This is a genomic window from Corynebacterium sp. HMSC08A12, from assembly GCF_001807485.1.
Taxonomy (GTDB): domain Bacteria; phylum Actinomycetota; class Actinomycetes; order Mycobacteriales; family Mycobacteriaceae; genus Corynebacterium; species Corynebacterium evansiae.
On record NZ_KV789189.1, the window covers coordinates 56956 to 113181 of the forward strand.

The 56226-nt window shown below is 61.6% G+C and carries 57 protein-coding genes and 1 pseudogene (2 of these 58 cut by a window edge); 11 read left to right on the forward strand and 47 right to left on the reverse strand.

Translation table 11 applies throughout. From position 1 onward, the window contains the following. Together HMPREF3166_RS08440 and HMPREF3166_RS10360 are read left to right on the forward strand one after the other, a co-directional pair. Positions 1 to 725, forward strand: partial view of an EsaB/YukD family protein gene (locus tag HMPREF3166_RS08440; RefSeq protein ID WP_070488709.1) — the 3' portion only. Its footprint begins 427 nt before the window's first position; the window shows 725 of its 1152 coding nt (coding positions 428–1152); its start codon lies beyond the left edge, outside the window; it ends in the stop codon at positions 723 to 725. Then, positions 725 to 1582 (forward strand): annotated as a pseudogene (locus HMPREF3166_RS10360) (S8 family serine peptidase); the annotation flags it as partial. The gene HMPREF3166_RS08440 and the pseudogene HMPREF3166_RS10360, both read left to right, overlap by 1 nt. Before the next feature lie 224 nt (positions 1583 to 1806). On the opposite strand, the gene eccB reads toward HMPREF3166_RS10360, so the two are convergent. Both eccB and truA read right to left on the reverse strand, forming a co-directional pair. After that, positions 1807 to 3102, reverse strand: coding sequence for a type VII secretion protein EccB (gene eccB / locus HMPREF3166_RS08445; RefSeq protein ID WP_070488712.1), 1296 nt, complete (start codon positions 3100 to 3102; stop codon positions 1807 to 1809). Positions 3103 to 4416: 1314 nt separating this feature from the next. Beyond that, complete coding sequence (truA, locus tag HMPREF3166_RS08450; protein WP_070488715.1) at positions 4417 to 5421, reverse strand: tRNA pseudouridine(38-40) synthase TruA; 1005 nt, start codon at positions 5419 to 5421, stop codon at positions 4417 to 4419. A gap of 93 nt (positions 5422 to 5514) precedes the next feature. Between truA and HMPREF3166_RS08455 the strand changes: the two genes are divergently transcribed. After that, positions 5515 to 6129, forward strand: a complete 615-nt coding sequence (locus HMPREF3166_RS08455; protein WP_070488718.1) for a cation efflux transmembrane domain-containing protein — start codon at positions 5515 to 5517, stop codon at positions 6127 to 6129. A 434-nt stretch (positions 6130 to 6563) separates the two neighbouring features. Here the strand turns inward: HMPREF3166_RS08455 and rplQ are convergent, their stop codons facing one another. The 16 genes from rplQ to rpsH form a co-directional block, all read right to left on the reverse strand. Next, positions 6564 to 7100, reverse strand: a complete 537-nt coding sequence (gene rplQ, locus HMPREF3166_RS08460; protein ID WP_049049757.1) for a 50S ribosomal protein L17 — start codon at positions 7098 to 7100, stop codon at positions 6564 to 6566. 55 nt (positions 7101 to 7155) lie between these two features. Next, positions 7156 to 8169 carry a DNA-directed RNA polymerase subunit alpha gene (locus HMPREF3166_RS08465; protein WP_035003040.1) on the reverse strand — a complete coding sequence of 338 codons (1014 nt, stop codon included), beginning with the start codon at positions 8167 to 8169 and terminating at the stop codon, positions 7156 to 7158. A gap of 144 nt (positions 8170 to 8313) precedes the next feature. Beyond that, positions 8314 to 8919, reverse strand: coding sequence for a 30S ribosomal protein S4 (gene rpsD / locus HMPREF3166_RS08470; RefSeq protein WP_005291869.1), 606 nt, complete (start codon positions 8917 to 8919; stop codon positions 8314 to 8316). A gap of 26 nt (positions 8920 to 8945) precedes the next feature. Beyond that, positions 8946 to 9350 (reverse strand): 30S ribosomal protein S11, encoded by a 405-nt coding sequence (rpsK, locus tag HMPREF3166_RS08475; RefSeq protein WP_005291870.1) that lies wholly within the window; start codon positions 9348 to 9350, stop codon positions 8946 to 8948. Between the two features lie 3 nt (positions 9351 to 9353). Continuing rightward, on the reverse strand, positions 9354 to 9722 hold the full coding sequence (rpsM, locus tag HMPREF3166_RS08480) for a 30S ribosomal protein S13 (protein WP_005291872.1): 369 nt from the start codon (positions 9720 to 9722) through the stop codon (positions 9354 to 9356). Positions 9723 to 9969: 247 nt separating this feature from the next. Then, the gene (infA, locus tag HMPREF3166_RS08485) at positions 9970 to 10188 is read right to left on the reverse strand and encodes a translation initiation factor IF-1 (protein ID WP_003854422.1); all 219 of its coding nucleotides are present in this window, start codon (positions 10186 to 10188) and stop codon (positions 9970 to 9972) included. Between the two features lie 249 nt (positions 10189 to 10437). Then, the gene (locus HMPREF3166_RS08490; protein ID WP_070488721.1) at positions 10438 to 11631 is read right to left on the reverse strand and encodes a dicarboxylate/amino acid:cation symporter; all 1194 of its coding nucleotides are present in this window, start codon (positions 11629 to 11631) and stop codon (positions 10438 to 10440) included. Positions 11632 to 11880: 249 nt separating this feature from the next. Beyond that, positions 11881 to 12675, reverse strand: a complete 795-nt coding sequence (gene map / locus HMPREF3166_RS08495) for a type I methionyl aminopeptidase (protein ID WP_035003037.1) — start codon at positions 12673 to 12675, stop codon at positions 11881 to 11883. Between the two features lie 136 nt (positions 12676 to 12811). Next, positions 12812 to 13357 (reverse strand): adenylate kinase, encoded by a 546-nt coding sequence (locus HMPREF3166_RS08500; RefSeq protein WP_035003036.1) that lies wholly within the window; start codon positions 13355 to 13357, stop codon positions 12812 to 12814. Continuing rightward, the gene (secY, locus tag HMPREF3166_RS08505; RefSeq protein ID WP_070488724.1) at positions 13354 to 14688 is read right to left on the reverse strand and encodes a preprotein translocase subunit SecY; all 1335 of its coding nucleotides are present in this window, start codon (positions 14686 to 14688) and stop codon (positions 13354 to 13356) included. The genes HMPREF3166_RS08500 and secY overlap by 4 nt, the downstream gene beginning before the upstream one ends. Positions 14689 to 15052: 364 nt before the next feature. Further along, positions 15053 to 15502: a 50S ribosomal protein L15 gene (gene rplO, locus HMPREF3166_RS08510; protein WP_034984966.1), complete on the reverse strand. Its 450-nt coding sequence runs from the start codon at positions 15500 to 15502 to the stop codon at positions 15053 to 15055. Positions 15503 to 15504: 2 nt separating this feature from the next. Beyond that, the gene (gene rpmD / locus HMPREF3166_RS08515) at positions 15505 to 15690 is read right to left on the reverse strand and encodes a 50S ribosomal protein L30 (RefSeq protein WP_011274133.1); all 186 of its coding nucleotides are present in this window, start codon (positions 15688 to 15690) and stop codon (positions 15505 to 15507) included. Positions 15691 to 15693: 3 nt separating this feature from the next. Continuing rightward, positions 15694 to 16335 (reverse strand): 30S ribosomal protein S5, encoded by a 642-nt coding sequence (rpsE, locus tag HMPREF3166_RS08520; protein WP_011274134.1) that lies wholly within the window; start codon positions 16333 to 16335, stop codon positions 15694 to 15696. A 40-nt stretch (positions 16336 to 16375) separates the two neighbouring features. Then, a complete protein-coding gene (gene rplR / locus HMPREF3166_RS08525; RefSeq protein WP_011274135.1) occupies positions 16376 to 16780 on the reverse strand; it encodes a 50S ribosomal protein L18 in 405 nt (134 codons plus the stop codon). Further along, entirely contained in the window at positions 16780 to 17316 is a 537-nt protein-coding gene (gene rplF / locus HMPREF3166_RS08530) for a 50S ribosomal protein L6 (RefSeq protein WP_011274136.1), read from the reverse strand. Before rplF ends, rplR begins: the two co-directional genes overlap by 1 nt. An 18-nt stretch (positions 17317 to 17334) precedes the next feature. Then, complete coding sequence (gene rpsH, locus HMPREF3166_RS08535; protein ID WP_011274137.1) at positions 17335 to 17733, reverse strand: 30S ribosomal protein S8; 399 nt, start codon at positions 17731 to 17733, stop codon at positions 17335 to 17337. An 845-nt stretch (positions 17734 to 18578) separates the two neighbouring features. Here rpsH and HMPREF3166_RS08540 point away from each other — a divergent pair. Further along, on the forward strand, positions 18579 to 19001 hold the full coding sequence (locus HMPREF3166_RS08540) for a hypothetical protein (RefSeq protein WP_070488727.1): 423 nt from the start codon (positions 18579 to 18581) through the stop codon (positions 18999 to 19001). 89 nt (positions 19002 to 19090) lie between these two features. On the opposite strand, the gene rplE is transcribed toward HMPREF3166_RS08540, so the two are convergent. Genes rplE through rplN form a run of 3 tightly spaced genes read right to left on the reverse strand, consistent with a single transcriptional unit; the run spans position 19091 to position 20349 of the window. Continuing rightward, positions 19091 to 19660, reverse strand: coding sequence for a 50S ribosomal protein L5 (gene rplE, locus HMPREF3166_RS08545; RefSeq protein WP_005291938.1), 570 nt, complete (start codon positions 19658 to 19660; stop codon positions 19091 to 19093). 2 nt (positions 19661 to 19662) lie between these two features. Next, positions 19663 to 19977, reverse strand: coding sequence for a 50S ribosomal protein L24 (rplX, locus tag HMPREF3166_RS08550; protein WP_005291939.1), 315 nt, complete (start codon positions 19975 to 19977; stop codon positions 19663 to 19665). Continuing rightward, positions 19978 to 20349, reverse strand: coding sequence for a 50S ribosomal protein L14 (gene rplN / locus HMPREF3166_RS08555; RefSeq protein ID WP_034984969.1), 372 nt, complete (start codon positions 20347 to 20349; stop codon positions 19978 to 19980). Positions 20350 to 20949: 600 nt separating this feature from the next. Between rplN and HMPREF3166_RS08560 the strand changes: the two genes are divergently transcribed. Together HMPREF3166_RS08560 and HMPREF3166_RS08565 are read left to right on the forward strand one after the other, a co-directional pair. After that, positions 20950 to 21300 carry a hypothetical protein gene (locus tag HMPREF3166_RS08560; protein ID WP_070488730.1) on the forward strand — a complete coding sequence of 117 codons (351 nt, stop codon included), beginning with the start codon at positions 20950 to 20952 and terminating at the stop codon, positions 21298 to 21300. A gap of 163 nt (positions 21301 to 21463) precedes the next feature. Next, on the forward strand, positions 21464 to 22387 hold the full coding sequence (locus HMPREF3166_RS08565) for a siderophore-interacting protein (RefSeq protein WP_070488732.1): 924 nt from the start codon (positions 21464 to 21466) through the stop codon (positions 22385 to 22387). Between the two features lie 9 nt (positions 22388 to 22396). On the opposite strand, the gene HMPREF3166_RS08570 is transcribed toward HMPREF3166_RS08565, so the two are convergent. The 15 genes from HMPREF3166_RS08570 to rpsJ all read right to left on the reverse strand — a co-directional run bounded on the left by HMPREF3166_RS08570 (position 22397) and on the right by rpsJ (position 32342). Then, complete coding sequence (locus tag HMPREF3166_RS08570; protein ID WP_070488735.1) at positions 22397 to 23206, reverse strand: ABC transporter ATP-binding protein; 810 nt, start codon at positions 23204 to 23206, stop codon at positions 22397 to 22399. Beyond that, the gene (locus tag HMPREF3166_RS08575; protein ID WP_371327272.1) at positions 23203 to 24255 is read right to left on the reverse strand and encodes a FecCD family ABC transporter permease; all 1053 of its coding nucleotides are present in this window, start codon (positions 24253 to 24255) and stop codon (positions 23203 to 23205) included. The genes HMPREF3166_RS08570 and HMPREF3166_RS08575 overlap by 4 nt, the downstream gene beginning before the upstream one ends. Then, entirely contained in the window at positions 24252 to 25283 is a 1032-nt protein-coding gene (locus HMPREF3166_RS08580; RefSeq protein WP_141741153.1) for a FecCD family ABC transporter permease, read from the reverse strand. The genes HMPREF3166_RS08575 and HMPREF3166_RS08580 overlap by 4 nt, the downstream gene beginning before the upstream one ends. A 36-nt stretch (positions 25284 to 25319) precedes the next feature. Continuing rightward, positions 25320 to 26276, reverse strand: coding sequence for an iron-siderophore ABC transporter substrate-binding protein (locus HMPREF3166_RS08585; RefSeq protein WP_070488738.1), 957 nt, complete (start codon positions 26274 to 26276; stop codon positions 25320 to 25322). 876 nt (positions 26277 to 27152) lie between these two features. Continuing rightward, a complete protein-coding gene (gene rpsQ, locus HMPREF3166_RS08590; RefSeq protein WP_034971073.1) occupies positions 27153 to 27446 on the reverse strand; it encodes a 30S ribosomal protein S17 in 294 nt (97 codons plus the stop codon). Then, a complete protein-coding gene (rpmC, locus tag HMPREF3166_RS08595; RefSeq protein WP_005291954.1) occupies positions 27443 to 27676 on the reverse strand; it encodes a 50S ribosomal protein L29 in 234 nt (77 codons plus the stop codon). The genes rpsQ and rpmC overlap by 4 nt, the downstream gene beginning before the upstream one ends. Beyond that, on the reverse strand, positions 27676 to 28092 hold the full coding sequence (rplP, locus tag HMPREF3166_RS08600; protein WP_005291957.1) for a 50S ribosomal protein L16: 417 nt from the start codon (positions 28090 to 28092) through the stop codon (positions 27676 to 27678). Before rplP ends, rpmC begins: the two co-directional genes overlap by 1 nt. Before the next feature lie 5 nt (positions 28093 to 28097). Then, a complete protein-coding gene (gene rpsC / locus HMPREF3166_RS08605; protein ID WP_005291959.1) occupies positions 28098 to 28841 on the reverse strand; it encodes a 30S ribosomal protein S3 in 744 nt (247 codons plus the stop codon). Beyond that, positions 28841 to 29203: a 50S ribosomal protein L22 gene (gene rplV, locus HMPREF3166_RS08610; protein WP_005291960.1), complete on the reverse strand. Its 363-nt coding sequence runs from the start codon at positions 29201 to 29203 to the stop codon at positions 28841 to 28843. The genes rpsC and rplV overlap by 1 nt, the downstream gene beginning before the upstream one ends. Before the next feature lie 2 nt (positions 29204 to 29205). Next, complete coding sequence (gene rpsS / locus HMPREF3166_RS08615; RefSeq protein ID WP_049048978.1) at positions 29206 to 29484, reverse strand: 30S ribosomal protein S19; 279 nt, start codon at positions 29482 to 29484, stop codon at positions 29206 to 29208. 16 nt (positions 29485 to 29500) lie between these two features. After that, positions 29501 to 30343 (reverse strand): 50S ribosomal protein L2, encoded by an 843-nt coding sequence (gene rplB / locus HMPREF3166_RS08620; protein ID WP_034986205.1) that lies wholly within the window; start codon positions 30341 to 30343, stop codon positions 29501 to 29503. A gap of 38 nt (positions 30344 to 30381) precedes the next feature. Next, entirely contained in the window at positions 30382 to 30687 is a 306-nt protein-coding gene (gene rplW, locus HMPREF3166_RS08625; RefSeq protein ID WP_011274165.1) for a 50S ribosomal protein L23, read from the reverse strand. Then, on the reverse strand, positions 30684 to 31337 hold the full coding sequence (rplD, locus tag HMPREF3166_RS08630; protein WP_070488742.1) for a 50S ribosomal protein L4: 654 nt from the start codon (positions 31335 to 31337) through the stop codon (positions 30684 to 30686). The genes rplW and rplD overlap by 4 nt, the downstream gene beginning before the upstream one ends. Then, positions 31334 to 31990, reverse strand: a complete 657-nt coding sequence (gene rplC, locus HMPREF3166_RS08635; protein WP_011274167.1) for a 50S ribosomal protein L3 — start codon at positions 31988 to 31990, stop codon at positions 31334 to 31336. Before rplC ends, rplD begins: the two co-directional genes overlap by 4 nt. A 46-nt stretch (positions 31991 to 32036) precedes the next feature. Further along, positions 32037 to 32342 (reverse strand): 30S ribosomal protein S10, encoded by a 306-nt coding sequence (gene rpsJ, locus HMPREF3166_RS08640; protein ID WP_010120790.1) that lies wholly within the window; start codon positions 32340 to 32342, stop codon positions 32037 to 32039. A gap of 757 nt (positions 32343 to 33099) precedes the next feature. Between rpsJ and HMPREF3166_RS08645 the strand changes: the two genes are divergently transcribed. Continuing rightward, on the forward strand, positions 33100 to 33447 hold the full coding sequence (locus HMPREF3166_RS08645) for a hypothetical protein (RefSeq protein WP_070488745.1): 348 nt from the start codon (positions 33100 to 33102) through the stop codon (positions 33445 to 33447). Continuing rightward, the gene (locus tag HMPREF3166_RS08650) at positions 33448 to 34206 is read left to right on the forward strand and encodes a GntR family transcriptional regulator (protein ID WP_070488748.1); all 759 of its coding nucleotides are present in this window, start codon (positions 33448 to 33450) and stop codon (positions 34204 to 34206) included. 127 nt (positions 34207 to 34333) lie between these two features. On the opposite strand, the gene tuf is transcribed toward HMPREF3166_RS08650, so the two are convergent. The 4 genes from tuf to rpsL form a co-directional block, all read right to left on the reverse strand. Continuing rightward, the gene (gene tuf / locus HMPREF3166_RS08655; protein ID WP_035003019.1) at positions 34334 to 35524 is read right to left on the reverse strand and encodes an elongation factor Tu; all 1191 of its coding nucleotides are present in this window, start codon (positions 35522 to 35524) and stop codon (positions 34334 to 34336) included. Between the two features lie 463 nt (positions 35525 to 35987). Next, positions 35988 to 38102, reverse strand: coding sequence for an elongation factor G (gene fusA / locus HMPREF3166_RS08660; protein WP_035003018.1), 2115 nt, complete (start codon positions 38100 to 38102; stop codon positions 35988 to 35990). Between the two features lie 244 nt (positions 38103 to 38346). Next, positions 38347 to 38817, reverse strand: coding sequence for a 30S ribosomal protein S7 (gene rpsG, locus HMPREF3166_RS08665; RefSeq protein WP_005291999.1), 471 nt, complete (start codon positions 38815 to 38817; stop codon positions 38347 to 38349). Between the two features lie 3 nt (positions 38818 to 38820). Further along, the gene (rpsL, locus tag HMPREF3166_RS08670; RefSeq protein ID WP_034986217.1) at positions 38821 to 39192 is read right to left on the reverse strand and encodes a 30S ribosomal protein S12; all 372 of its coding nucleotides are present in this window, start codon (positions 39190 to 39192) and stop codon (positions 38821 to 38823) included. Between the two features lie 422 nt (positions 39193 to 39614). Here rpsL and HMPREF3166_RS08675 point away from each other — a divergent pair, with 422 nt between their 5' ends. Both HMPREF3166_RS08675 and HMPREF3166_RS08680 read left to right on the forward strand, forming a co-directional pair. After that, entirely contained in the window at positions 39615 to 40643 is a 1029-nt protein-coding gene (locus HMPREF3166_RS08675) for a hypothetical protein (protein ID WP_053088964.1), read from the forward strand. A 40-nt stretch (positions 40644 to 40683) separates the two neighbouring features. After that, positions 40684 to 43101: an ATP-dependent RNA helicase gene (locus tag HMPREF3166_RS08680; protein WP_070488751.1), complete on the forward strand. Its 2418-nt coding sequence runs from the start codon at positions 40684 to 40686 to the stop codon at positions 43099 to 43101. On the opposite strand, the gene HMPREF3166_RS08685 is transcribed toward HMPREF3166_RS08680, so the two are convergent. The 6 genes from HMPREF3166_RS08685 to rplJ form a co-directional block, all read right to left on the reverse strand. After that, complete coding sequence (locus tag HMPREF3166_RS08685) at positions 43098 to 43292, reverse strand: DUF4236 domain-containing protein (protein WP_034986220.1); 195 nt, start codon at positions 43290 to 43292, stop codon at positions 43098 to 43100. The genes HMPREF3166_RS08680 and HMPREF3166_RS08685 overlap by 4 nt on opposite strands. Before the next feature lie 158 nt (positions 43293 to 43450). Beyond that, complete coding sequence (locus HMPREF3166_RS08690; protein WP_035003013.1) at positions 43451 to 47422, reverse strand: DNA-directed RNA polymerase subunit beta'; 3972 nt, start codon at positions 47420 to 47422, stop codon at positions 43451 to 43453. 134 nt (positions 47423 to 47556) lie between these two features. Next, entirely contained in the window at positions 47557 to 51069 is a 3513-nt protein-coding gene (locus HMPREF3166_RS08695) for a DNA-directed RNA polymerase subunit beta (protein ID WP_070488754.1), read from the reverse strand. Between the two features lie 289 nt (positions 51070 to 51358). After that, positions 51359 to 52411 (reverse strand): cell envelope lipid trafficking protein PgfA, encoded by a 1053-nt coding sequence (locus HMPREF3166_RS08700; protein WP_070488756.1) that lies wholly within the window; start codon positions 52409 to 52411, stop codon positions 51359 to 51361. Between the two features lie 195 nt (positions 52412 to 52606). Continuing rightward, positions 52607 to 52993 (reverse strand): 50S ribosomal protein L7/L12, encoded by a 387-nt coding sequence (gene rplL / locus HMPREF3166_RS08705; protein WP_005292020.1) that lies wholly within the window; start codon positions 52991 to 52993, stop codon positions 52607 to 52609. 94 nt (positions 52994 to 53087) lie between these two features. Further along, on the reverse strand, positions 53088 to 53603 hold the full coding sequence (gene rplJ, locus HMPREF3166_RS08710; protein WP_005292022.1) for a 50S ribosomal protein L10: 516 nt from the start codon (positions 53601 to 53603) through the stop codon (positions 53088 to 53090). 468 nt (positions 53604 to 54071) lie between these two features. Here rplJ and HMPREF3166_RS08715 point away from each other — a divergent pair, with 468 nt between their 5' ends. Then, positions 54072 to 54992, forward strand: coding sequence for an esterase/lipase family protein (locus HMPREF3166_RS08715; protein ID WP_070488759.1), 921 nt, complete (start codon positions 54072 to 54074; stop codon positions 54990 to 54992). Here HMPREF3166_RS08715 and HMPREF3166_RS08720 read toward each other — a convergent pair. Continuing rightward, positions 54989 to 56226 carry the final stretch of a choice-of-anchor M domain-containing protein gene (locus tag HMPREF3166_RS08720; RefSeq protein WP_070488762.1) on the reverse strand. Its footprint extends 1444 nt past the window's final position, so only the last 1238 of its 2682 coding nucleotides appear in the window; its start codon lies beyond the right edge, outside the window — the gene reads right to left on this strand; it ends in the stop codon at positions 54989 to 54991. The two genes, HMPREF3166_RS08715 and HMPREF3166_RS08720, sit on opposite strands and share 4 nt — an antisense overlap.

The following is a 56226-nucleotide window of genomic DNA, read 5'->3' on the forward strand; positions in this document are numbered from 1 at the left end:
TGGCGGCACTGGCTACGGCGGCGGCTTCGCTGCACCACCGCAACTTCACCTACCTGGCCGCGATCCTCGGCTTCGGGCTGGGCCTGCACGTGAATGTGCTGTGCGCGTGCTTTGTGGCGGCCCTCATGGTGTGGCGCAGCGGCCCGGCGCGGATCGTGACGGCCACATGGGTGGTGTTCGCGGCGATGAACTTCTGGCCGGGGGTTACGCTGCTGCTGGCGATGTTCGCGCTGGCTTATTCGGGGCAGATTGCGATCGGACTGGCGGGTATCAAGTTGCCGAAGGTGCCCGCGACTGGCGTGTTTACTCAGCCGACGACCACCCGTGCGGGCCAGGTGGTGGAGGTGCATTCCGCCCTGGTGGTGGCAATCGTGGCGGTGCTGGGTGCGTGCGTGTACCAGCTGGCGCCGTGGGGTGAGCCGCTGAGCCTGTGGCGTGCGGCGCTGCTGGTGCTGGTGGCCGTGCTGGGAGTGAGCGCGCGCAGCACCCGGCCGGTGCATTCGGTGGCGCTGGCGGTGCTTTCCGCGGCGACGATTCTGTGGTTGGCGCTGCACGAACCCTGGGGTGCGGTGTGCCTGGTGCTGGTTGGTCTGCCGGCGGTGCGCGTGCAGTCGCCGATGCTGGGGCGGGTGATCGACATGGTGGAGGCCGTTGCGTTCTGTCTGGCCATCCCCCTGGCGCTGCAGACCACAGGGATCTTCGAGGCGATTCGGGGCATCGGCTGATGATCATCCAGGATTCCTCGCCGCACGGGAACTGCCAGGAAGGCACCGTTGCGGCGCCGGGTACCTTGCCTTTGCCGGATATTGACGCCCCCTCGTACCCAGCGCTGCACGCCCTGTCCCGGGGCCGGGACGTGGACGTGGCTGTGGTTGATACGGGTTCCGCCGGGCCGGGCGTGGTGGGAGACCGTGATTTTTGCGTGCTGCACGGGTCCGTGGTGACCAGCGTGTTGCGGGCAATAGCGCCGGAGGCAAAGGTGCATTCGTTTAGGCATAACGCGGTTGCCTCCCGTGCTGAGGGCACGGTGGAGGATCTGGTTCGCGCGATCGACCGGGCGCTGAAGGCGCGGGTGAAGATCATCAATATTTCGATGGTGGCCTGCGAGGATACGGCGGAACTGCGGGAGGCCATAGGGCGGGCAGAGAAGGCCGGGGTGCTGGTGGTGGCTTCCACGGGCAACACGGGCCAGTGCCCGGAGGGGGCGCCGACATTTCCTTCCAGCCTGGATTCCGTGCTGGCCGTGGGCGCGGTGGCGCCGCGGGCACAGGAGCTGGCGGCAGGCGCAGGGGCCGGTGCAGGGTCAGTTGCAGGGCCAGCTGCCGGGAAGGAGAACTCCGCCGACCAGGGTCGCGTGCCCGCGCAGTACAGCGCGCCGACGCACTGGGTGGATCTGTTCGCCCCCGGCGGGCCGGTCGAAGGGCAGGTGGATGTGCGCGGGAAGGTGCACACCATCGTCGGCAACCCCGATCCTTTCGAGGGCACCAGTTTCGCCGCGCCGGTGGTGTCCGGGACAGCGGCGCTAGTCTGGCAGATCGTCCCGCACCTCAGCGCACGGGAGGTCCGCGAACTGCTGACCTCCACAGCCTCTCCCGGCGCGAGCGGACCGGGATTGGGGAAGCAGATGTTGGTTGTGAATCCCGCCGCGGCCGTGGATAAGGCGCTCGACCTGCGGGATGCGCGGATCCGCGTTGGCGACAACGGCAGCGACGGCAACAATGGCAGCATTGGCAGCGATGGCTCGACCGGCGCACACTACGAGCTGCAGACCGTCAGCACCCAGCCTCACCAGCCGGGGGCCGCCGACTATTCCGTGCCGGTCGTGCTCTCCCTCGTGCTGGCGCTAGGCATCATCGCCACGGTCGTCTGCCGGGCTTTCTCCGCAGACAGCAGGCCGCCGTCTGGCAGCGAGGCCACGCGGGCGAACTGAACCTCCTGTTCCGCGGTGAACCCCAGGGCGCGCAGCTCGGTCTGGCTGCCCACGGAGTAGCGCACTCCGTTATCACTGACCAGCACGTATCCGCGCTCCGTCTTCAGCGCCGACGTGCCCCGCGGGCCGCAGTAGGCGGTTGGTTCGTCGGCAGCCAGCACGGCGCTGATTCCGGCTGAGTCCGCGCCTGTGCCATCCTTCCCTGCGCCGCTGCCAGCTGCGGCGCCATCCTCCGGCTCCGCCAACCCTTGCGGCCCCGCGCACACCATCTGCGGCTGCGCCCACGTCACGGGCTGCTCGCCATCGAACTCCGGGATTCCCGCCAACACGTCCACGCTCGGCTGACGCATCACATCCGCCAGCGGGGCCTCCACCGGCGGCACGGGGCTGCTGGCCAAAGCAAAGTCACGCCGCGAACCTTTGACCTCCCCCACGCCCGCTCGGTCCACCAGAAACGCCCGGTCGCCAGAAGTGATTACCCTGCCCGCCACGTCGAAAGGCGTGGGCATCTTCGTCTTCCCCGTCGGCATGGCGATGTCGGGGCTGCGGCGGAACTGTTGGACCAACCCATCGCTGGCGGGCACCGCCTCCGTGCCGAAAGCCCGGGCTGCATCTGGGGTTATGCGGGTGCGAGTGGTGGCGTCAATAAGCCAATAACCCGAAGGCGCAGCCAGCAGAGCGTGGCGATGCGCCTTGATGTGCTCGACGGCCACGACCGTGCCCACGCCACCGTCCGCACGGTCGCAGTACAACCACTCGCGGTCCGGCGCGGCAGAAAGCGCCGGCACCTGCGGAATACCGATCGGCTGGCCCAACGGAACTTGGGATAGCTGCTCAGCAGTGGTTTTCTGCACCTCGACGGGCTGCTGCAGAATCAGCCGCGCGGAGGCGACGTTCGTAATCGGATGGTAGGAATCCTCCAGGCGCAGGTGCAGCGTGCCGGTTTCATCGGCCACCAGATCGGCCCCGTCCAGGCTCGGCTGTGGGCGCAGTAGCCCCAGCATCACCGCTCCCCCGGCGATCAGCAGACTCAGCAGCACGCCGACGACCAGCGCCCGCCGCTGGCTGCGCAGTGGATCGTGGGCCATCCGCGGGTCCCCAATGACCAGCGCCAGCTCGAGCCTGCGCAGCAGAAAGTTAAATCCAGATACTTGTATCCCCGTTGTGCGCATGGTTACTGCGCTCCCCCCTTTGTTGTTTTTGTTGTTTCTAGCCCCCGCTAGCGCGCTCAAGTATTTCATGGTTGAATTGCTTGCGCGAGGCGAACCTCGCATTCGGGGGAATTTCATACTTTGGGGGATGGGAATAATGGGTTCAGTGGCACTTTTGGCTGCCAATTCCGCCGACACTGAGCATACTTCCTGGTGGGCGTGGGTTTTGTGCGGGTTGCTGGCGATCGGGTGCATCGCGGCGGGCTGGTTCGCCTTCGCCCGCAGCCGCGCCACCACGGGTCAGGGCACGCGCTGGTTCCGGCTGCTCTGCGTGCACGACAGATTGTGGGGCGAGCCGTCGTCACGGCGGATTTCTGGCGACCGGTTGGCCGGTGGTTTAGGTCTTTCTCTTATGGACGCCACCCTCTCCACCGCAACCGTCCCCACCAAGCCTTTCGGTCGCGGCTGGTTGGGGGATGCCTCTGCCACGCTGGTGGGCGTGCCGGAGCACGCGGCGGCGCGGATGCCTTTTGCCGCCAGCGGGTGCGGGGTGTGGGCTCTGCCCGCGGAGGCTCCGCCGGTGGGCGCGGAGGTAGCCGGGCTGGCGGAGCAGCTAAGCGTTCCGGCTGCGCCGGGCTGGTTTATCGGGCTGACCGATGCCGGCGAACCCATGCTGGTGCACCCCATCCCCGGCGCGACTTTTGCGATGTTTGGAACGAGTGCGCAACTGCGCGCGTTGGAGGGGTCAATGAACTGGCCGGAGGAGCTCTTCGAGCTGCGCAGGTTCAGCGGTGGTGCTGGCGGGGCAGCCGACCCAAGGGAGGCAGCGCACTTGCCGAATGCGTCGGGTACGACGAATCAGACGGATCCGACAGATCCAGCTTCAAGCAAAGAGGACACGAAAACTCGGGTGTTGCTCGTGGAGATTCCTGCAGCCATGCGCGGTTCACGTCATGGGAGTGTTGGCTTCGCCGCTGCGGAGGACGTGCTCGCCCAGGGGCGCGAGCGCCTGCAACTGTTGGGGCACCCTACAGTGGATGTGTATATCGCGGTTCCGCCGGTTGGCACGGGCACGATCCTGGCTCACGGTGAGCACCGGGAGTACTTCAACTTCTTCGCCGTCACGGCTCCCGCGCCGAAGCCAGCACCGAAACCTGCGACACAGACCGTGCCACAGCTCGCGCCGAAACCTGCGCCGCAGCCGGTTCCACAGAATGCGCCGGTTGCCACCCCGGCCACGGCTCCGAAGGCGGGCGTAGCCACTCCCGCGCCCGCTCGTTCAAGGCGTGCAAAGCATCGCCGCGCGAGGGCGAATGCTCACAAGCACCGCTTCCCTCACGGTGCGGTATCTGGCTCCGTGGCTGGCTCTGCATCCGGCGCGGTATCTGCCCCGGCGGCTGGCTCCGCATCTACTGCGTCTGCGTCCGCCGAGCCACTCCCACTCCCGACTGGGGAGCGCTTGGCGCGCGTCGTCAGCGCGCGTTCCGCCAGCTCCTCGTCGGCCGGGTAATCCACCCGCACCAGGTTCAACCCCGCCGCGGGTGCCACCGGCACGGCGGAGCTGCGCTTCGTCTCCTGCAAAAGCCCCGAAGTGAAATCCCTCGGCCGCTTGCCCGACCCGACCGTCAGAGCCGCCCCCACCAGGGATCGCACCATCGACCAGCAGAAAGCATCCGCCGTCACGTGCGCCTCGTAAGTCTGCGGTTCCGCCTCCGTGGAGACGTCCACCCAGCGGAACTCCTGCAGCTCGCGAACTGTCGTGGCCCCCTCGCGGGCCTTGCAGAACGCCGCGAAGTCGTTCAAACCGATCAGCGCATCGGAGGCCGCCTGAGTCTTCTCCAAATCAATCGGGTGGCGCCACGCTGCCGTATCCCGCGCCCGCACCGGCACGGGGCCGGCCGGATGAGTCGTCACGCGATAAATGTAGTGCCGGCGCAGCGCGGAGAAGCGGGCGTCAAAACCCTGCGGAGCAACACTTGCCCCGTGCAACCGCACGTCCGCCGGCAACATGCGCGACAGGCGCCGCACCAGATCCTCCGGGCGAGTCAGCGAGCGCTGCTCGAAGGCGTCCGCAGGGATGTCCGCGTGGCAGACCTGGCCGCTGGCATGCACGCCCGCGTCGGTGCGCCCGGCAACGACCAGCTCAATGGGATGGCGCGTGACCAGTGACAACTTCTCCTGCAGCACTCCCGCGACCGTGCGCAAGCCCCCGGACTGGGTCGCCCAGCCGTGAAAATCCGTGCCGTCGTAGGCCACGTCCAGGCGCACACGCACCAGCTCGTCGGCTGTGTCGGGCTGATCGGCCGGCTTAGCCTCGTCGGCCGGGTATTTGTCGGACATGGTCGGGGCGGCTCCTTAGGATGTACGTTCGTCTAGCTGCTGCTGGGCTGCTGCATTCGCCATGGGCACTGTGCGCGCCTTAGTCTAGCCTGCGTGCAAGACAACGAATTCTCCGCCTCCACCCTCGACTCGCGCGCCCGCCGCCTAGTCGCGTGGGTCGCTGCTCTTAACGGACTTGGCTTCGTCGTTGAGGTGACGATCGCGCTGGTCATCGGCTCCGCCGCCCTTTTTGCTGACGCCGCAGACTTCCTCGAAGACACCCTCATCAACGTTCTGGTTCTCACCGCCCTGGGGTGGTCAGTCGCCAGCCGCCGGAAGGCCAGCTATGCCCTGGCAGGGTTGATTCTGATTCCGGCTTTCGCGGCCTTCGGCACGGCCGCGTGGAAGGTGGTGACGGGCACTCCCCCGGAGCCCGTGACTCTGAGCGTGACGGCCATCGGAGCGCTGGTGATTAACCTCGTCTGCGCAGTGCTTTTGCTGCGGCTGCGCGGGGCGGATAGTGCGTTGGTTCAGGGTGCTTGGCTGGCGGCGCGCAATGATGCTGCGGCTAATGTTCTGATCCTCGGCGCCGGTGTGGTGATGATCTTCTGGGCCAGCGCGTGGCCGGACATTGTGGTCGGCGTGGTCATCGGTCTGATTAACCTCTCGGCGGCGAAGGAGGTCTTTGAGCAAGCTCGAGCGGAAGAGCCGGAGCTCGAGATGGACTAGGCGAACCAGCCAATGTCGCTAGAACGGGAATACGCGCGGTCCAACTCCGGCCAATGTCGTTAGAACGGGAATACGTGCGACGAAAGTAAAGTGCCGGCAAAACGAAAACTCTCTGAACTGCACTTTTGCAGAACTGCAAATCGTTCGCATTAACGCATTCCCGATCTAACGACATTCGGCACCCAAACCCACCACAAACCCCGCCCAAACCCACCACAAACCCACAAACCCCGCCCCGCACAGGCCAGCAGGCGCACCCTTGCCTGTTCGGTGACATCGGGGCCGGCGGAGGCGGGTGGCGTCAATAAATAAGCAACCAATAGGCAACAAAAAAGGCGGGCCACGAGCTACCCGATTGGGTAACCGTGACCCGCCTCGAAGCTAGGCGAAAGCGAAAGCTAAGCCAGAGCGAAAGCTAGGCGAGAGCGCCGGACTTACTTGTCCTCGGCAGCCTCGGCAGCCTCAGCCTCAGCGGCCTTGTCGGTTGCGGTGTCAGCCTCAACCTCCGGAGCCTCCTCAGCCTCTTCAGCCTTAGCCTCAGCAGCCTCGGCCTCAGCCTTCTTGGCCTTGGAAGCAGCAACGCGGTTAGCGCGCTCTGCCTCGGTGGAGGCCAGCGGCTCCGTCACCAGGGAGATCTGGGAGATCGGAGCGTTGTCGCCCTTGCGGTTCTCCAGCTTGATGATGCGGGTGTAGCCACCCGGACGGCCTTCGAACTTCGGAGCCAGCTCGTTGAACAGGTAAGCAACAACTTCCTTGTTCGGGATGAGCTTCAGCACGTTGCGGCGATCCGCCAGGGTGCCGCGCTTGGCCTTGGTGATGATCTTCTCGACGTAGGGGCGCAGCAGCTTAGCCTTTGCGTCCGTGGTCTTGATGGCGCCGTGCTCAAACAGCTGAGCAGCGAGGTTGGACAGGATCTTCTTCTGGTGGGAAGCAGAACCGCCCAGGCGGGCGCCCTTCTTTGGGGTAGGCATTAGTTCTCCTCGTGTGGATCTTTAAATCAGTGAGCGCGTGCGGTTAACCACCGGGTTATTCCGCGATGTCCTCGCCCTCGGTGTCGATGAACTCGCCGGTCTCTGCGTCGTAGCCCTCGATATCGGTGATATCGAAGCCCTCCGGAGCGTCCTTCAGGCCCAGACCCAAGCCAGCCAGCTTGACCTTGACCTCGTTGATGGACTTCTGGCCGAAGTTACGGATGTCCAGCAGGTCGGACTCCGTGCGTGCAGCCAGCTCGCCGACGGTGTGAATCTCTTCACGCTTCAGGCAGTTGTAGGAGCGGACGGAGAAGTTGAGGTCCTCGATCGGCATGCTGTAGGCAGCGATGTGCTCGCTTTCCTGCGGCGACGGGCCGATCTCGATGCCCTCTGCTTCGTGGTTCAGCTCCTGGGCCAGACCGAACAGCTCCACCAGGGTCTTGCCTGCGGATGCCATGGCATCGCGGGCAGTGATGGAGTTCTTCGTCTCCACGTCCAGAATCAGCTTGTCGAAGTCCGTGCGCTGTTCCACACGGGTTGCCTCGACCTTGTAGCTGACCTTCAGAACCGGGGAGTAGATCTGGTCGACCGGGATGCGTCCGATCTCAGAAGAAGCTGCAGCAGCCGGAACGTAGCCGCGGCCACGCTCGACAGTCATCTCGATTTCCAGCTTGCCCTGCTCGTTCAGGGTGGCGATGTGCAGGTCCTGGTTGTGAACCTCCACGCCAGCCGGAACCTCAACGTCGGCGCCGGTAACCTCGCCCGGGCCTTCCTTGCGGATGAACATCGAGACGGGCTCGTCGGAGTCGCTGGACAGAACCAGGGACTTGATGTTCAGGATGATGTCGGAAACATCTTCCTTCACGCCCGGGATGGTGGTGAACTCGTGGAGCACACCCTCGATGCGCAGGGAGGTCACTGCCGCGCCCGGGATGGACGACAGCAGGGTCCGGCGCAGGGAGTTACCCAGCGTGTAGCCGAAGCCCGGCTCCAGCGGCTCGATGACGAACCGGGAGCGGGAATCGTCGATGAACTCTTCCGTGAGCGCGGGGCGCTGTGAAATGAGCATTGTTTAAGCTTCTCCTTTTTCGGCGACCGCTATATGACGCCGTTAGGGGGACTACCGCCACCAGGTTTGGTAGACGGTGCGGACGGTAGAAAACCGCGTTTGGTGTTCTATCCGAAGTAATTCTAACGAATAGGTTCGTCAGGTTTACTTCGAGTAGAGCTCGACGATCAGCTGTTCCTGCAGCGGAATGTCGATCTGAGCGCGCTCGGGCAGCTGGTGCACGAGGATGCGCAGAGTGGACGGTACGACCTGCAGCCAAGCAGGAACGATCGTATCGACCAGGGCTTCCTGAGCCTCTTCGAACCACAGCATCGAGCGGGACTTCTCACGCACGTCGATGATGTCGTACTGGGAGACCTTGAAGGAAGGAACGTTGACCTTCTTGCCGTTCACGGTGAAGTGACCGTGGGAAACCAGCTGGCGAGCCTGGCGGCGGGTGCGTGCCAGACCTGCGCGGTAGACAACGTTATCCAGGCGAGACTCCAGCAGGATGACCAGGTTGTCACCGGTCTTGCCCGGGCGACGGTTGGCCTCTGCGTAGTAACGGCGGAACTGCTTCTCCAGAACGCCGTAGGTGTACTTCGCCTTCTGCTTCTCCTGCAGCTGCAGGAGGTACTCGGACTCCTTGATGCGAGCACGGCCAGCCTGCCCCGGAGGGTAGGGGCGACGCTCGAAGGAGTTGTCGCCGCCGACGAGGTCGACGCGGAGGCGACGGGACTTACGGGTTACGGGGCCGGTATAACGAGCCATTTTTGATCCCTAATCCTTTCTTCTCTTTAGACGCGACGACGCTTCGGCGGGCGGCAGCCGTTGTGCGGCTGCGGGGTGACGTCGGCGATGGTGCCAACCTCGAGGCCCGCGGTGGACAGGGAACGGATAGCGGTCTCGCGGCCGGAGCCCGGACCCTTCACGAAAACGTCAACCTTCTTCATGCCGTGGTCCATTGCCTTGCGGGCAGCGGACTCGGCAGCCATCTGAGCGGCGAAGGGGGTGGACTTACGGGAGCCCTTGAAGCCGACGTGGCCCGAGGAAGCCCAGGAAATCACAGCGCCCTTCGGGTCCGTGATGGACACGATGGTGTTGTTGAAGGTGGACTTGATGTATGCGTGGCCATTGGCCACATTCTTCTTTACGACGCGACGGCCAGTACGGCGCGCGCCGGAACGAGTCTTCGGAGGCATAGGTTACTTCTTCTTTCCTGCGATCGTCTTCTTGGGGCCCTTACGGGTACGAGCATTGGTCTTGGTGCGCTGACCGCGGACCGGCAGGCCACGACGGTGGCGCAGGCCCTGGTAGGAACCAATCTCGATCTTGCGGCGAATATCGGCCTGGATCTCGCGGCGGAGGTCACCCTCCACCTTCCAGGTGTTCTCGATAACGTCACGCAGAGCGGACAGCTGCTCGTCGGTCAGATCCTTGGAGCGAAGATCAGGGGAGATGCCGGTCTTTTCCAGCAGCTCCTTGGAACGGGCGGGGCCGATTCCGAAGATGTAGGTCAGTGCGACCTCCATGCGCTTCTCGCGTGGCAGGTCAACACCAGCAAGGCGTGCCATAGGGCATTTTCCTTCCGGTTTAGCGACGGTTTTCTCCACACTCGTCCCTTTTGATCCTTCGAGTATTTCGCCAACAGTCACGGAAGAGACTGTTCGGGCACTAGGTGCCTTGAACGTGCGAAACCAACACCCCAACTATTGGGGTGTTGGAAGGAGGGCTCCGGCCGCCGCGGCCAGAGGTAGTGACCAGGTAGCTGCCGCCTCGGCGACGCTGCTACCTAGATTGGATGTATGGAGGCTTAACGATTTACTTGTAGCGGTAAACGATACGCCCACGGGTCAGGTCGTAGGGAGACAGCTCCACGACAACCCGATCCTCGGGGAGAATACGGATGTAGTGTTGGCGCATCTTGCCGGAAATGTGGGCCAACACCTTGTGGCCGTTGTCCAGTTCGACACGGAACATCGCATTTGGCAGGGGCTCGACGATGCGACCCTCAACCTCGATGGCGCCTTCTTTTGCCATATCCTCCAACGTTTCCCCAGCTCAGATGGCTGGTATGGGTGATGTTTTGCTACATACGGTGCAGTCTCAAGACCTCCCACATGGCAGCCACCTAGGGCACTTACCGATGCGAAAGCCTCATGCACCAACTGCTTACAATACACGCGACCTGCACGGATGCCAAAACGCTCGCGCCAGCCCCTTCGGGAGCTAACACGAGCGCTTTTCTTTTCTAGCGGCCGCACCTTGACGGCGGCCCGGGCTGTACCTCTAAGCGGGCTGCTCCTCGCGACGCAGTTCGCCCTTCGCCAGGCGGTTCACGGTCAGCGCAATCGCGCCGTCACCGGTGACGTTACATGCGGTACCGAAGGAGTCGATGGCGATGTAAGCGGCAATCATCAGTGCCACCTGGCCATCGTCGAAGCCCAGCTGGGACTGCAGCAGACCCACGGCCGCCATAATCGCACCACCCGGCACACCTGGAGCTGCGATCATCATCACGCCCAGCAAGAAGATGAAGCCCAGGGCCATGCCTGCGGTCATGTCCACGCCCGTCATGTAGACAATGGAGAACGCAAACAGAGCGATCTTCTGCATGGAACCGGATAGGTGCACCGTTGCACACAGCGGCACCACGAAGTCGGCGACAGACTGGGATACCCCGTTCTTGCGAGTGCACTCCAGGGTCACCGGAATGGTTGCGGCAGAAGAGGAAGTACCCAGGGCGGTGAAGTAGGCGGGCAGCATGTTCTTCAGCGCCGTGAACGGGTTGCGCTGCGCGAAGAGTCCGGCCAGCAGGTATTGCAGCGCCAAGATGGCCCATGTCATCAGTACGGCGAGGATCAGTACCTTAGAGAACTGCGTCAGCGTGAGCTTCAGGTTGCCGTTCATCCCCATGGTCAGGAACACGCCGAAGATGTAGAACGGCAGCAGCGGGATGATGAAGCTCTGGATGACCTTCATGGTCACCTCGCGCAGCTCCTCAGCACCCTTGTACAAAACTTCGGTGCGCATCGAGGCCATAGCGATACCTACGGTAAATGCCAGCAGCAGCGCGGACATCACGCCCAGCGGTGGGTCCATCTCTACGGAGAAGAACGGCGCCAGCGCGCCTTCGTCAATATCCTTGGCCTCGATCATCGACTCATTGCCCAGCAGCGAGGGGTAAAGCCCTTCCGCCACGCCGTAGGCGATCAGGCCGGAAATGATGGTGGAGACGTAGGCGATGCCGGCGGTCACGCCCAGCCACTTACCTGCCCCGCGCCCCAGGCTGGCGATAGCCGGGGCGATCAGAGCGAAGATCAGAACCGGGACGAAGAATCCCAGGAAGTTACTGAACAGCCCATTGAAGGTCGCAAATACGCGGCCGGCCCATTCCGGGAAGAAGAGGCTGCAGACGATACCCAGGACGATCGCGACGATGATCTTGAATATCAGAGAATTAAGGAATCGGGATCCATTCATGCTGGCGCTTTCCCTTTGCACATACTTGTAGGTACTCAAGAAACGATTATGTTTAGCCTACTCGCAATACTTGGTCCCCCAATAATCGCCGTTCGCCCATCAACCCCGCCCCTGCTGCCCCTCACCACTGCCGTCTTCCCTACTACGGCTCTCCCCAACTACGCTCCCCTGCCATCCCCAACACTGCTGCGCCCCCGGCACCGCGCCAGCCGGGGCAGTCGGCAGGGGGCGTCACCAAGAAAGAAGGAGCTACTTGCGCGGCGTAAGGATCCGCGGGCCGTCGGCGGTCGCGGCGACGGTGTGCTCCCAGTGCGAGGAGAAACTGCCGTCATCGGTCAGCACCGACCACTCGTCGTCCAGCACGTAGGAATCCGCCGTGCCCAGCGCCAGCATCGGCTCGATGGCCAGCACAGAGCCCTCCTGGATCTCCGGGCCTCGCCCACCGCGGCCCTCGTTGGCCAGGTACGGATCCTCATGCATGGTGCGGCCGATGCCGTGGCCGCCGTACCCATCGACGATCCACAGCTCCACGTCGAACTTCCGCGCAGCGGCTTCGGTCGCCTTCTCCAGTGCCCAGGACACGTCCGTCAGGCGGTTGCCGGGCACCATCGCCTTCAGCCCCTCGTACAGCACCCATTCGGTCGCGCGGTTTAGGCGGTCGTGCTCGTCTGCGATCTCGCCGATGCCGAAGGTCCAGGCGGAGTCCCCCACCCATCCGTCGAGCGTTGCGCCGCAGTCGATGGAGATCAGATCGCCTTCCTTCAGCACCACATCTGCGGACGGGATGCCGTGGACGATCATGTCGTTCGGGCTCGCGCAAATGGAACCCGGGAAGCCGCCGTAGCCCTTGAAAGTCGGGGTGGCGCCATGGTCGCGGATGACCTGCTCGGCCACGCGGTCCAAGTCGAGCGTGGTCTTTCCCGGCGCCGCAGCCTTCTTAACCTCCTGCAGCGCCAGCCCGACGATCTCCCCGGCGGCCTGCATCGCATCCAGCTGCTCGGCGGTTTTCGCCGCGATCTTTTTATTCCTTCGCCTAAAGCCCATGTGGTTTCGCTTCTGTTCTCTTTGCTTACTCGTTTTTTCTTAGTGACGCCCCCTCGCGGGGCGAATAACCACAAATCCCGCCAGGTCGGACCGTGTGGGGCCGGCTGGCGGGATCAGCGATTCTTGCGCGCGGGGTTTACTTGTCCAGCGCGTTCAGCGTGGTGCAGGAGATGTCCTCCACGGTGCCCTCTGCGTCGATGTTCAGCAGAACGTCCTTGTAGTGGTCGATCAGCGGGGCGGTCTCCTCACGGTAGACCTCCAGGCGGGTGCGGATGGTGTCCTCGTTGTCATCGTTGCGGCCGCGGGCCAGCATGCGATCAACAACAACGTCCTCGGAGACTACGTAGTTGATGACTGCGTCCAGGGAGTGGCCGTCCTCCTGCAGCATCTTCTCCAGCAGCTCTGCCTGCTCGATGGTGCGGGGGAAGCCGTCCAGCAGGAATCCGTCGGCGGCATCGTCCTGGTTCAGGCGGTCGCGAACCATGTCGGCGGTGACGGAGGTCGGGACCAACTTGCCAGCGTCCATGTACTCCTGCGCCTGCTTGCCCAGTTCGGTGCCCTGGGAGATATTGGCGCGGAACAGATCGCCGGTGGAGATGTGCGGGATCTTCAGTGCATCGGACAGCAGGGATGCTTGGGTGCCCTTGCCAGCGCCGGGAGGGCCGAGCAGAACTAGTCTCATTTGAGGAATCCTTCGTAGTTAGACTGCATAACTTGCGATTCGAGTTGCTTGATCGTGGTCAGGGCAACGGACACCAGAATCAGGATGGCGGTACCACCGAACGGCATCTGACCCTGGCCTGCGGCCTGCGTCGTCTGCACACCCATGTTGATGAGGATGTTAGGCAGAACAGCAATGAGAGCCAAGTAGATGGAACCGACGATCAGCAGACGGTTCATCACATATCCAAGATACTCCGCGGTCGGGCGACCCGGGCGGATGCCCGGAATGAAGCCACCGTACTTCTTCATGTTATCCGCCTGATCGTAAGGATCGTACTGGACGGAGACGTAGAAGAAGGAGAAGAAGATGATCAGTGCCACGTACAGCAGGATGTACTGCCAGGCAGCCGGGTCCGTCAGCACGGACATGACGTTCTGGTTCCACCAGTTCTCCTGTCCAGCACCTTCCGGGTTTCCGGACTGGATGATCTGAGTAATCAGAATCGGAACCGTAAGCAGCGAGGAGGCGAAGATCACTGGGATAACGCCGGCCTGGTTAACCTTCAGCGGCAGGTACGTGGAGGTCTCGCCGTACTGGCGGCGGCCAATCATACGCTTTGCGTACTGAACCGGGATGCGGCGCTGGCCCTGCTCGATGAAGACCACGCCGACGACCAGGATCAGCACTCCAACCAGCACTGCGCCGAAGACGAAGCCACCGGAGCTGGAGAAGATGGAAGCGCCCTGCGCCGGCAGAGAGGTGGCAATACCCGCGAAGATCAACAGCGACATGCCGTTGCCGATACCGCGGTCGGTGATCAGCTCACCCATCCACATCAGCAGCACCGCACCGGAGGTCATGACCAGCACCATAACTACCAGCCCGAACACACCCGTGCCGTCCTTCAGTACCTGCACGCCCTGCCCCAGCAGCTGCCGGCGATCCGCCAGCGCCACGATGCCCGCGGACTGCAGCAGCGCCAAAGCCACGGTCAGGTAACGGGTGTACTCCGTCATCTTCGCCTGGCCGGACTGGCCTTCCTTCTTCAGCTGCTCGAACTTGGGGATCACCACTGTCAGCAGCTGCACGATAATGGAGGCCGTAATGTACGGCATGATGCCGACGGCAAACACCGAAAGCTGCAGCAGCGCGCCACCTGAGAACAGGTTGATCAGCGAGTACATGGCCGAGCTGTCGGTTAGGTCGGAGATCTGCGACTGGATCGAGCCGTAATCCACGCCAGGGGTGGGGATCTGGGCGCCGATGCGATAGAGGATGATCATCGCAAGCGTGAACAAGATCTTCTTGCGAAGATCAGCGTTCTTGAACGCCGAGGTGAGGGCGGACAAACTTTGCCTCCTGTGTAGTTTCTTACCTTCGTGCGGGATCTACTGGCCAGCGCACCTGCACTTCAAGATACGCCCGCATAGAGGCGACACTAATTGCAACCTGTACAGGTTAGCAGACAGGACAAATGCTTACGATACTGTACCACCCATAGCGGACTACAAATTAAACGCCACTGCCCTGCCACTTCCCTACCACTGCCCTGCCACTGCCCCGGCTCTATCTACCTGGACTCAGAACTCGCCGACGTGTGGGCGTCAATAGGAAAAACAAAAACGCCCCGCCAGCGCAACAATGCACTGACGGGGCGATTCTTGAGAAGCTAAGCGCGGCTAGAGCTAGAACAATCTAGCCGTCTAGCCGTCTTTACTTAGCCTCAGTGGCGGTGCCACCGGCAGCCTCGATCTTCTGCTTTGCAGAGCCCGAGAACTTGTTAGCGGTGACGTTCAGCTTCACGCTGATCTCGCCGTTACCCAGAACCTTCACCGGCTGGTTCTTGCGAGCCAGACCAGCTGCAACGATGTCTGCAACGGTGACGTCGCCACCGTTGGAGAATGCCTTCTCCAGGTCAGACACGTTTACCACCTGGTAGGTGACCTTGGCGGGGTTCTTGAAGCCCTTCAGCTTAGGCAGGCGCATGTGCAGTGGCATCTGGCCACCCTCGAATGCTGCCGAAACCTGCTTACGAGCCTTGGTGCCCTTGGTACCACGACCTGCGGTCTTACCCTTAGACGCCTCACCACGACCCACGCGGGTCTTGGCCTTCTTGGCGCCCGGAGCGGGGCGGAGGTCGTGGAGCTTAATTGGATCGCTCATGTTTACTCTCCTGCCACTTCTTCGACCTCGACCATGTGGCGCACAGTGTTGATCTGGCCGCGGACGATCGGGTTGTCCTCGCGGACGACCGTCTGACCAATGCGCTTCAGGCCGAGAGAGCGCATGGAATCGCGCTGCTTCGGCTTGGTTCCGACCAAGCCCTTAACCTGGGTGATCTTCAAAGCCATTGCTTATGCCCCCTGTCCTGCCGCACGGGCGCGCAGCATAGCGGCCGGAGCAACCTCGTCCAGGGACTTGCCACGGCGTGCGGCAACCTCTTCCGGACGGACCAGCTGCTTCAGGCCAGCCACGGTTGCGTGGACAATGTTGATAGCGTTGTCGGAGCCCAGGGACTTCGACAGGATGTCCTGCACGCCGGCGCACTCCAGCACCGGGCGGACAGCGCCACCAGCGATCACACCGGTACCGGGCGCTGCGGGCTTCATCATGACGATGCCTGCAGCGTCCTCGCCCTGAACCGGGTGGGTGATGGTGCCGTTGATCATCGGTACGCGGAAGAAGTTCTTGCGAGCCTCTTCTGCGCCCTTCTGGATGGCGGCAGGGACTTCCTTGGCCTTGCCGTAGCCGACGCCGACCATGCCCTGGCCGTCGCCGACGATGACCAGCGCGGTGAAGCTGAAGCGGCGACCGCCCTTCACAACCTTCGAGACGCGGTTGATGGTAACCACGCGCTCGATGAACTGGCTGCGCTCATCCTGCTGGTTGCGACGATCGTTACGTCCACCGCGGTCGTTGCGGCCGTTACGCTCGTTGCGCTCCTTCTTGTCGTTGTTCTCGGCGGAGCGTCCGCCGTTACGTTCACGTCCCGACATCACGCGTTCCTTCCGTTGGTGTTGTTCGTGGAGTTGGTCATTAGAACTTCAGACCACCTTCGCGGGCAGCATCAGCCAGAGCGGCGACGCGGCCGTGGTACTTGTAGCCCGCACGGTCGAAGACGACAGCCTCGATGCCAGCGGCCTTGGCGCGCTCGGCGATCAGCTGGCCAACCTTCGCACCGCGAGCCTTCTTGTCGCCCTCCATAGCGCGCACATCGGCTTCCATCGTGGATGCTGCGACCAGGGTGTGGCCTGCAACATCGTCGATGACCTGTGCGTGCATGTGGCGAGAGGTGCGGTGAATTACCAGACGCGGGGTCTCCGGGGTGCCAGAGAGGGTCTTGCGGATACGGAAGTGACGACGTGCGCGTGCGGTGCGGCGGCGGGTGGAAATGTCCTTGCCCACCGGCAGACGCTTTTCGTTTTGTGCAGTGTTGCTCATTACTTACCCGTCTTTCCGACCTTGCGACGGACCTGCTCGCCCTCGTAGCGAATGCCCTTGCCCTTGTAAGGATCATCCTTACGCAGACGGCGGATGTTCGCGGCGATCTGTCCGACCTGCTGCTTGTCGATACCTGCGATGGAGAACTTGGTGTTGCCATCCACGGCGAAGGTGATACCCTCCGGTGCCTCAATCAGCACAGGGTGGGAGTAGCCCAGTGCGAACTCCAGGTTCTTGCCCTTGAGCTGCACACGGTAGCCAACACCGAAGATTTCCATGTTGATGGTGTAGCCCTTGGTCACGCCCTCAATCATGTTGAAGACCAGGGAGCGGGACAGGCCATGCAGGGAACGATTCTTGCGGTGATCATCCGGGCGGGAAACGACGAGCTCCTCGCCTTCCTGGGCCACGGTGATCGGGGCCGGAATGTCCTGGCTCAGGGTACCCTTCGGACCCTTGACCTCGACAGACTGGCCGTTGATGTTGATGGTGACGCCAGAGGGGACAGCCACCGGTGCCTTGCCAACACGAGACATGGTTTGGACCTCCTCTAGTTACCAGACGTAGGCGAGAACTTCTCCGCCTACACCCTTGTTCTGAGCCTCACGGTCGGTCAGCAGGCCGTGGGACGTGGAAATGATGGCCACACCCAGGCCGCCGAGAACCTGCGGCAGCTCGTTGGACTTTGCGTACACACGAAGACCCGGCTTGGAGACACGACGCAGCCCGGAGATAGAACGCTCGCGGGACGGGCCGTACTTCAGCTCGATGTCCAGTGTCTTGCCAACCTTGGCGTCATTGACGGTGTAGTCAGCGATGTAACCCTCCTCCTTCAGAATCTCGGCGATGTTCGCCTTGATCTTGGAGGAAGGCATGGAGACGGACTCATGGAACGCGTTGGATGCGTTCCGCACGCGGGACAGCATGTCCGCGATGGGATCAGTCATGGTCATAAGTTTTGACCCATAGCCTTTCTCATTGCGGTTCCCAGCCCACCCAGGATGCGTGTACCGCGCGCTTGCTGGCTACTAGCGCGCCCCATGCTAAATAACGTGGGGTGCTCGCCGCCGTGTCCGCGCGGCCGCTTTATTGGGCGAGGGGCCTACAACAAAGTGGATTGATGTTTACACTGCTCACGCTGCCATCCCAGTTTTGGGCATGGGGCAACGCAAGACCTGATAACTCTAGCAATCACCTGCGGGTTTCCCCAAATCGCTGTTTTTCTTGTTTTGGGACGCCCCTAGGGCCAGAAATCCAGCAGATCAGGAGTAGGCCAGTCCCAGTCACGACCTAACCCAAAAGTCCGCGCGCTCACCCGACCGCTTCCGCGAGCTGGGGATCGTGGCAATCTTTGAACCCGCGGATGCGTAGGCGCTTCGGTCGGTGAACTAGACCGGCGGAGGCAAGGGGCGTCACAAAAGAGTCAACTACCTTCAACAACCCCCGGCGACCGTGACGGTGGCTACGTGCGGGGGTTTAGGCGGCGGCTTAAGCGGTGGCGTGCGGGGTTAGTGTGGCGCGTCAAGCAGTGACGGATAAGCGAACACTGTGTGTAGCATTTGTGCTACATGAGCGGAAAAACAAGAGGAATTAAGTGTCCCTACCTGCACGTTTCAGCCGTTACGTGAATTGCCTCACACTTTTGCTGCACCTGTTGCGAGAGTGAGGCGCAATTCACTACACATGTTGTACGTACACGAAGTACAGACTTGCGGCACCTGGTCGGAACTCGCAGAACCGATCACTACCCCGCCGCAACTTTGCAGTTTTTATACACCCCTCTCGGAAGGAGATTCCTTTGAAGTTCAAGAAGTCCCTCATCACCCTGGCCGCAGCATCCTCCGTCGCCCTGGCTGGCGTTCCGGCTGCAGTTGCAGACGACGCCGCTGAGGCACCGGTCGCCGCCGATGTCGCAACCCAGCCGGCTGCCGACGAGGCCGCACCGGCTGAGGACGCTACCGCTGGTGATGACCAGGCTGAGGCAGACGACGAGGCCGAGGCTGGCGAGACCGCAGACGAGAACGCCGAGGGCACCGAGAACGAGGGTTCCTCCGAGGGCTCCACCGAGGAGGGCACCCAGGGCTCCATCGACGACGAGAAGAAGGAGAAGCTGAAGGGCTCCATCGACAAGCTGGTCGGCTGGGACGACTCCACCTCTACCCTGGACAAGGTCAAGGACGTAATCGGCTTCATCGGCAAGATCGTTAAGATCTTCCTGTAAACCGGCAGCGGATACCAAAAACAAAGAACCCCCGCTTCCCTAATTATCGAGGAGATCCTCGATGGGAAGCGGGGTTTCGTTACGCTGAATTACTCAGCGGAGCCCTTCTGCTTGAAGGGGAAGCCCAGCTCGCGCAGCAAGGCGCGGCCTTCGTCGTCGTTGGTTGCAGTGGTAACGACGGTGATGTTCATACCGCGAGGACGGTCGATCTTGTCGACGTCGATCTCGTAGAACATGGTCTGCTCAGACAGGCCGAAGGTGTAGTTGCCGTGGCCGTCGAACTGCTTGTCGTTCAGGCCGCGGAAGTCACGAATACGCGGCAGAGCGACGGTCAGCAGGCGGTCCAGGAACTCCCACATGCGGTCGCCACGCAGGGTAACGCGGGCGCCGATGGGCATGCCTTCACGCAGCTTGAAGTTAGCAATAGCCTTCTTCGCGGTGCGGATCTGCGGCTTCTGACCGGTGATCTTGGTCAGGTCCTCGATTGCACCGTTGATCAGCTTGGAATCGCGAGCAGCGTCGCCGACACCCATGTTGACGACAACCTTGGTGACGCCCGGGATCTGCATGACGTTCTCGTAGCTGAACTCGCCGTTCAGCTTCTCGCGGATTTCCTCACGGTAGCGAGTCTTCAAACGTGGGGTGTAGTTTTCGCTCATCGTTAGATGTCCTTCCCGTTGCGCTTGGACACGCGGATCTTCTTACCGTCTTCGTCGAAGCGGTAGCCGATACGGGTCGGGTTGCCGTCGGAGTCAACGACCATCACGTTGGAAACGTGGATCGGAGCTTCCTGGGTAACGATGCCGCCGGACTCAGCGCCGCGCTCTGGAGCGGAGTTTGCAACGTGCTTCTTGATTCGGTTGACGCCCTCGACCAGGACCTTGTCGCGCTGCGGGTATGCCTCGATGACCTTGCCCTTTGCACCCTTGTCCGGGCCGGAGATTACCAGTACGGTGTCGCCCTTACGGATCTTCATTTAGAGCACCTCCGGAGCCAGGGAAACGATCTTCATGAACTTCTTGTCGCGAAGCTCACGTGCGACCGGGCCGAAGATACGGGTGCCGCGGGGATCGTTGTCGTTTGCCTTGATGATGACAGCCGCGTTCTCGTCGAAAGAGATGTAGGAGCCGTCCGGACGACGGGTCTCCTTCTTTGCGCGGACGATGACAGCCTTGACGATGTCGCCGGCCTTGACGGTGCCGCCCGGTGCAGCTTCCTTGACGGTAGCTACGACGACATCACCGATACCAGCGGAGCGTCGAACGGAACCACCGAGCGGACGGATGACCAGGATTTCCCGGGCACCGGTGTTGTCGGCAACTCGCAGACGCGATTCTTGCTGAATCACTTGAGTCTCCTAATTTGACCTAGATTTTTGCTTGCCGTGCGTGGGATTTCCGACCCTCGCGCACGCGGTCTGTGCCAGCGCGCGTTCCCCGCGCCTTCTGGCAACCGCCATATTCTTCCACACCCCTACTCAGCCAACCAAATCGCCGTATCAGAGTTTTTCGGGGCGGCGGTGGATTTCGCTCAGCGGGGGTATGTTACCCCACCCCCGTGTAACGCTATTTTCGTTCTTTATTGACGCCTCCTCACACCTCATCGCCCCGCATTTCCAGCAGGACTGCTAACGGTGAACTAGCCTAGTGCTTTGCCCCTCAAAACCACTGCTCAGAATGTGCCCATAGCGTGCGGTTATGTTCAAAAACTTAAGTATCCAGGACGGCGCGGACGCCAATAAAAGATCGATTCGGGGCAGCCCCCCCCCTTCCCACTAACAGTTACTTTTCAGCTCGCGCCCAGGGGTTATGAAGGATCGCTTATGAGCCGTTTCAGCGGGCAGGTAGAACTTTTACACTGTGCTTAAAGTGCACGGTCATGTTAAATTGATCCCCGTACCACGGCCAGTTCAGGCCGACGCACCATCTTTCACGTGAGGATTAAACACATGAAGCTCAAGAAGTCCCTGCTGGCTCTGACCACCGCCGCTACCGTTGCAGTTGCTGGCTCCACCGCTGCAGTTGCTGAGGAAAACAACGGCGCCAACAACTCTTCCATCGAAACCGTCGCCGGCAGCGGGAAGCAGGATGGCACCGAGAACGACAACAACAACGACGGCGAGCCGGGCAAGAAGGACATCGCTGGCTCCGCAAACAAGTTCTTCGGCTGGAACGAGAAGACCAAGGGCATCGAGAAACTCACGACCGTCGTTACCCTGATCACCACCGTTGCAGCCCTGGTTGGCGGCATCGTTTCCCTGTTCAACAACTTCCAGAAGCTGGGCAAGCTGGCCAAGTAGGAACAGCCGGTTCCCACTAGGAGCTAGGTTCCGGCTGATCCCTTAAGTAGACAGGTCAGCCATACAGTTTCAAGCCCCGTGGCGATCCTCGGATCCCCGCGGGGCTTTTGCTACCCCTCGCCCTTTCACTTTTGCTTTAGGTAAGGGTAAGGTAACTCCCATTATGACCTCGAACCCAACTACCCTGAGCACCCCTACTAACACTTCCGCTTACCACGCGGCCTTCTCTGACCACCAACTCCTGACTGCCCCGGCTGAACCGCACCATCGAATCATCCGCGCCACCGTTTACGACGTCAGTACCCCGGCAGAGAACCTGCAACGGATTGTCATCCACTCCCCTGAACTAGTCGGCTTTCAGCTTTCCGGCCCTGACGAATTCTTTGGCCTCTTTATGCCCGCTAAGCCCGGCGAGAATCTCCATCTACCACTCCACGGAGGTGGCGCCAATATCCGCGCAAGCGTTGCAGCCATGCCGGAGACCCAACGCCCAAATCTACGTTGGTACACCGTACGCTCACTCGATCCCGAGTGCGGACAGATAACTTTCGACGTGGCGACACATGGCGTCAAAAATCCAAAGGATGAGCACGTCGGACCGGGGCTCGCCTGGGCTCTTGCAACTCGTGTTGGCGACCAGGTAGGCATCTGGACATGCCAGGGTCTCTGGAACCGCGCGCAAAGTTCACAAACGCTTATCGCAGACCCATCCGCCGCGCCTTCCGTTCGAGCCATCTTGGAATACACGCAGGCTTTCGCCCCGGAACAGTTGTGCGACATGCACCTCGTGGTTGTCGCCGAGAACCCTGGTGACCTCGAGCCGTCCCTTGTCGCCGACTGGGAGAGCAAACTGGGCAGCCTAGAAGTGTTGTTTAGCGCGACGACGGACTTCGGTACGGCAGTGATGTCTCACCTGCAGCAACTGGACCGCGCCGAACACCCTGCAGCGCAGTCGAAATACGTCTGGGTCGCGGGCGAAGGGCAACTCTGCAAGGAAGTCCGGCGCCACGCAATTCACACGTGGGGCCTCAACAGCGGATCTGTGCAGTGGTGCCCCTATTGGTTCCTCGGGAGGGCAAGGCCTTAGGCCCTACGCTCAAGAACCCTGTAGCGAATTAGCCACTATCCCGCGCGGTACGATAATCGGAGCCGTACCGTGGGGATCTTCCCACACCTCGGCATTCAGGCCATATGCCTCGCGCAACACATCCACCGTCAGAGCCTCCGTTGGAGAACCCTCGGCGATCTTTTCCCCTTCCTTCATGACGATCATCTCGTCGCTAAAAGCTCCCGCCAGGCCAAGATCATGAAGCACGGTAATCACCGTCTTGCCCTCTTGAGCGAGCTCCCGCACGATACTTAGAATCTCTATCGCATGTGCCGGATCTAGGTAGGTAGTCGGTTCGTCCAACAGCACAATTGGCGTATCCTGCGCCAGCACCATCGCCATCCAGACCCGCTGCCGCTGGCCGCCAGAAAGCTCCGCCACGTCGCGGGCAACAAGATGGTCAACCTTCGTCTTCTTCAGCGCCTCGCGCACTTTTTCTTTATCTTCTGACGCCGTCGCTCCCCCACCCCAGAGCGATCGACGATAAGGGTGCCGTCCGCGTTCCACGAGTTCTCCAACGGTCAACCCCGCCGGACACAGCGGGTGTTGTGGCAAAAGCGCAATTAGTTGGGCGGCTTCGCGTGCCCCCAAGCTATGCACGTCCTTATCCTCTACAAGAACACGTCCTTCGGTGGGAGCAAGCAGCCGAGAAAGCGTCTTGAGCAACGTTGACTTACCACAACCATTGGGACCTAAGAGCGTGGTGACCTTCCCGGGCTCTGCAGTGAAAGACACGTCCTTAACAATGCTTGGGCCGTCGTTGTAGCCCACGGTGACGTGATCAACTTGAACGTTCATTGAACCATTCCTTTCAGAGTTCCGCGACGGGCCGCCAACCACACAAGCAACACCAGCGCGGGTCCACCAATGATGGCGGTAACCAACCCCACAGGGGATGTAAATGGCAGTGCGCCCGCCACGACGGCGCACGCAGCTAATAGAGCAGCGCCTGCAAAAGTAGAGCACAACGGATGGGGCGCGGGCGTTCCGGCCACCAGCTTGGCCAGCTGAGGAGCCAACAGTGCCACGAATCCAATTGGGCCGACAAAGGAAACCACCACCGCGACAATGCCCGTTGCGGCAATGAGCAAAATAGCGCGCACCCTCGTGACATTTACACCAAGTGTGGACGCGGTGGCGTCATCATGAGAAAGAAGAGGGACATCGCGCGTAACGCAGAGGCCTAAAACCACGAAGGGCAACAAGCCCAACACCATAGGCAACAAAGCTTCCATACGCACAAAGCCGGTGGACCCAGCGAGCCAAGTTTGGGCATCCGTGGCACGAGTTAAGTCAGCCCGGAGAAGAAGATACTGCACTAAAGACTGCGTGAGGAAAGACAGCGCCAGGCCGATGACCACTACGCGCTGCGACGTTCCGAAACCACCGAGCAGAACGAGCAAACCAACGATCACTAGTGCGCCAAGCAAAGCGAGTGCAGCACGCCACCAGAACGTCGGCACCCCCTCACTCCATGCAGGGCGGGTAACTACGGTGCCCGCCACAACCAAAACCGCCGCGCCGCCGGATACACCGAGAATGTCCGGGCTGGCCAACGGATTGCGAGCCATGGTCTGAGTCCACGCGCCGGCCAGCCCCAGCGCCGCGCCGACCAGGACGGTAGCGATTGCTACAGGCAGGCGGAGATCCCACACCACGTTGATTGCTTGCTGTGTGCCCCCACCGGTGAGAACCTCGATGACTTCCATCGGGCTGAGCTTCACCGCACCTTGCCCCAGAATTAGGCAATAACAAAGCGCCGCTATGAGGGCGAACCCCGATGTGGCTGCCAGGATGCGTCTGCTTCGTGAACGCTTGATACTACGGATAGACGTCATATCGCTCATATCGCCAGCTCCGAGTCATTCGAGGTCGGTGAGCTCTTCTTACGCCGTACCGCCAGAATCATCACTGGGGCACCGACAATAGCTAGGACAATGGACATTTCCAGCTCGTTAGGTTGCAGGACGAAGCGGCCCACAATATCGGCTAGCAGTACAGCCGCGCCGCCGAGGATGGCAGTTGGTAGCAAGAGGCGGGTAAGCGCCGGGCCGGTAAACGGGCGCAGTAGGTGTGGCACGGCGAAGCCCACGAATGTCACTAGCCCCACGGTGGCTGTCGCCGAGCCGGCGAGGATGATCACCGCTGCGGCAGCCAACAAGCGGGTTCTCGTGGGCGAGCTGCCAAGGGAACGGGCGGAGTCCTCTCCCATCGCAAGTAGATCCAGCGGGCGTGCTGCAAGCGCACCACATAGAGCACCTAGTGCTAGACCTAAAGCAGCTAAGGCCACGTCTTCCATACCCCGTCCAGCCGTAGAGCCGACGGTCCAGCGGCGGAGCCCTTCCAGGGTGTCGGAAGAATAGAGGCTCAGCATATTCGTGGCCGCTTGCAGGGCAAAGGTAACTCCCACGCCCACGAGTACCAGAGTTAGCGGGTTACGCGATACGCGGGAAATCAACAGCACGACTAGAGCGGCGACGGCCGCCCCGACGAGCCCCACAAGTGTTCGCTCCCCGACCGTCGTTGCCCAGCCCAAGGTCAGTGCCGCGGCGACTGCGAAACTTGCTCCGGCGTTCACGCCGATAATGCCGGGATCTGCCAAGGGGTTGCGGGTCCAGCTCTGAGCAATGGCGCCCGCCATCGCCAGGGCCGCACCTGTGATCACAGCCAAGAGGGTGCGCGGAACGCGCAAGTCCCAAATGATGCCGGACTGTTCAGCATTGATGCCGGATTGCGTAGATGGGTGCGGACCATGCATGAGGATGCTGGTCACCTCGCCAATGGAAAGATCTTTGGAACCCAAGTACAGGGAGGCAACCAGCAGCAATGCCAAGCCAACGAGTGCGGCCGAAGTAAGCAAACGCCGGGACAACACCAAAGAATGTCGAGTTCTTGAGACGGACACTTTCAATTAAATTGCGTCAGCGAACTTGTCTACTGCCCAGGGGATGGTCAATGGGTTCGGCATACTCATTGCATTGCCCACGTTTTCGTCCATCCAGCGGACCTTGCCTTCGCGAACAACGTCCAGCTTGCTGAATGTTGGATCCTTCTTCAAGGTATCGGCGGCACCCTGGTAATCAAGGATGAAGAGGTAATCGACGTTGTTGAGGTCGCTGTAGTTCTCAGGTGCGATGTCGCGGTAGAACTCGCCCCCGTTACCTTCGAGCTCCTTCGGGATCTCGAAGCCCAGACTCTTGATAAACTGCCCACGCCCGTCACCGGAGGTGTACAGGCCGATCTTTCCCTGATAAGGCATGACGATAGCCGCACGCTTGCCCTTGAGCTCAGGGTGCTGCTGTTGGAAATCTTCGAAGGCCTTCTGCGTTTCTTCGACGAGTTTGTCGCCTTCTTCTTGCTTGTCTACAGCGCCGGCGATCTGGTTGACCTGATCCCGCCATGGGATCTGCCAGTCCGTGGCACCGTCTGGCTTAACGGTGGTTGGGGCGATGTCATTAAGCGCCTTCTTCGCCTGCGCGTCTACGGCAGAGTTCACCGCAATGATCTTGTCCGGATCAGCGGCGGAGATCTTCTCCAGGATTTCAGCAGTGAATCCGTTGGCAGTACCGTAAACCACTTCAGGCTTGTTGTCGCCGAGCTTTTCGGTAGCCCATGGGCCGACGCCAGACGCATCAACATCTCCCTCAGCACCCCAGGGCGCTACGAGGACTGGTTGGATGCCTAGAGCGAGCAAGGTATCGCTGTCTCCCAGGCCAACTGCGGCGATGCGCTCGTCCCCGGTGCCCTCATTTTTTGACGCCGCCGCGTCGTCGCCTCGGGAGCAACCAGACAGAACAAGAGTGGATGCTGCCAAGACAGCGGCGGTCTTCAGCGCCGCTCGACGGGTCAGCGAATTGTTTCGAAACATGTGAAAGCCTAACGTGTAAGGAACTCTTTGAGACGCTGTAAAGTACCCGTAGCCCCAAGAGACTGATGGCCTCTTTCGGCTACGGCCAACACAGCAGTCGCGCCTATATTACACAAGTAAGGCTAACCACACAACAGGCTACCCTAAGTTAGCCCTCTTCCTGCTCGGCCGCTACCGGCTCCATCGCCACCCGGGCCACCGTCACCCCCTGACCACTGTCGCCACGCTGGCCACCCTGGTCACTGTCGCCACCATCGCCCTCCCCCTGCCACTATCACCCCTGGCTACCCTGGCGCCACGCTGGCCACTGTCGCCACCATCGCCCCCCCCTGCCACTATCACCCCTGGCTACCCTGCCCCTCAGCGCCAAGATGCCCGCGCTATTGCAACTCGTGGCACCAACTGTCGGAAAAGTTGCACTTCCAAAGACTAAATGTCGCTAGATCGGGAATCCGTCAGCACCGGCGCGCCTCCGCATTTAGCGGCAATTGCCTCACCTGCAGTTTTGCGGAGATGCAAATCAGTGTCTTTAACGCATTCCCGATCTAGCGACATTCACCCCTGCTAGCGCCCCAAATACGGCGCCGTCGGCCACGCATTCCCGGTTTAGCGACATCTGCACATCCTCACGCCGCCAAATAAGGCGCCGCCGCCTCCCGTGGCGCAATCTCTCCCCAGCACTGCGCTCGCACAATCTCACGTTCCGCTGAGGCCACAGCCAAGCGGGAAGCGTGGGCGTCAATAAGAAACAAAATAGGCCCCCTACCGCAACAATGTGCGGGAGGGAGCCTTAGCGCCCGGCGACACAGCGCCAGGGCTGCCTAAGCAGCAGCGCCGGGGCCGCCGCAGCAGTCTGGACTGCCAGAGCTGCTCGGACTAGCGAGCCTTCTCGATGATCTCGGTCAGGCGGAAGTGCTTGTCCTTGGACAGCGGGCGGGTCTCCTCGATGCGAACGCGGTCGCCAACGCCGGCGGTCTCGTTCTCATCGTGGACCTTCACGCGGGAGTTACGGCGCATGATCTTGCCGTACAGTGCGTGCTGCTTGCGGTCCTCAAGCTCGACCACAATGGTCTTGTTCATCTTGGTGGAAACAACGTATCCGGAGCGAACCTTGCGGGCGCCCTTCTCGTTCTTCACAGCTGCGTTGTCATTCACGGTTGCCTCACTCATGCTGCGTCACCACCCGGGTTGGTAGACAGCCCGAGCTCGCGCTCGCGCAGGACGGTGTAGATGCGGGCGATGTCGCGCTTGACAACACCCAGACGACGGTTGTTGGTCAGCTGGCCGGTCGCAGCCTGGAAGCGAAGGTTGAACAGCTCTTCCTTCGCCTCACGCAGGCGGGTGGTCAGCTCTTCGTTGTTGAGCTCGCGGAGCTCATGTGCCGGAGTTCCGGTAGCCATTAGAACTGATCCTCCTTCTTCACGATGCGAACCTTGCAGGGCAGCTTGTTACCAGCACGGCGCAGTGCCTCCAGGGCGACCTCTTCGTTCGGGTAAGAGGCCTCGAAGAGGATACGACCCGGCTTGATGTTGGCAACCCACTTCTCCACGGGGCCCTTACCGGAACCCATACGCACGCCGAGCGGCTTCTGGGTCAGCGGACGATCCGGGAAGATGTTGATCCACACCTTGCCACCACGCTTCATGTGGCGGTTAATGGCGATACGAGCGGACTCGATCTGACGGTTGGTGATGTAGGTCGGCTCCAGGGCCTGCAGGCCATAGTCGCCGAACGTTACGCGGTTACCGCCCTTGGACACGCCACGACGGGTCGGGCGGTGCTGGCGACGGTACTTAACGCGCTTCGGGATAAGCATGTGTCTTAGCCCTCCTGCTTCTGCTCAGCGCGCTGGCGACGTGCGCCACCGCGACGTGGACGCTCACGACGACCGCGAGACGGGCGCTCGTCGCGTGCATTCATCAGGCTCTCGCGACGGCCGCCGACGACGTCACCCTTGTAGATCCACACCTTGACGCCGATGCGTCCGAAGGTGGTGTGGGCCTCGTAGGTGCCGTAGTCGATCTCAGCGCGGAGGGTGTGCAGCGGAACGCGACCCTCGTGGTAGCGCTCGGTGCGGCCCATCTCCGCGCCGCCCAGGCGACCGGAGCAAACAACCTTGATGCCCTTGACCTGCGGCTGGCGCATAGCGCCCTGGATTGCCTTGCGCATAGCGCGACGGAAGGCAACGCGGTTGGTCAGCTGCTCAGCGATGGACTGTGCCACCAGCTGTGCGTTGGCATCGATGTTCTTGACTTCGAGGATGTTCAGCTGAACCTGCTTGCCGGTGAGCTTCTCCAGCTGGCCGCGGATGCGGTCAGCCTCGGAGCCACGACGGCCAATCACAATGCCCGGGCGGGCAGTGTGGATGTCAACGCGAACCCGGTCGTGGGTGCGCTCGATGACAACGTTGGCAATGCCGGCGCGGTCAAGACCCTCGGACAGGAAGTCGCGGATCTTGATGTCCTCGGCGAGGTAGTCAGCGTACTGCTTGTCGGCGTACCAGCGGGAGCGCCACTCGGAAGTGATACCCAGCCGGAGGCCGTGGGGGTGGATTTTCTGGCCCACTACTGAGCACTTCCCTTCTGGCTCTCGACGACCACAGTGATGTGGCTGGTGCGCTTGCGGACGTGGAATGCACGACCCTGGGCGCGGGGGCGGAAACGGCGCATGGTCGGGCCCTCGTCGGCGTAAGCCTCAGAGACGACCAGCGTCTGCGGGTCCAAGCCGAAGTTGTTCTCGGCGTTGGCGGCGGCCGAAGCAACGACCTTCGCGACCGGCTCGGAAGCGGCCTGCGGAGCGTACTTCAGGATCGCCAGGGCGTCCTCGACGGACTTGCCACGGATCGTGTCGATCACGCGGCGTGCCTTCATCGGAGTGACGCGGACGAAACGCGCGGTTGCGCGTGCGGTGGTTACGGTGTCAGACATGATTATCGACGACCCTTCTTGTCGTCCTTGACGTGACCCTTGAAGGTCTTCGTAGGAGCGAACTCACCTAGCTTGTGACCGACCATGGAATCATCGATGAACACCGGCACGTGCTTACGACCGTCGTGGACGGCGAAAGTGTGGCCGATGAAATCGGGGAGAATGGTCGAGCGACGGGACCACGTCTTGATGACGTTCTTGTTGCCCTTTTCGTTCAGAGCGTCCACCTTCGCAAGGAGGTGTTCGTCGACGAATGGGCCCTTCTTCAGGCTGCGTGGCATTCTCTACTACCTCCTCTTAGCGCTTCTTGTTCTTGTTGGAGCGACGACGGCGAACGATCATCCGGTCGCTGGGACGGTTCGGCTTGCGGGTGCGTCCCTCAGGCTGACCCCAAGGAGACACAGGGTGACGACCACCGGAGGTCTTACCCTCACCACCACCGTGCGGGTGGTCAACCGGGTTCATAACAACACCGCGGACGGTCGGGCGTACGCCCTTCCAGCGCATACGGCCGGCCTTGCCCCAGCGGATGTTGATCTGCTCCTGGTTGCCGACCTCGCCGATGGTGGCGCGGCAGCGAATGTCTACGCGACGGATCTCGGAAGACGGCATACGCAGAACTGCGTACTTGCCTTCCTTACCCAGCAGCTGGATGGAGGCACCAGCGGAACGAGCCATCTTGGCGCCGCCGCCCGGCTTCAGCTCCACAGCGTGGATGGTGGTACCGGTCGGGATGTTACGCAGCGGCAGGTTGTTACCAACCTTGATGTCGGCGTTCGGGCCGGACTCCAGCAGCGTGCCCTGCTTCAGACCGCGGGGGGCGATGATGTAACGCTTCTCGCCATCGCGGTAGTGCAGCAGCGCAATGTTAGCGGTGCGGTTCGGGTCGTACTCGATGTGAGCGACCTTGGCGATCACGCCGTCCTTGTCGTTACGACGGAAGTCGATAACGCGGTAGCGGCGCTTGTGGCCGCCACCCTTGTGACGGGTCGTGATGTGGCCGTGAACGTTACGGCCACCGGTCTTCGACAGCGGGCGCAGCAGAGACTTCTCGGGAGTCGAACGGGTAATTTCCGCGAACTCGGAGACAGAACTCTGGCGGCGACCCGGCGTAGTCGGCTTGTACTTACGAATAGCCATACTTTTGCTTCCTCTTTACCTTTCGGTGTCCGGCCGCCTTAGGCGGTCGCTCCACCGAAGATGTCGATCGGATCGCTGCCGGCGACCAGGGTCACCATGGCGCGCTTGGTTGCCTTGCGCTGGCCGTAGCCGGTGCGGGTGCGCTTACGCTTGCCCTCACGGTTAACGGTGTTAACGCTGGCGACCTTCACACCAAAGATCTGCTCGACGGCAATCTTGATTTGGGTCTTGTTAGAGCTGGGGTGAACCAGGAACGTGTAGACGTTCTGCTCCATCAGGCCGTAGGACTTCTCAGATACGACCGGGGCGATGATGATATCGCGAGGATCAGCTACAGTGCTCACTTTGCCTCCTCCTTGGTCTTATCAGCGGCGTTGATGAAAGCGTTCAGTGCCTCCACGGAGAACACAACGTCGTCCGCGTTCAGAACGTCGTAGGTGTTCAGCTGGTCGTTGACCAGGGTGTGCACCTGCGGCAGGTTGTTCACGGACTTCCATGCGGTGACGTCTTCGCGGGTCAGGACAACCAGCACGGACTTGCGGTCCGTCAGACGCTCGATGAAAGCGCGTGCAGCCTTGGTGGACGGGGTCTGGCCCGGGACCAGCTCCTCGACCACGTGAATGCGGTCGTGACGCACGCGATCGGTCAGGGCGCCGCGCAAAGCAGCGGCCTTCATCTTCTTCGGAGTGCGCTGGGAGTAGTCACGCGGCTGCGGGCCGTGAACCGTGCCACCACCGGTGAAGTGGGGAGCGCGGATGGAGCCCTGACGTGCGCGACCGGTGCCCTTCTGGCGGAACGGCTTACGGCCACCGCCGGACACCTGGCCACGAGTCTTCGTAGCGTGGGTACCCTGACGCTTTGCTGCGAGCTGAGCGGTAACGACCTGGTGCATCAGTGCGACGCTGACCTCTGCATCGAAGATGGATGCGGGCAGCTCGACCGTGCCGTTGGTCTTACCGTCAGCGGTGTGGACATCAAGCTTTAGATTGCTCATGCGTGTGCACCGCCCTTCACTGCGGTCTTGACAACGACGAGACCGCCGTTGACACCCGGAACTGCACCCTTGATCAGGAGCAGGTTGGACTCTGCGTCGACCTTGGCCAGCTTCAGGTTCTGCTGGGTAACGCGGTCGTTACCCATGCGGCCTGCCATGCGCTTGCCCTTGAACACGCGGCCGGGGGTGGCTGCCTGTCCGATGGAGCCCACGCGGCGGTGAGCGGCCTGGTTACCGTGAGCAGCACCCTGGCCGGCGAAGCCGTGGCGCTTCATGCCGCCGGCGTAGCCCTTGCCCTTGGTGGTGCCCGTCACGTCGACGAACTTGACATCGTTGAAGATGTCTACGGTGACGTCCTGGCCAACCTCGTAGCTGGATGCGTCTGCAACGCGGATCTCAGCAACGTGGCGGCGCGGAGTCACGCCAGCCTTCTTGAAGTGACCTGCGGCAGGCTTGTTTACCTTGCGCGGGTCGATCTCGCCGAAGGCGATCTGTACGGCCTCGTAGCCGTCGGTTTCCTTGGAACGCACCTGGGTTACGACACAGGGCCCAGCCTCGACGACGGTGACCGGTACAACACGGTTTTCCTCGTCGAAGATCTGAGTCATGCCGAGCTTCTTGCCCAGGATGCCCTTGATCTCAATATCACTCATAGTTTCTCTTCCGCTGCCGTTTCAGTAGTTCAGACTCGTTTGCCGCTTACTGAATGTTGACGTCGACGCTGGCCGGAAGATCGATGCGCATGAGTGCGTCAACGGTCTTCGGGGTTGGGTCGAGAATGTCGATCAGACGCTTGTGCGTACGCATCTCAAAGTGCTCGCGCGAGTCCTTGTACTTGTGCGGAGAGCGGATGACGCAGTACACGTTCTTTTCAGTTGGCAGTGGCACTGGGCCGACAACACGAGCGCCGGTACGGGTAACCGTCTCGACGATCTTCTTGGCAGAAGCGTCGATAGCCTCGTGATCGTAGGCCTTGAGCCTAATGCGGATCTTCTGTCCCGCCACGCTTGTCCTCTTCCTTCAAAGCGCTTCCCTGCTATTTAAAACAGCTGGTAGTCACGCTTCTTATCTGTCTTAGTCTTAACGCTGTCCGGCCTTGGGGCCTGGTCCAGTCGCCAGTGTCGCTTGTGTCTTACATTTACTTGTTTGTGCCATCGACGGATAGCGGGTCATTCGGTTTTAATGAACACACGCCATACGCACTTGGTTTATCAAGTGATGTAACAACACCCGGTTCCCGCCCCTTTAGCTTGCTCCATGGCCGGATTCGTTTTACCGAGGCCTTATATACGAAATATATGGAGTACAAGCTTGGAAACGTGTTCCGCGCCTTGTCGGAAGGGAATCCCTTCGCTTACTGCCGCTGTTCATTTACCATGCCCCATCCTCCGGCACCCGCGGTCGGGCGTGTCGCCTTTCCGCTTTTTAAGTACCGCACAGCAAAGCAGCCCCGCTGTGCTCCTTTCGGATCACTTTCGCGAGGTTCTTCACCGACGATGGATCATGCTCACTTCACCATCGACACCTTCTTGGTCCAGCCTCGCTGCTGCGCTGCTGGCCTCATGTGCCGTGTTAAAGCAACGTCAAGTATTCAACCACACCGGGCGCGCCGAAACCAAATCACTTCTGTCTTTTTCTTTTGGACGCCCCTACGCGCCGGTTACCTATTACTTCCGTAGCCCTTTGAGCACTAGAATCGCCACGTAAGTACAGACTTCACATGCATGGCCTTGAGGTGGCGTCACCTAAAGAAGGAACAGTAATGAGCGACTACCGCAACAACCCCGAATACCAGCGGCAACGGCGCGCCCTGGTGCGGAAACACCACCCCGACGCTGGAGGGACGGATGCCGAGCTGATCGACGCCCTGCGCGCCCTCGACGAGGCCTGGGACCGTCGCGCACGCCTGCGCCGCCAAGTCCGCGAGCACCGGCCGAGCTTCATATCCGAGGACAAGGCCGAGCAGGCGATGGACGTGGCCGAACAAGCCATGGGCGTGGCTGAGAACTTCGCCCGCAGCGCCGGACGCTTCGCCGGCAACCTCCGCCACACGCTGCTGCACAAGCTGCCGCAGGAGTTCCGGCGCGGCTACCGCGAGGGAGACAAGTAGATGCCCACCCGATACGAACAGATCGCCCGGGAACTGCGCGAAGACATCCGCAACGGGCGCTTCCAGGTAGGCGAGCCCATCCCCAGCGAAAGAACCCTGGCCGACCGTTTCGACGTCGCTCCCGGCACCATGCGCCAGGCGCTGAATCAGCTGGTGGACGAAGGCACCCTCAGCTCTAAGCGGGGTGCGCGAAAGGTCGTGCTGCGCATGCCCGCCCGCTTCCCCGAGATCTCGAAGTTCCGCAGTTTCGCCCAGTGGGCCTACGGGCGCGGGCGCACCCCTGGCGGTCACGTGATCCACCAGGAATGGGTCGAGCAGACCGATAAGGATGCCGAGTTGCTGCGCGTGCCCGCCGGCGAGAAAGTGCTGAAGGTGCTGCGAGTGCGCACCATCGACGGCTCCCCCATCATGCTGGAGCGCACCCGCTACCCCGCCTGGGTCGGCGCCAAGGTCGAGCCGATGGATCCCACCTGCCCGTCTGTGACCAACGAGCTGGCCTCCCGCCACAACATTCATTTCTTCGCCGCCGACAACGTGTTCTCCGCCGCTAAGGCCGGGGAAGTTGATGCGCGGTGGCTGCCCCTCGAGGCTGGCGATCCTGTTCTGGTACACCGGCGCCTGTCGCGCGATGCGAAGGGTACGCCGTTGGAGATGAGTGAGGATCGCTATATTGCGGACGCCCTCAGTATCGCCGTGCCCACGTCTGGCAAGAACAACGTGCTCAGCTGGACTACGTTGAATCGCTTCCCCTGGGGATAGTTCCAGGACCGGTCCGGGGGCTAGCTCTCCAGGACATGCAGAAGGCCCCGGACTCCTTGAAGGAGCCCGGGGCCTTGAACCGTTTAGCGCCTAAAGCGCTAAGCGGTGATCATGTGAGTAGTTAAAACTACTTGTTGATCTTGGTAACGCGACCAGCGCCGACGGTGCGGCCACCCTCACGGATAGCGAAGCGCAGGCCCTCGTCCATAGCAACCGGCTGGATCAGGGTGACGGACATGTCAACGTTGTCGCCCGGCATAACCATCTCGGTGCCCTCCGGCAGCTTCACAACACCGGTAACGTCGGTGGTGCGGAAGTAGAACTGCGGACGGTAGTTGTCGAAGAACGGGGTGTGGCGGCCGCCCTCGTCCTTGGACAGAACGTAGACGGAGCCCTCGAACTCGGTGTGCGGGGTGTAAGCGCCCGGCTTAGCAACGATCTGACCACGCTCAACATCTTCGCGCTTCAGGCCACGCAGCAGCAGTGCGGCGTTGTCGCCAGCCTCTGCGGTGTCCAGCAGCTTGTTGAACATCTCGATGGAGGTAACGGTGGTCTTGGTGGACTTCTCGCGGATGCCCAGGATCTCGACCTCGTCGTTCAGGTTCAGGACGCCACGCTCAACACGGCCGGTAACAACGGTACCGCGGCCGGTAATGGTGAAGATGTCCTCAACCGGCATCAGGAACGGCTTGTCGGTCTCGCGCTCCGGATCCGGGATGGAGTTGTCGCAAGCCTCCATGAGCTCCAGGATCTGCTTAGCCCACTTCTCGTCGCCCTCCAGGGCCTTCAGTGCGGAGATGTGAACAACAGGTGCTTCCTCGTCGAAGTCCTGCTCAGCCAGCAGCTCGCGGACCTCCATCTCGACGAGCTCCAGCAGCTCCTCATCGTCAACCATGTCGCACTTGTTCAGTGCAACCAGGATGTACGGAACGCCAACCTGGCGAGCCAGCAGAACGTGCTCACGGGTCTGCGGCATCGGGCCATCGGTTGCAGCAACAACCAGGATGGCGCCGTCCATCTGAGCAGCACCGGTGATCATGTTCTTGATGTAGTCAGCGTGGCCCGGAGCGTCAACGTGAGCGTAGTGGCGCTTCTCGGTCTCGTACTCAACGTGGGAGATGTTGATCGTGATGCCACGCTCCTTCTCCTCCGGCGCCTTATCGATGGCGTCGAAAGCGAAGGACTTGTTGGCCTCGGGGAATGCGTCAGCCAGAACCTTGGTGATCGCGGCAGTGGTGGTGGTCTTGCCGTGGTCGACGTGACCAATGGTGCCGATGTTTACGTGCGGCTTGGAACGCTCGAACTTAGCCTTCGCCACTTTGTGTCCTCCTGGACTGCTCGGTGGCTACGACTCTCGCAGCCACATTAACTTTTATTTCCAACCAGTTGCTTCCCCGCAGTTTACGGTTCGCCCACTGGCTAGTTTTCTTACTTCTTGCCGAATATCAGATTATCCGTGTAACGAACATCTTCGCCTCGACTTTGTACTTCGAGGCCAGTCGCGCTACACGCGAACTGGGTAACGGCCAGCACACCGCATCCTACGTCACTTTTGCCATGTAGAAAAATTTGCCTCTGGGAGCAAACCTAAAATCCCACGAACATTGGGGTAATCAAGTTTTCTATGTGGTTGTTTATTGACGCAGGGCTACGCCGTGCTGACCCCTACCCCGCAAGGCTCTTGGGCCCGTGATGTTCCCGCGACAGGCGCCCGGGGTGGTGGGCGCCCGAGGGGGCGTCACAAAGCTAAAGGAACCTTGCTTGGGGTCTTGCTTTAAGGGTTAAGCGTTGCCGCCAGTGCGCTCCGCGATGATCTCGGATGCGACGTTGGTCGGAACCTCGCCGTAGGAGTCGAAGATCATGGAGAAGTTCGCACGACCGGCGGTGCGGGAACGCAGGTCGCCGATGTAGCCGAACATCTCGGACAGCGGCACCTTAGCCTTGACAAGCTTGGCGCCGGCGCGGTCGTCCATGGAGGAAACCTGGCCACGGCGGGAGTTGATGTCGCCGATGACGTCGCCCATGTACTCCTCAGGGGTGATGACCTCAACGGCCATCAGCGGCTCCAGCAGAACCGGCTTTGCCTTGGCAACAGCTTCCTTCAGTGCCTGGGAACCAGCCAGCTTGAAGGCCATCTCGGAGGAGTCAACCTCGTGGTAAGCACCATCCAGCAGGGTGGCCTTGATGTTCACCAGCGGGAAGCCAGCCAAGTAGCCGTACTGCATAGCGTCCTGGATACCGGCATCGACAGACGGGATGTACTCCTTCGGCACGCGGCCACCGGTGACCTCGTTGACGAACTCGTAGGTCTGGTCGGAGCCCTCTTCCGGCTCGTAAGGCTCGAGCGCGATGATGACGCGCGCGAACTGACCGGAACCACCAGTCTGCTTCTTGTGGGTGTACTCCAGCTTCTCGACCGGCTTGCGGATGGTCTCGCGGTAAGCAACCTGCGGGTTACCAATGTTCGCCTCGACCTTGAACTCGCGGCGCATGCGGTCAACCAGAACGTCCAGGTGCAGCTCGCCCATACCGCCGATGACGGTCTGGCCGGTCTCCTCGTCCAGCTTGACGGTGAAGGTCGGGTCCTCTTCCGCCAGCTTCTGAATGGCGGTACCCAGCTTCTCCTGGTCGGACTTGGTCTTCGGCTCGATGGCCACCTCGATCACCGGATCCGGGAAGTCCATGGACTCCAGGATGACCGGATCCTGAGCGTCACACAGGGTGTCGCCCGTGGTGGTGTCCTTCAGACCGATGAAGGCGTAGATGTGGCCAGCGGATGCGCGATCCACCGGCTGCTCCTTGTTGGAGTGCATCTGGAACAGCTTACCGACGCGCTCCTTCTTGTCCTTGGTGGAGTTCGTGATCTGTGCACCGGACTCCACGGAACCGGAGTACACGCGAACATAGGTCAGCTTGCCGAAGAACGGGTGAACGGCAACCTTGAACGCCAGAGCAGAGAACGGCTCGTCCTTGGACGGCTTACGCAGCTTCTCGGCCTCCGCATCCTTCGGATCGTGGCCGACGATGGAGCCGACATCCATCGGGTTCGGCAGGAAGTCGATCACAGCGTCCAGCATCGGCTGGATGCCCTTGTTCTTGTAGGCGGAGCCACAGTAAACCGGGTAGACCTCAGAGTTGATGGTCAGCTTACGGATCTGTGCCTTCAGCTCGTCGACGGTGATTTCCTCACCGGCGAAGTAGCGCTCCATCAGCTCTTCATCAGACTCAGCAACGGTCTCGATGAGCTTCTCGCGGTACTCCTCAGCCTTCTCCTTCAGATCCTCCGGGATCTCTTCGTAGGTCGGCTCGGTACCGATCTCGACCTTGCCGCGCCAGGTCAGGGCGCGCATGTTCAGCAGGTCGACGATACCGTCGAAATCATCCTCGGCACCGATCGGCAGCGCCATCACCAGAGGCTTTGCACCCAGGCGGTCGATGATGGTCTGCACGGTGTAGTAGAAGTCCGCACCCAGCTTGTCCATCTTGTTGACGAAGCAGATACGCGGAACGTCGTACTTGGTTGCCTGGCGCCAGACCTGCTCGGACTGCGGCTCCACGCCCTCCTTGGCGTCGAACACAGCAACAGCACCGTCCAGAACACGCAGGGAACGCTCCACCTCAACGGTGAAGTCCACGTGACCCGGGGTGTCGATGATGTTGATCTGGTTGCCTTCCCAGAAACAGGTGGTCGCGGCGGAAGTAATGGTAATTCCGCGCTCCTTCTCCTGCTCCATCCAGTCCATCGTGGAGGCGCCATCGTGGGTCTCACCGACCTTACGGTTGATGCCGGTGTAGAAAAGGATGCGCTCCGTGGTGGTGGTCTTACCAGCATCGATGTGCGCCATGATGCCGATGTTGCGGACCTTCTTCAGGTCGGTCAACGCTTCAAGTGCCACTGGGTTACCCCGCTCATTTCGTTGTTGAGCGACTTGGCCGGAACTTCCATGTTGTTCACATTGTTGTTCTTCAAGTGCTTTAAAAAGCCCCGCAAGCCGCAGGCGATTATGTACTCGTTCTATTGTGCCAGCTTTGTGCCGTCACGTCGCGTCGAGGGTTTATTGACGCCCTCACGCGGTCAATAAAAACTATAGCCCCACTACCCCGATATGAAGTTTGGGCGGTGAGGCTATAGAGCCGCTGCTACCAGCGGTAGTGGGCGAAGGCGCGGTTGGCCTCTGCCATCTTGTGAGTGTCTTCGCGACGCTTCACGGATGCACCCAGGCCGTTGGATGCGTCCAGGATCTCGTTGGCGAGACGTTCGGTCATGGTGTTCTCACGACGCTGACGGGTGAAGGTCACCAGCCAACGCAGTGCCAGAGTGGTGGAACGGCCGGGGCGAACCTCAACCGGAACCTGGTAGGTAGCGCCACCAACACGGCGGGAGCGAACCTCAAGAGCCGGCTTGACGTTGTCGAGAGCCTTCTTCAGGGTGAGGATCGGATCGGTGCCGGTCTTCTCGCGGCACTGCTCCAGTGCGCCATAGACGATGCGCTCTGCGGTGGACTTCTTACCGTCAAGGAGAACCTTGTTCACCAGCTGGGAGACGAGAACGTCGCCGTAAACTGGATCCTTGACTAGCTGTCGGGAAGGTGCTGGACCCTTACGTGGCATTGTTTACTTCTCCTTCTTAGCGCCGTAGCGGGAACGTGCCTGCTTGCGGTCCTTGACACCCTGGGTGTCGAGGGAACCACGCACGATCTTGTAACGAACACCCGGGAGGTCCTTCACACGACCACCGCGGACGAGCACCATGGAGTGCTCCTGCAGGTTGTGGCCCTCACCCGGGATGTAGGCGGAAACCTCGATACCGGAGGTCAGGCGAACACGGGCAACCTTACGCAGTGCGGAGTTCGGCTTCTTCGGAGTGGTGGTGTACACGCGGGTGCACACGCCACGGCGCTGCGGGGAGCCCTTCAGGGCTGCCGTGGCAACCTCGGACTTCTTGCTGTGGCGGCCCTTGCGGACCAGCTGCTGAATAGTTGGCATAGATGAACTTTCTTTCGGTTCTTTTCGGTGCAGTTGCGCAGTACCGCCACTTCGGAAGTGGCCGCCCTGCGGGTTGAGCATCTGTAGCTTGAGGATCTCAAAAGGATCTGCACACACGAAAAATAAGGGGCTCTTCCTTACGGGGCCTCTTCCGTGGTGTATCACCCCACGCAATAACGTGGAGATCCCTGCATCGCACCCCAGCTGCACAACCGGCCTGCGCTAACTCGGTTAGCTAGTGGCCGTCACTGCACCAGCGGAGACAATACAATCTACGCCGGTCAGATTACAGCACGGTGCGTGAGAAACCAAAATGAGGTTGGATTTCGAAATTAAGGATCCGGCGACCGCCGTTCATGTTAGATTTAGTTTTGCCACAGAAACCTCTGTATGGCGTTCCTTCTAACTTTAAGGATGGCCCGATGAAGAGCCTTCGCATTAACCGCGGTGTTGTCGCCGGCGCAGCCGCAATATCCCTTCTACTCTCGGCTACCGGTGTAGCCGCTCCTTCTCTGCTACCACAGGCAACTGCGCAGTCCACCAGTAAGAACTTGTCGCTGAAATGCACTTACAACGCACTCGGCGAGAAGACGGCTGAGACTAGCAACACAGTAACTGTCGATATGCCTAATGAAGTTGAGACTGGAAAAGACATTCCGGTGAACGTTACAACCGGTGAGACAAAGATCTCCAACTTCCTGTTTGGGGCGGTTAAGAGTGTCAATGCGAAAGACAGCACTGTGCGTCTGCAAGTTTCTCCAAATGCAGAACTTGTCGGTTCTCCACAGGGAGTGACCCTAGCAAATGGCGTTCTGAGCATATCGAACGTTCTCTCTGCGTCGAAGACTAGTAAGAATGAAATCACAGTCACCGCGAAGCCAGTTGCCTTCTCGCTACGTTCCAAGGATGGGCAGAAGGTCACCATTGGCGCCCCGGACAACATCATCAGCCTGACCATGGGTACTAGTTCTGGTCTGGCGCCTACGGTGCCAACTAACTGTATGACCACTCCCGTGCAGCTGAATGAAACCAACGTTAAGGCAGCTCCTGCCCCGGAACCAGAGCCGAACCCCGAACCGAATCCGAAGCCTCAACCAGATCCGGAGCCGAACCCCGAACCAAATCCAGAGCCTCAACCAGATCCAGAGCCGAACCCCGAACCAAATCCGGAAGACCCAGGTAAGCCGGAGGATCCCCAGCCGAAGCCGGAGGATCCAAACAAGCCGGAGCCGGAGGATCCAGGCAAGCCAGAAGACCCAGGCAAGCCGGAAAACCCAGGGTCGTCGCCTAGCGGCTCTTCCAAGGAAGGCATTCTTTCCTTCTTCCAGAAGATTTTCGGCATCGACAAGTCGGATGAGGGAAAGGAAACCCAGAAGACTTTCTGGCTCTCCCTCTTCGGAGCCGGGGTTCTGGGAGTCCTGATTTCTTGCGTGATGAAGTTCTTCCACTAGAACCAGAGCGAAGACATCGGGATGGCCTACAATCATCCCGATGTTTCCTCCCCCTTTCGACCTAGCAATCATCGGCGACGGCCTGCCCGCCGCCGAGCTTCTACCGCGCATCCCGGAGCGCGGCCCACTGGTGGTGGAAGCACCCCCTGGTACTGGTAAGACAACCCTCGTTCCGCCTGCACTGTCCAGCATCCTGCAGTCCCAAGCAGGCACGGCTCCCGAAGCCGACGAAGCTGCACCGCCGAAAGTTCTGGTCACCGCGCCTCGCCGCGTGGCCGTCCGCGCCGCCGCCCGGCGCCTCGCCCACCTCGACGGCTCCCGCGTAGGCGACCGCGTCGGCTACAGCATCCGTGGAGAACACCACCCCGGCTCCCTGGTGGAATTCGTCACTCCCGGTGTGCTTCTCAACCGCCTCCTGGCCGACCCCGCACTCGAAGGCGTGGGCGCGGTACTCATCGACGAAGTCCACGAGCGCCAACTGGATTCTGACCTCGTGCTCGCCATGTGCCAGGAAGTCGCACTGCTGCGCGAAGGCGACCCCGCCGGGGAGCTCTACCTCTGCGCAATGTCCGCTACCGTCGACACGCAGAAGCTCGCCGACTATATGGGCGCCCAGGTCGTCTCCACCCCAGCGGTCACCCATCCGCTCGAGGTCACATACCACCCGCATCCCGAGCGCGCCCAGGGCTCGCCCGCGTTCTACCGGCACGTCGCGAACCTCGCCCTGCAGGCTCACTCGCACCATCTTGATTCCGGCCATCCTGACCACCGCACGCTGGTCTTCGTGCCCGGCCGCAAGGAGATCGACTGGGTGAGCTCTCACCTGCCCGATTCCGCCCCGCTCCACGGCGGCCTGAACTCACGCGAACAAGATGCCGCCCTGACCGGCCGCTCCCCCATCGTCGTCGCCACCTCCATCGCCGAATCCTCGCTGACCGTCCCCGGCGTGCACGCGGTCGTCGACGCTGGTCTTTCCCGTACTCCCCGCCGTGATCAAGCTCGCGGCATGACTGGCCTGGTCACCACCTCCACCTCCAAAGCCAGCGCCGATCAGCGTGCCGGCCGTGCCGGTCGCCTCGGCCCTGGACAGGTCTATCGCGCCTACTCCGCAGCCGACTATTCCCACTTCGCACCGGACATCACCCCGGAGGTTCTCTCGTCGGACCTCGTCGCCGCCGCCCTGACCCTCGCTGCTTGGGGTTCGCCCGATATTTCTCTTCTCGACGCCCCTCCGGCCGCGACCCTCACCGAAGCCAACCGGGAGCTGCACGCCTTGGGCGCGCTGGACGGGAACGGCGCGATCACCGCGACGGGTCAAAAGCTCGCGCGCATTCCCGCCGACCCGCGCCTCGGGGCGGCACTGCTGGCGCACGGCTCAGGCGCTGCCGAGGTTGTTGCCGCGCTGTCGATTGGCCTGCAGGGGGACCTCGCCGAGGCGAAGCCGCAGGCCTCCGAGGTGCGCCGCTTCGCGCGGATGGTGGACGACCGTGGCCCGGCCACTCCCGGCGAGGTTGTAGCCTCCGCATACCCCGACCGCGTTGCAAAGCTAGTGGATAGCGGCAGCCGCAGCGCTGGCAGCGCCAGAGGTAGCGGCGAGGATGTCGAGTATCTGCTGGCCTCCGGCACCCGCGCCACCCTCGCGCCGGAGCTGCGCCGACCGCTCGGCGGCTCCGAATGGCTGGCAGTGGCGGAGGTCCAGCTGGGCCGCACTCCCCTGATCCGCGCAGCCGCCCGGCTAGGCGAACCGGACCTAACGCAAGTACGGGAGGACGTCACCGCGCGCATCGCCGACGGTAAGCTCCGCGCGCGGCGCACCTGCCACCTCGGAGCCATCGAGCTATCCAGCACCCCAGTCTCCATAAACCAGCTGGGTGCAGAAGAGAGAACCCAGGCCATCGCGGCCTTGGCGGCCAAGGGGCTTGGGTGGCTACAGATGACGGAGGGGGCGTCAAGAATAAAAGAAAGAGTCGACTACCTCCGTGAGCAGCTCGGCGAACCGTGGCCGGACCTGGCGGCAGGCGACTACACGCCCGAGGCCGAGCGGGTCGTGGCGGGCGAAAGGATCGCCGACATCAACGCTTACCAGGCGATCATGCGCCAACTGCCGTGGCCCGAGGCAGGGCAGATGGACGAGCTCGCACCGGAACGACTGGAAGTACCCAGCGGATCAGCTCCGAAGGTTCACTACGAAACAGGGCGGCCGATTGTGCGCGTCAAGCTGCAGGAATGCTTTGGCCTGGCGGACTCCCCCACCATCGCAGGGAAAAAAGTTCTGTTCCACCTACTATCGCCAGCGGGCCGCGAGCTGGCCGTCACCGACGATCTGAAGAGCTTCTGGGATGGCCCCTACCAGGGCGTGCGTAAGGACATGCGCGGGCGTTATCCGAAGCACCCGTGGCCCGAGGATCCGTGGTCGGCGACGGCGACGAAGAAGACAAAGCGGGCGCTGGGTAATTAACGGCGCTTGCTGCCGAAGGTCTTAGTGAAGTTCAGACCGCGGATCGGGGTACGGATTGTCACGGACTGGCGGCCATCAGCGCGCTGCGTAATGCGCATCGGCCCAACGCGGGTGGATCCACCTACGCCCCCGGAAGAGGTGTTAATGCGGAACGGACCGAAGTTCTTGGAATTGCGAAACATCATACCCATGCAGCACATCATAGAGCACCGCATGCCATAGACACGCAAAAGCGGGCGCCGCCCGCAGTACGAGGTCTTTAAGCAAAAGACCTCTAGTACAAGGGGAAGCGCCCGCTAAAGGCTGCTGGCCGCCCGCCAGTTGCGGGCAACCATGCAGCAGATCCGAACTACATCAGATCAATGTCGTCCAGCGGCACGGCAGCGCCGGTGAACTCGCCGTAAGTGTCGTCGGCGTAGAAGCCATCACCGAAGGAGGACGGCAGGGAGTAAGCCGCTGCGCGGGCCTCCTCCGTCGGCTCCACGCTGATGTTGCGGTAGCGGGAAATACCCGTACCGGCCGGGATCAGCTTACCGATGATCACGTTCTCCTTCAGGCCGATCAGCTTGTCAGAACGCTTGTTGATAGCAGCGTCCGTGAGCACGCGAGTGGTCTCCTGGAACGAGGCGGCGGACAGCCAGGACTCGGTGGCCAGGGAGGCCTTCGTGATACCCATGATCTCGGCGCGAACCTCTACCGGACGGCCGCCGGTCTTGACGGCCTCCTTGGAAGCAGCCACTGCGTCTGCGTGGTCCACCAGGGAGCCCGGCAGGAACTCGGTCGAGCCGGAGTCGATGACGGTCACGCGGCGCAGCATCTGGCGCACGATGATCTCGATGTGCTTGTCGTGGATGGCCACACCCTGATCGCGGTAGACCTTCTGGACCTCGTTGATCAGGTGCTGCTGCACGCCACGGCGGCCCATCACGCGCAGAACCTCGTGCGGGTCGGCAGCGCCCTTCAGCAGCTGCTGGCCCATCTTCACGTGGTCGCCGTCGCGGATCGGGCGCTCCACGCCACCGGTGCCCAGCGTTGCCAGGCCCTGGCGCTTGGAGAGCTTCTCGTAGACCACATCGTCGGAGCCGTCGTCCGGCTCGATGGTCAGGGTGAAGAAGTTGTCGTCGTCCTCGATGCGGACCTTGCCGTCCACCGACGCAATCGGGGACTTCGCCTTCGGCACGCGGGCCTCGAACAGCTCCTGAACACGCGGCAGACCACCGGTAATGTCGCCACCGACACCACCCAGGTGGAACGTACGCATCGTCAGCTGGGTACCCGGCTCACCAATGGACTGGGCGGCGACGATACCAACGGCCTCGCCGATCTCCACCTTCTTGCCGGTCGCCATGGAACGGCCGTAGCAGGTGGAGCACACGCCGGTGTTGGTAGCACAGGTCATCACGGAGCGGACCTTTACTTCCTCCACGCCGGCCTCGAGGAGAGCCTGCAGCTCGCCCTCGCCAACGACATTGCCCTCGGCGACGATAACGGTGCCGTCGGAGGCGGTGGCGTCACTAGCCAGGTAACGACCCAGAACAGACGTTTCGACGAAGTCCGCCGCGGTGTAGTTACCGGTCGGCTTGCCCTCGGCGTCCAGAACCGGAACGGCCACCGGCATGACAGCGCCCTGCTTGGTGCCACAGTCGTCCTCGCGCACGATGACGTCCTGCGCCACGTCCACCAGACGACGGGTCAGGTAACCCGAGTCGGCGGTACGCAGTGCCGTATCGGCCAGACCCTTACGGGAACCGTGGGAGTTGTTGAAGTACTCGAGCACGGACAGGCCCTCGCGGAAGGAGGTCTTGATCGGGCGGGTGATGTACTCACCGCGCGAGTTCGTAACCATGCCCTTCATGCCGGCCAGGGTCCAGATCTGACGCATGTTACCGGCAGCACCCGACTTCACGATCATCGGAATCGGGTTGTCATCCGGGTACAGGTCCTCGACGGACTGACCAACGTAGTCGGTGGCTTCCTTCCACAGGTCAACCAGGGACTGGTAACGCTCGGCCTCGTTGATCTTGCCGCGTGCCATCTTCTTCTCGATAACGCGGGCCTTGGCCTCGTAGTTATCCAGGACTTCCTGCTTGTTCGGCAGAACCAGCACGTCGTGCATGGTGATGGTCACACCGGAGCGGGTTGCCCAGTAGAAGCCGGCATCCTTCAGCTTGTCCACCGTCTGCGCCACGGTGATCATCGGGTACTTCGCCGCGAGATCGTTAATCACGGAAGCCTGTGGCTTCTTCGCCATGACGCCCTCTACGTATGGGTAGTTCCACGGCAGCAGCTCGTTGAACAGCACGCGACCCAGGGTGGTCTCCGCCAGCCAGGTCTGGCCTCGCTGCCAACCATCCGGGAACAGTTCGGCCTCGATCTCCGCGGTCGGGCGCAGGTGGCTGATACGCACGTGGATCGGAGCCTGCAGGCCCAGCACGCCACGGTCGTAAGCCATGATCGCCTCGGCCAGGGAAGAGTACACGCCCTGCGCCGGACCCTCCTCGGTGGCCGGTGCGTAGGCACCCTGGCCGCCGAACTCCTCCGGCTTCTTCAGCAGGGTCAGGTAGTACAGGCCGGTCACCATGTCCAGACGCGGCATAGCCAGCGGCTTACCGGATGCCGGGGACAGAATGTTGTTGGAAGCCAGCATCAGGATGCGGGCCTCGGCCTGCGCCTCTGCGGACAGCGGCAGGTGAACAGCCATCTGGTCACCGTCGAAGTCCGCGTTGAAGGCCTCACAGGCCAGCGGGTGCAGCTGGATGGCCTTACCCTCGACCAGGATCGGCTCGAAGGCCTGAATACCCAGGCGGTGCAGGGTGGGTGCACGGTTCAGCATCACCGGGTGCTCGGCGATGGCCTCTTCCAGCACGTCCCACACCTCGGGGCGCTGGCGCTCCACCATGCGCTTGGCGGACTTGATGTTCTGCGCGTAGGACTTCTCCACCAGGCGCTTCATCACGAACGGCTTGAACAGCTCCAGGGCCATCAGCTTCGGCAGACCACACTGGTGCAGCTTCAGCTGCGGACCAACGATAATCACGGAACGGCCGGAGTAGTCCACACGCTTACCCAGCAGGTTCTGGCGGAAGCGGCCCTGCTTGCCCTTCAGCAGGTCAGACAGGGACTTCAGCGGACGGTTGCCCGGGCCGGTAACCGGACGGCCGCGACGACCGTTGTCGAACAGTGCGTCGACGGACTCCTGCAGCATGCGCTTCTCGTTGTTCACGATGATCTCGGGCGCGCCGAGGTCCAGCATGCGCTTCAGGCGGTTGTTGCGGTTGATTACGCGGCGGTACAGGTCGTTCAGGTCGGAGGTCGCAAAGCGGCCACCGTCCAGCTGCACCATCGGGCGCAGCTCCGGCGGGATAACCGGGATGCAGTCCAGAACCATGCCTGCCGGGTCGTTGCCGGAACGCAGGAACGCGGCGACGACCTTCAGGCGCTTCAGAGCGCGCAGCTTCTTCTGACCCTTGCCGTCACGGATGACCTCGCGCAGGGACTCGGCCTCGGCCTCGAGGTCGAAGCTACGGATCAGGGTCTGGATGGCCTCTGCACCCATGCCGCCGGTGAAGTAATCCTCGTAGCGGTCGACCAGCTCGTTGTAGATGTTCTCATCCACAATCATCTGCTTCGGAGCCAGCTTGACGAAGGTGTTCCAGATCTCGTCCAGGCGGTCGATCTCGCGCTCGGCGCGCTCGCGGATGTGGCGCATCTCGCGGTCGGCTGCGTTCTGGACCTTCTTCTTGGCATCGTTCTTGGCGCCAGCTGCCTCGAGCTCGGCCAGGTCGTCCTCGAGAGTCTTGGCACGGTCGGCCAGCTCCGCATCGCGCTCCTGCTCGACTTCCTTCTTCTCCAGCAGCATCTCTGCCTCGAGGGTGGACTGGTCGTTGTGGCGACCCTCCTCATCCACGGAGGTGATGATGTTGGCGGCGAAGTAGATGATCTTTTCCAGATCCTTCGGAGCCAGGTCCAGCAGGTAGCCCAGGCGAGAGGGCACGCCCTTGAAGTACCAGATGTGGGTAACAGGCGCGGCCAGCTCGATGTGGCCCATGCGCTCACGGCGAACCTTGGACTTGGTCACCTCAACGCCACAGCGCTCACAGATGATGCCCTTGTAGCGCACGCGCTTGTACTTGCCACAGCCACACTCCCAGTCGCGGGTGGGGCCGAAAATGCGCTCGCAAAACAGGCCGTCCTTCTCCGGCTTCAGGGTGCGGTAGTTAATGGTTTCAGGCTTCTTGACCTCGCCACGGGACCAGCGACGAATGTCGTCCGCAGTCGCTAGGCCGATGCGAAGCTCATCGAAAAAGTTGACGTCCAGCACGTGGACTTCCTTTCCCCTCCTCTTTCCGGAGGGCTTTGGGTAGTTACGGCGCCTGAAGCTGTGTTGTTTGTCGGGCTCAGGCGCCGAAAATACGGCGAATGTACGAAAGTCAGATGTTTAGGGTCGTCAACGCCCTAGCTGACGTCCATGTCAGCATCCGGACGCTCGTCACGGGACAGGTTGATGCCCAGAGCCGCGTTAGCGTTCTCCAGTTCATCGTCATCGTCGGAGGACAGCTCCATCGGGGTGCCGTCGGCGGCCAGAACCTCAACGTTCAGGCACAGCGACTGCAGCTCCTTCAGAAGGACCTTGAAGGACTCCGGGATACCAGGATCCGGGATGTTCTCGCCCTTCACGATCGCCTCGTACACCTTCACACGACCAACCACGTCGTCGGACTTGATGGTCAGGAGCTCCTGCAGGGTGTAGGCGGCACCGTATGCCTGCATTGCCCACACCTCCATCTCACCGAAGCGCTGGCCACCGAACTGTGCCTTACCACCCAGCGGCTGCTGGGTAATCATGGAGTAAGGACCAGTGGAACGAGCGTGGATCTTCTCGTCGACCAGGTGGTGCAGCTTCAGCATGTACATGTAGCCCACTGCAACCGGGTACGGGAAGGGCTCGCCGGAGCGGCCGTCGATCAGGTTGGACTTACCGAAGTCGTCGACCTGGCGCTCGCCGTCGCGGTTCGGCAGCGAGGAACGCAGCAGGCCGGACAGCTCCGCGTTGGAAGCACCGTCGAACACTGGGGTGGCGGTCAGGGAGTCCGCCGGAACCTCGTACAGCTCCTCCGGCAGGGTCTCCAGCATCTTCTGGATCTTCGGATCCTCAGAGTCGGTGTCGACCTTCCAACCGGCCTTAGCCAGCCAGCCCAGGTGCACCTCGAGGACCTGACCAATGTTCATACGACGCGGCACGCCGTGGGTGTTCAGGATGATGTCGATCGGAGTACCGTCCGGCAGGAACGGCATGTCCTCCTGCGGCAAGATCTTGCCGACAACACCCTTGTTGCCGTGGCGGCCGGCGAGCTTATCGCCGTCCTGGATCTTGCGCTTCTGGGCGACGTAGACGCGAACCATCTCGTTCACGCCTGCGGCCAGGTCGTCGTCATCCTCACGGGAGAACACGCGAACGCCGATGACCTTACCGGTCTCGCCGTGCGGCACCTTCATGGAGGTATCGCGAACCTCGCGGGCCTTCTCGCCGAAGATGGCGCGCAGCAGGCGCTCTTCCGGGGTCAGCTCGGTTTCACCCTTCGGGGTGACCTTACCGACCAGGATGTCGCCGTCGCGGACGTCCGCGCCGATGCGGACGATACCGCGTTCGTCCAGGTCAGCCAGGACATCCTCGCCCACGTTAGGAATGTCGCGGGTGATCTCCTCCGGACCCAGCTTGGTGTCGCGGGCGTCAATCTCGTACTCCTCGATGTGGATCGAGGTCAGAACGTCCTCCTCAACCATGCGCTGGTTCAGGATGATGGCGTCCTCGTAGTTGTGGCCTTCCCACGGCATGAAGGCAACCAGCAGGTTCTTGCCCAGCGCCATCTCGCCGTGGTCGGTTCCCGGGCCGTCGGCCAGAACCTGGCCGGCCTCAACGCGGTCGCCCTCGTCCACCAGCGGAGTCTGGTTGTAGCAGGTGCCCTGGTTGGTGCGCTCGAACTTGCGCAGCATGAAGGTATCGCGCACACCCTCGTCATCCATGACGGTGATGTAGTCGGCGGAGACGTACTCGACCACGCCTGCCTTCGGCGCGATGATCATGTCGCCGGCGTCATAAGCAGCGCGCAGCTCCATACCGGTACCCACGAACGGGGCCTCGGAGCGCAGCAGCGGCACAGCCTGACGCTGCATGTTGGCACCCATCAGTGCACGGTTAGCATCGTCGTGCTCGAGGAACGGAATCATAGCGGTTGCCACGGAAACCATCTGTCGCGGCGACACGTCCATGTAGTCCACCTCGGTGTACGGGACGACCTCCACGTCGCCGCCGCGCAGGCGAACCTCAATGCGCTCCTCGGTGAACCGGTGATTCTCGTCGAACGGGGTGTTCGCCTGAGCAATCACGTGGCGGTCCTCTTCGTCCGCAGTGAAGTAGTAGACCTCGTCGGTGATCTGCCCGTCCACAACCTTGCGGTACGGGGTCTCGATGAAGCCGAACGGGTTCACGCGAGCGTAGGAGGAAAGGGAGCCGATCAGACCAATGTTCGGCCCCTCAGGCGTCTCAATCGGGCACATGCGGCCGTAGTGAGACGGGTGAACGTCGCGGACTTCCAGGCCGGCGCGCTCACGGGACAGACCGCCCGGACCCAGCGCAGACAGGCGGCGCTTGTGGGTCAGGCCGGACAGGGAGTTGTTCTGGTCCAGGAACTGCGACAGCTGGGAGGTCCCGAAGAACTCGCGGATAGCCGCGGAGACCGGGCGAACGTTAATCAGGGAGGTCGGGGGGATGGACTCCGCATCCTGGGTGGTCATGCGCTCACGCACAACGCGCTCCATGCGGGACAGACCCACGCGAACCTGGTTCTGGATCAGCTCGCCGACGGTACGCAGACGACGGTTACCGAAGTGGTCGATGTCGTCGGTATCGATCGGGATCTCGGTGCCATCCGGGGAGGTCATGGACTTCTCACCGGCGTGCAGGCGCACCAGGTACTCGATGGTGGTCAGGATGTCCTCTTCCGTGAGGGTCATCACGCCATCGGTATCGCCGCCCAGGCCCAGCTTGCGGTTGACCTTGTAGCGGCCGACCTTGGCCAGGTCGTAGCGCTTCGCCTTGAAGAAGGAGTTCTCCAGCAGAGCCTGCGCGGAGTCGCGCGTCGGGGACTCACCCGGGCGCTGCTTGCGGTAGATCTCCAGCAGGGCCTCGTCGGTGTTGTCCACGCCGTCCTTTTCGAGGGTGGACATCATCAGCTCGGAGAAACCGAAGCGATCGGTGATCTCCTGCGTGGTCAGGCCCAGGGCCTTCAGCAGCACGGTGACCGGCTGGCGACGCTTGCGGTCGATGCGCACGCCGACGGTGTCGCGCTTGTCCACGTCAAACTCGAGCCATGCACCGCGGGAAGGGATCACCTTCACGGAGTGCAGGGGACGCTCGGTGGAGGCGTCGATGGAGGCGTCGAAGTACACGCCCGGGGAACGGACGAGCTGGGAGACAACGACACGCTCCGTGCCGTTGATGATGAACGTGCCCTTGTCGGTCATCATCGGGAAGTCACCGATGAAGACCGTCTGGGACTTGATCTCACCAGACATGGAGTTGGTGAATTCCGCGGTCACGTACAGCGGTGCCGCGTAGTTGATGTCCTTATCCTTCGCCTCGTCGATGGTGGACTTCACGTCATCGAAGCGGGGCTCGGACAGGGTGAGGGACATGTTCTCGGAGTAGTCCTCGATCGGAGAAAGCTCCTCGAGAATCTCCTCGAGTCCGCTCATGATGCGGACGTCCTCCCCTGCCTCTGCTTGGGCGCGGGCACGCCACTCAGGCGTGCCAACGAGCCAAGCGAAGGACTCTCGTTGGAGGTCAAGAAGGCCTGGAACCTCAATCGGAGCGTCGATCTTCGCAAAGCTGTGTCGCTGCGGAGCTCCGGGAATTCCGGCCACTGAGCTGGTCTGGCGGGAGACTGCCAAGATGGGTCCTTCCAGCACAACATCGGTCGGGCGCTACGTGGTGGAGCTGTAGTGCGCGGCCGTGATTGTGTGTGTACGGTCTCGTGATGGTCGATTTAGTTGGATTTTCCCTGCCAAACTATCCCCACGCAGAAACGACTAAACGACCTTGTCAAATGGCCTTTTTGGCTCGTTTGGCAAAGTCTGCTTCATGCGTAATGTCTTCACATCACTTCTGCGTAGCTTTGTAGTCGTTTCGTTGTAGCCGATAGCTCAACAAATCAAATCCAGCGCAACGAACTATCCTATAGCATGGCTGCGCGAATGTCTAGGCTTCCTCCACCTGACTCTCAGGCTCCCCCGCCCGACGCTCAGCCCTACGCTCGGCCCTGCGCTTGGCACGTCGCCACAGGACCAACACCACGGATGCTGCTGCCACAATAACACCCGCGACAATCAATGCAACCCCCCATTTATCGGTGTGGCGCTGCCCGCTGACCTCCATGGCCTGATCCAGCATGGACTGCGTCACCCGCTGCGGGGTCTTGCCGTGGAACTGCAGCAGGTTCTGCACGTCCTTACCGGAGTCGTCGCGGTACGTGTCCTTCACGTTCTCCTCCACACTCACCAGCAGGCCGGACTTCGGCTCTACCGCCAGCTCGCGCCAGCCTTCGTGGAACAGCTGAGCGCGCTGCGGCTTGCCATCCTCCCCTTCAACGGTGATGGTGTTGCGCACTCCCGCATACTCCTTGGCCACGGAGGTTGCCGGGATCTCCTGACGGAAGACGTACAGCTCGTGCTCGCGCCCGTCAGCGGTGGTGACATTGCGGGTGCCGGTGAACTCCGCAGGCAGCGCGCGACGTAGCGTCATATCGAAATAGTCGTAAGAGCGCTGCTCAGTACCCTGCGGGAACTTGGCCCAGTAACCGGCGATCTCGCCGTCGGTAGCCGGGGTGGCGGGCGTGTCCGAGACCTTCGCATTACCCTTCGCCTCGCCCGTACGGCGATCCACGGTAAAGCTCCAGACCTGCGCGTCCAGCAGCGATTCCAGGTCGTCCTCCACGTCCGTGCGGGCGGTGGTCACACCGACGCGCGCACTGGCTTCCTCATCGGTGGCGGGCTCCTCGAGCGTGATCTTGAACTGGCGGTTGACCGGCGCCGTCACGTCCTCTTTACCGTCCAGCCCTTGGTAGTTCGGGCCGATGACCGCCGCGGGGTCGTTCAGGGTAAGCGTTGTCGCGGCCAGGTCTAGAGGCACGGCCTTGTCGTTCGATACAACCTTTGGGAGCATGACACCCACAGTGATCAGCGCTACGCCAATCAGCGCACCGAGCGCACCCAGGATGTAGAGGCCTTTGCCGGAGCCCTTTTTATTCGTCACTTCTCTGCCACCATCTGCGATTAGATCAGTTTTAGCTACCCGTGCGCCCGGAGAACTGGGCACACGATTCGATATTCGTCACTTAAGCGTAGCAAGACAACAAAAAACCGCCGGAAATCACGAAATGTGATTCCCAGCGGCTTTGATTTGCCTGCACATTCGGCACTAGACCGAAGCGCGGGAAGTAAGGCGAGCTTACTTGAGGGAGACCTTTGCGCCAGCCTCTTCCAGCTTGGTCTTAGCAGCCTCAGCGTCGTCCTTGGAAGCACCCTCCAGCAGAGCCTTCGGAGCACCCTCAACCAGCTCCTTGGCCTCCTTCAGGCCCAGGCCGGAGACGATCTCGCGGACAACCTTAATAACGCCGATCTTCTTAGCGCCTGCGTCCTCCAGAACGACGTCGAACTCGTCCTTCTCCTCAGCAGCAGCGCCGCCCTCAGCGCCCGGAGCAGCAGCAACGGCAGCAACCGGAGCAGCAGCGGTGACGTCGAAGACCTCTTCGAATTCCTTAACGAACTCAGACAGTTCGATGAGGGTCATTTCCTTGAAAGCCTCGATGAGCTCGTCCTTGGTGAGCTTAGCCATGATGGCATCCTTTCGTAGTTGCGCCGGTGGGCCGGAAAGTGTTGGCGACCCGGCCGGCAAAGTGTTTTATGTCTTATGTATGAGCGGAGGGAACTTACTGTTCCTTCTTCTCCTGCAGTGCAGCGGCCAGGCGTGCCACCTGGGATGCTGGTGCGTTGAACAGGCCTGCGGCCTTTGCCAAGGAACCCTGCATGGCACCGGCCAGCTTGGCCAGCGTGGTTTCGCGATTGTCCAGCTCGGCGATTGCCTCAACCTGAGCGGCATCAATCGTGGCACCGTCCATGTAGCCACCCTTGATCACGAAGTTCTTGTGATCCTTGCCGAAGTCCTTCATGGCCTTCGCAGCGTCCACGGCCTCGCCGTTGACGAATGCGATTGCGGTAGGACCGGTCAGCAGGGACTCATCAAGCTCAATGCCAGCTTCGCGTGCAGCCAGCTTGATCATGGTGTTCTTGGCGACGGAGTAGGTAACGTCCGAACCCAGTGCGCGACGCAGCTCGGTGGTCTCAGCCACGGACAGGCCACGGTACTCGGTCAACAGAGTGGACTGTGCCTGCTCGAAGCGTGCCTTGAGCTCTTCCAGCGAAGCGGTGTTCTTCGGATTAGCCATACTCTCGCCTCCTTCCTGATGTTTACGGTGTACGTTTTTGCAGTACGTCCACCGACGATCATTGTTGAAGGGCAACACTGCACATAAACGACAAAGCGCCTCGCGTTTCCGGCGTTTTACGCAAGAAGCACAAGGCGCATTCGTAGGATCCCCGGCTTTCTAGGGCTGGAATCCGATCCGAACGTCTAATCGTGTTACCTGCGTGGGCCGTCATCTATGACGATGATCCTTCAATCTCCTGCCCACTCTCCCCTGTTAAGGTTCGCGCGGACGGTGATGACCGACGGTCTTCGGTGAAAACTTGACGTTGCTGATCTCGTTGTTGATCTAGTCAAACTTCCTCGAAGGAGGTTACACCCCTGCCTCCCTTTCCTCCAAATCGCTGTTCTTTATTTTTGACGCCACCCTGCGCGAGAAATTATTTCGTTTCCAAAACTGGGGCTGCGAGTTTGATTAGCCTTGGGGTTCATGGACGCATTCATCCCGAAGTTCCTATCCAGTCTACGAAGCAACAATCCACTGCCGGAGGGCGTCAATAAGTGGGACACACCTCTAGAAGGTAAGACGCCGACGGTACTGATCCACGGCACGTGGCTCAACGCATATAACACGTGGGACTACGTGGCCAAGCACCTCATTGCGGCAGGTCACCCAGTGTTTGCCGTGAACTACGGCAAAGACCGGTCTGCCTTTACAGGCAAGGCGCCGGGCGTGTACGCCAACAACTTCCTGCGCACCTCCCAGAAGGAGGTTGCGGCCTTCATCGACGAGGTAATCGAGCGCACGGGTGCGAAGAAGGTGAACTTGGTCGGCCACTCGCAGGGCGTGGCGCAGGCGCGGCTGTACCTTTCCGATTCCGGCGGCGCCGACCGGGCGGATGTGGCGCGCAACAAGGTGGATCGCCTGGTGGGCGTGGGCCCTGCGCACCACGGCACCACCCTGTCCGGCATCTCGACCCTGGGCGACAAAATCGACCCGAATAACAAGCTCGCGGGGTTCCTGGAGAAGTTCCTGGGTGGCGCAGCGATCGACCAGCGCTTCGGCAGCGAGTTTGGTGAACACCTGAACCGCGATGGGGATACCACCCCGGGCGTGGACTACACGATGATCACCGCGAAGTACGACGGTATTGCCACTCCTCGTTTGAAGCAGGTGATGGTCGCCGGGGAGGGCGCGCGGGTGCGCAACCTGAGCGTGCAGGACAACAACCCGCTGGATCTTTCCGGCCACCTGGCGATGCTGTACTCGCCGCGTGTGGTCGATCTGATTCTGGAGGCCCTGGAACCGGGAGAAGACGGCCCGGCTACTTACCGCGCCGCCCATCCGCTGAAGCGCGGAGTGGTGCTTCCTATGATGGGCGAGTTCCGGCTGCCGGGGCGGCGAGCTTAGCGAGACTCCTCACCGTCCCAAACCTCTTCGTCTGCGATGCCCTCTGCATAGGCTTGCTCAGCACGGTCGCGACTGATTTCCCGGTAGGCCTGCAGCAGTTGCAGGGTATGGGCACGCTGCATGTTGCGGGCCGCAACAAAGAAGAGCAAGGCTCCGCCGAGTAGCCCCATCAGGCCGAGCCCCAGTAGGAAGCCGGTCGTCCAGCCACCGCCGGTAAGGGAATCTATAAAGGACTCTACGGCGGTTTTCTCGGTGTCTACGTTCTGCGCATCATTCGTGTTTGCAGCCCCGTCTGCATTCTGCTGCCCTTGGGCGGCGTTGATGCGATGGATGCCACCGGCACCGCCTGCTTCGCCTTCCACAGCCTCGGCCTCGGCTTCTATTTCGCCACCGTCTGCGACCGCAGCACCAGCAGAAGCTCCGTCCGCGGTGTCAGCAGAACCTGCATCCGCGGCGCCAGCAGAAGCGCCACCATTTGCTAACGCAGCGCCGCCGGCAGACCCAGATGAACTGTCGGAGCTACTCGAGCCGGCAGAACCACTGGAACCAGCCCCCGTGGATTCGGCTCCACTAGCCGTGCCGTGGTTATCCGATGCGGCGCTGGTACCGGAGGGTGCTGCACCAGAACTCTTGCCGGCAGAGTTGTTGCTAGCGGCGCCGGCCGCCGTGGAATCTCCGGTGCCGGCACCACCAGCCGCCCCGGTGGAAGGATTCTGCTGTGCCTTGCGGTTTCCGCGCAGCGCCTCGATGCCACCGACGATCTCGTCCATGTACTTGCCGAGCTTCGCGTTTTCGCTGTCTAGGTGCTTCTGAAACTCCTGGAGTTCCTCCAGGCCAGACTTCCCACTGCCCGTATCGTCCCCGCACGAATCCTTGATGACGAAGAAGGTCTCTAGCTCCTTATCGAACTTCTTGCCGTCCACAGCAGTGCCCTGGTAGCGGAAGACTACGCGGTACGCGCCCGGCTTGGTGAAGAGGAACTGCTGATGGTCGTGCGCCCCAACCGCATAGCTGACCTTGTGCTCACGGTGCTCGGAATCCAGACGCAGGCTGACACTACCCAACCCATTGTCCGACAGAGTCACCATGCGACCGGGACCTTCAAAGTCCTTGATGGTCACGTCCACGCCCTGCTTAGCCGAGTTCAGGTGCTCGGTGGAAAAGCCCAGCCACGGGACGTTCGGGTTCTCCCGCTGTGCCTGCGGAAGTGCGTATGCGGTCTCCCCCAGTTCCT

Excerpts from the sequence above, each read along its gene's own strand:
- eccB (WP_070488712.1), bottom strand. The coding sequence starts at position 3,102 with ATGCGCACAACGGGGATACAAGTATCTGGATTTAACTTTCTGCTGCGC.
- truA (WP_070488715.1), bottom strand. The coding sequence starts at position 5,421 with ATGTCCGACAAATACCCGGCCGACGAGGCTAAGCCGGCCGATCAGCCC.
- rplQ (WP_049049757.1), bottom strand. The coding sequence starts at position 7,100 with ATGCCTACCCCAAAGAAGGGCGCCCGCCTGGGCGGTTCTGCTTCCCAC.
- HMPREF3166_RS08465 (WP_035003040.1), bottom strand. The coding sequence starts at position 8,169 with ATGCTCATTTCACAGCGCCCCGCGCTCACGGAAGAGTTCATCGACGAT.
- rpsD (WP_005291869.1), bottom strand. The coding sequence starts at position 8,919 with ATGGCTCGTTATACCGGCCCCGTAACCCGTAAGTCCCGTCGCCTCCGC.
- rpsK (WP_005291870.1), bottom strand. The coding sequence starts at position 9,350 with ATGCCTCCGAAGACTCGTTCCGGCGCGCGCCGTACTGGCCGTCGCGTC.
- rpsM (WP_005291872.1), bottom strand. The coding sequence starts at position 9,722 with ATGGCACGCCTTGCTGGTGTTGACCTGCCACGCGAGAAGCGCATGGAG.
- infA (WP_003854422.1), bottom strand. The coding sequence starts at position 10,188 with ATGGCAAAAGAAGGCGCCATCGAGGTTGAGGGTCGCATCGTCGAGCCC.
- HMPREF3166_RS08490 (WP_070488721.1), bottom strand. The coding sequence starts at position 11,631 with ATGAATGGATCCCGATTCCTTAATTCTCTGATATTCAAGATCATCGTC.
- map (WP_035003037.1), bottom strand. The coding sequence starts at position 12,675 with ATGGGCTTTAGGCGAAGGAATAAAAAGATCGCGGCGAAAACCGCCGAG.
- HMPREF3166_RS08500 (WP_035003036.1), bottom strand. The coding sequence starts at position 13,357 with ATGAGACTAGTTCTGCTCGGCCCTCCCGGCGCTGGCAAGGGCACCCAA.
- rplO (WP_034984966.1), bottom strand. The coding sequence starts at position 15,502 with ATGAGCGATCCAATTAAGCTCCACGACCTCCGCCCCGCTCCGGGCGCC.
- rpmD (WP_011274133.1), bottom strand. The coding sequence starts at position 15,690 with ATGGCTTTGAAGATCACCCAGGTTAAGGGCTTGGTCGGAACCAAGCCG.
- rpsE (WP_011274134.1), bottom strand. The coding sequence starts at position 16,335 with ATGTCGGGACGTGAACGTAACGGCGGACGCTCCGCCGAGAACAACGAC.
- rplR (WP_011274135.1), bottom strand. The coding sequence starts at position 16,780 with ATGAGCAACACTGCACAAAACGAAAAGCGTCTGCCGGTGGGCAAGGAC.
- rplF (WP_011274136.1), bottom strand. The coding sequence starts at position 17,316 with ATGTCTCGTGTTGGCAAGGCACCGGTGGCTGTCCCCTCTGGCGTCACC.
- rpsH (WP_011274137.1), bottom strand. The coding sequence starts at position 17,733 with ATGACCATGACTGATCCCATCGCGGACATGCTGTCCCGCGTGCGGAAC.
- rplE (WP_005291938.1), bottom strand. The coding sequence starts at position 19,660 with ATGAGCGAAAACTACACCCCACGTTTGAAGACTCGCTACCGTGAGGAA.
- rplX (WP_005291939.1), bottom strand. The coding sequence starts at position 19,977 with ATGAAGATCCGTAAGGGCGACACCGTACTGGTAATCTCCGGCCCGGAC.
- HMPREF3166_RS08560 (WP_070488730.1), top strand. The coding sequence starts at position 20,950 with ATGAAGCTCAAGAAGTCCCTGCTGGCTCTGACCACCGCCGCTACCGTT.
- HMPREF3166_RS08565 (WP_070488732.1), top strand. The coding sequence starts at position 21,464 with ATGACCTCGAACCCAACTACCCTGAGCACCCCTACTAACACTTCCGCT.
- HMPREF3166_RS08570 (WP_070488735.1), bottom strand. The coding sequence starts at position 23,206 with ATGAACGTTCAAGTTGATCACGTCACCGTGGGCTACAACGACGGCCCA.
- HMPREF3166_RS08575 (WP_371327272.1), bottom strand. The coding sequence starts at position 24,255 with ATGAGCGATATGACGTCTATCCGTAGTATCAAGCGTTCACGAAGCAGA.
- HMPREF3166_RS08585 (WP_070488738.1), bottom strand. The coding sequence starts at position 26,276 with ATGTTTCGAAACAATTCGCTGACCCGTCGAGCGGCGCTGAAGACCGCC.
- rpsQ (WP_034971073.1), bottom strand. The coding sequence starts at position 27,446 with ATGAGTGAGGCAACCGTGAATGACAACGCAGCTGTGAAGAACGAGAAG.
- rpmC (WP_005291954.1), bottom strand. The coding sequence starts at position 27,676 with ATGGCTACCGGAACTCCGGCACATGAGCTCCGCGAGCTCAACAACGAA.
- rplP (WP_005291957.1), bottom strand. The coding sequence starts at position 28,092 with ATGCTTATCCCGAAGCGCGTTAAGTACCGTCGCCAGCACCGCCCGACC.
- rplV (WP_005291960.1), bottom strand. The coding sequence starts at position 29,203 with ATGTCTGACACCGTAACCACCGCACGCGCAACCGCGCGTTTCGTCCGC.
- rpsS (WP_049048978.1), bottom strand. The coding sequence starts at position 29,484 with ATGCCACGCAGCCTGAAGAAGGGCCCATTCGTCGACGAACACCTCCTT.
- rplB (WP_034986205.1), bottom strand. The coding sequence starts at position 30,343 with ATGGCTATTCGTAAGTACAAGCCGACTACGCCGGGTCGCCGCCAGAGT.
- rplD (WP_070488742.1), bottom strand. The coding sequence starts at position 31,337 with ATGAGCAATCTAAAGCTTGATGTCCACACCGCTGACGGTAAGACCAAC.
- rplC (WP_011274167.1), bottom strand. The coding sequence starts at position 31,990 with ATGAGTGATATTGAGATCAAGGGCATCCTGGGCAAGAAGCTCGGCATG.
- HMPREF3166_RS08645 (WP_070488745.1), top strand. The coding sequence starts at position 33,100 with ATGAGCGACTACCGCAACAACCCCGAATACCAGCGGCAACGGCGCGCC.
- HMPREF3166_RS08650 (WP_070488748.1), top strand. The coding sequence starts at position 33,448 with ATGCCCACCCGATACGAACAGATCGCCCGGGAACTGCGCGAAGACATC.
- rpsG (WP_005291999.1), bottom strand. The coding sequence starts at position 38,817 with ATGCCACGTAAGGGTCCAGCACCTTCCCGACAGCTAGTCAAGGATCCA.
- rpsL (WP_034986217.1), bottom strand. The coding sequence starts at position 39,192 with ATGCCAACTATTCAGCAGCTGGTCCGCAAGGGCCGCCACAGCAAGAAG.
- HMPREF3166_RS08675 (WP_053088964.1), top strand. The coding sequence starts at position 39,615 with ATGAAGAGCCTTCGCATTAACCGCGGTGTTGTCGCCGGCGCAGCCGCA.
- HMPREF3166_RS08680 (WP_070488751.1), top strand. The coding sequence starts at position 40,684 with ATGTTTCCTCCCCCTTTCGACCTAGCAATCATCGGCGACGGCCTGCCC.
- HMPREF3166_RS08685 (WP_034986220.1), bottom strand. The coding sequence starts at position 43,292 with ATGGGTATGATGTTTCGCAATTCCAAGAACTTCGGTCCGTTCCGCATT.
- rplL (WP_005292020.1), bottom strand. The coding sequence starts at position 52,993 with ATGGCTAAGCTCACCAAGGACGAGCTCATCGAGGCTTTCAAGGAAATG.
- rplJ (WP_005292022.1), bottom strand. The coding sequence starts at position 53,603 with ATGGCTAATCCGAAGAACACCGCTTCGCTGGAAGAGCTCAAGGCACGC.
- HMPREF3166_RS08715 (WP_070488759.1), top strand. The coding sequence starts at position 54,072 with ATGGACGCATTCATCCCGAAGTTCCTATCCAGTCTACGAAGCAACAAT.